This window comes from Pseudomonas sp. NPDC089407, assembly GCF_044900445.1.
Taxonomy (GTDB): Bacteria; Pseudomonadota; Gammaproteobacteria; order Pseudomonadales; family Pseudomonadaceae; genus Aquipseudomonas.
In genome coordinates this window covers 56460-114130 of record NZ_JBJDNB010000021.1, presented here as the reverse complement: position 1 = coordinate 114130, position 57671 = coordinate 56460, and the positions used below count along the sequence as shown (strand labels likewise).

At 59.9% G+C, this 57671-nt stretch carries 47 protein-coding genes (2 of these 47 cut by a window edge); 28 read left to right on the top strand and 19 right to left on the bottom strand.

What is annotated here, in order from left to right; genetic code table 11:
- Positions 1 to 39, bottom strand: partial view of an Lrp/AsnC family transcriptional regulator gene (locus ACI2KG_RS17445; protein ID WP_404662728.1) — the beginning only. It extends 432 nt beyond the left edge of the window; the window shows 39 of its 471 coding nt (coding positions 1-39); it begins with the start codon at positions 37 to 39; the stop codon falls past the left edge of the window.
- Positions 40 to 207: 168 nt separating this feature from the next.
- On the opposite strand from ACI2KG_RS17445, the gene ACI2KG_RS17440 reads away from it, so the two are divergent.
- The 4 genes from ACI2KG_RS17440 to ACI2KG_RS17425 all read left to right on the top strand — a co-directional run bounded on the left by ACI2KG_RS17440 (position 208) and on the right by ACI2KG_RS17425 (position 5677).
- Positions 208 to 1461, top strand: coding sequence for a Zn-dependent hydrolase (locus ACI2KG_RS17440; protein ID WP_404662727.1), 1254 nt, complete (start codon positions 208 to 210; stop codon positions 1459 to 1461).
- A 75-nt stretch (positions 1462 to 1536) separates the two neighbouring features.
- Complete coding sequence (locus ACI2KG_RS17435; RefSeq protein ID WP_404662726.1) at positions 1537 to 2763, top strand: diaminopropionate ammonia-lyase; 1227 nt, start codon at positions 1537 to 1539, stop codon at positions 2761 to 2763.
- Positions 2764 to 2850: 87 nt separating this feature from the next.
- A complete protein-coding gene (locus ACI2KG_RS17430; RefSeq protein WP_404662725.1) occupies positions 2851 to 4494 on the top strand; it encodes an APC family permease in 1644 nt (547 codons plus the stop codon).
- A gap of 16 nt (positions 4495 to 4510) precedes the next feature.
- Positions 4511 to 5677 carry a M20 aminoacylase family protein gene (locus ACI2KG_RS17425; protein ID WP_404662724.1) on the top strand — a complete coding sequence of 389 codons (1167 nt, stop codon included), beginning with the start codon at positions 4511 to 4513 and terminating at the stop codon, positions 5675 to 5677.
- 289 nt (positions 5678 to 5966) lie between these two features.
- Here the strand turns inward: ACI2KG_RS17425 and ACI2KG_RS17420 are convergent, their stop codons facing one another.
- The 3 genes from ACI2KG_RS17420 to ACI2KG_RS17410 form a co-directional block, all read right to left on the bottom strand.
- A complete protein-coding gene (locus ACI2KG_RS17420; RefSeq protein WP_404662723.1) occupies positions 5967 to 7271 on the bottom strand; it encodes an aspartate aminotransferase family protein in 1305 nt (434 codons plus the stop codon).
- Between the two features lie 119 nt (positions 7272 to 7390).
- Positions 7391 to 8887 carry a CoA-acylating methylmalonate-semialdehyde dehydrogenase gene (locus ACI2KG_RS17415; RefSeq protein ID WP_404662722.1) on the bottom strand — a complete coding sequence of 499 codons (1497 nt, stop codon included), beginning with the start codon at positions 8885 to 8887 and terminating at the stop codon, positions 7391 to 7393.
- A 76-nt stretch (positions 8888 to 8963) separates the two neighbouring features.
- The gene (locus ACI2KG_RS17410) at positions 8964 to 10310 is read right to left on the bottom strand and encodes an aspartate aminotransferase family protein (protein ID WP_404662721.1); all 1347 of its coding nucleotides are present in this window, start codon (positions 10308 to 10310) and stop codon (positions 8964 to 8966) included.
- A 101-nt stretch (positions 10311 to 10411) separates the two neighbouring features.
- Between ACI2KG_RS17410 and ACI2KG_RS17405 the strand changes: the two genes are divergently transcribed.
- The 10 genes from ACI2KG_RS17405 to ACI2KG_RS17360 all read left to right on the top strand — a co-directional run bounded on the left by ACI2KG_RS17405 (position 10412) and on the right by ACI2KG_RS17360 (position 20292).
- On the top strand, positions 10412 to 11332 hold the full coding sequence (locus ACI2KG_RS17405; protein ID WP_404662720.1) for a LysR family transcriptional regulator: 921 nt from the start codon (positions 10412 to 10414) through the stop codon (positions 11330 to 11332).
- Positions 11333 to 11546: 214 nt separating this feature from the next.
- The gene (locus ACI2KG_RS17400) at positions 11547 to 12383 is read left to right on the top strand and encodes a transporter substrate-binding domain-containing protein (protein WP_404662719.1); all 837 of its coding nucleotides are present in this window, start codon (positions 11547 to 11549) and stop codon (positions 12381 to 12383) included.
- 52 nt (positions 12384 to 12435) lie between these two features.
- Positions 12436 to 13257: an amino acid ABC transporter ATP-binding protein gene (locus tag ACI2KG_RS17395; RefSeq protein WP_404662718.1), complete on the top strand. Its 822-nt coding sequence runs from the start codon at positions 12436 to 12438 to the stop codon at positions 13255 to 13257.
- 10 nt (positions 13258 to 13267) lie between these two features.
- Positions 13268 to 13939: an amino acid ABC transporter permease gene (locus tag ACI2KG_RS17390; RefSeq protein ID WP_404662717.1), complete on the top strand. Its 672-nt coding sequence runs from the start codon at positions 13268 to 13270 to the stop codon at positions 13937 to 13939.
- 10 nt (positions 13940 to 13949) lie between these two features.
- A complete protein-coding gene (locus ACI2KG_RS17385; RefSeq protein ID WP_404662716.1) occupies positions 13950 to 14615 on the top strand; it encodes an amino acid ABC transporter permease in 666 nt (221 codons plus the stop codon).
- A gap of 28 nt (positions 14616 to 14643) precedes the next feature.
- Positions 14644 to 15519 carry a 4-hydroxy-tetrahydrodipicolinate synthase gene (dapA, locus tag ACI2KG_RS17380; protein ID WP_404662715.1) on the top strand — a complete coding sequence of 292 codons (876 nt, stop codon included), beginning with the start codon at positions 14644 to 14646 and terminating at the stop codon, positions 15517 to 15519.
- Between the two features lie 58 nt (positions 15520 to 15577).
- On the top strand, positions 15578 to 16858 hold the full coding sequence (locus ACI2KG_RS17375; protein WP_404662714.1) for an NAD(P)/FAD-dependent oxidoreductase: 1281 nt from the start codon (positions 15578 to 15580) through the stop codon (positions 16856 to 16858).
- Positions 16855 to 18336 (top strand): aldehyde dehydrogenase family protein, encoded by a 1482-nt coding sequence (locus ACI2KG_RS17370; RefSeq protein WP_404662713.1) that lies wholly within the window; start codon positions 16855 to 16857, stop codon positions 18334 to 18336. The genes ACI2KG_RS17375 and ACI2KG_RS17370 overlap by 4 nt, the downstream gene beginning before the upstream one ends.
- Before the next feature lie 10 nt (positions 18337 to 18346).
- Positions 18347 to 19375 carry a proline racemase family protein gene (locus ACI2KG_RS17365; protein WP_404662712.1) on the top strand — a complete coding sequence of 343 codons (1029 nt, stop codon included), beginning with the start codon at positions 18347 to 18349 and terminating at the stop codon, positions 19373 to 19375.
- A gap of 209 nt (positions 19376 to 19584) precedes the next feature.
- On the top strand, positions 19585 to 20292 hold the full coding sequence (locus tag ACI2KG_RS17360; RefSeq protein ID WP_404662711.1) for a GntR family transcriptional regulator: 708 nt from the start codon (positions 19585 to 19587) through the stop codon (positions 20290 to 20292).
- A gap of 131 nt (positions 20293 to 20423) precedes the next feature.
- Here the strand turns inward: ACI2KG_RS17360 and ACI2KG_RS17355 are convergent, their stop codons facing one another.
- The 9 genes from ACI2KG_RS17355 to ACI2KG_RS17315 form a co-directional block, all read right to left on the bottom strand.
- Positions 20424 to 21152, bottom strand: coding sequence for a transporter substrate-binding domain-containing protein (locus ACI2KG_RS17355; RefSeq protein ID WP_404662710.1), 729 nt, complete (start codon positions 21150 to 21152; stop codon positions 20424 to 20426).
- 98 nt (positions 21153 to 21250) lie between these two features.
- The gene (locus tag ACI2KG_RS17350) at positions 21251 to 22504 is read right to left on the bottom strand and encodes an OprD family porin (RefSeq protein WP_404662709.1); all 1254 of its coding nucleotides are present in this window, start codon (positions 22502 to 22504) and stop codon (positions 21251 to 21253) included.
- Between the two features lie 76 nt (positions 22505 to 22580).
- Positions 22581 to 23897 carry an MFS transporter gene (locus tag ACI2KG_RS17345; protein WP_404662708.1) on the bottom strand — a complete coding sequence of 439 codons (1317 nt, stop codon included), beginning with the start codon at positions 23895 to 23897 and terminating at the stop codon, positions 22581 to 22583.
- 62 nt (positions 23898 to 23959) lie between these two features.
- Positions 23960 to 25012 carry a lactonase family protein gene (locus tag ACI2KG_RS17340; RefSeq protein WP_404662707.1) on the bottom strand — a complete coding sequence of 351 codons (1053 nt, stop codon included), beginning with the start codon at positions 25010 to 25012 and terminating at the stop codon, positions 23960 to 23962.
- A 123-nt stretch (positions 25013 to 25135) separates the two neighbouring features.
- Positions 25136 to 27808, bottom strand: coding sequence for an aconitate hydratase AcnA (gene acnA, locus ACI2KG_RS17335; RefSeq protein WP_404662706.1), 2673 nt, complete (start codon positions 27806 to 27808; stop codon positions 25136 to 25138).
- A 149-nt stretch (positions 27809 to 27957) separates the two neighbouring features.
- Positions 27958 to 28845 (bottom strand): LysR substrate-binding domain-containing protein, encoded by an 888-nt coding sequence (locus ACI2KG_RS17330; RefSeq protein ID WP_404662705.1) that lies wholly within the window; start codon positions 28843 to 28845, stop codon positions 27958 to 27960.
- 64 nt (positions 28846 to 28909) lie between these two features.
- Entirely contained in the window at positions 28910 to 30241 is a 1332-nt protein-coding gene (locus ACI2KG_RS17325) for a CitMHS family transporter (RefSeq protein ID WP_404662704.1), read from the bottom strand.
- Positions 30242 to 30322: 81 nt separating this feature from the next.
- Positions 30323 to 31066, bottom strand: a complete 744-nt coding sequence (phbB, locus tag ACI2KG_RS17320) for an acetoacetyl-CoA reductase (RefSeq protein ID WP_404662703.1) — start codon at positions 31064 to 31066, stop codon at positions 30323 to 30325.
- A gap of 210 nt (positions 31067 to 31276) precedes the next feature.
- Positions 31277 to 31939, bottom strand: coding sequence for an aspartate/glutamate racemase family protein (locus tag ACI2KG_RS17315; RefSeq protein WP_404662702.1), 663 nt, complete (start codon positions 31937 to 31939; stop codon positions 31277 to 31279).
- A 157-nt stretch (positions 31940 to 32096) separates the two neighbouring features.
- Here ACI2KG_RS17315 and ACI2KG_RS17310 point away from each other — a divergent pair, with 157 nt between their 5' ends.
- A complete protein-coding gene (locus ACI2KG_RS17310) occupies positions 32097 to 33041 on the top strand; it encodes a GntR family transcriptional regulator (protein ID WP_404662701.1) in 945 nt (314 codons plus the stop codon).
- Here ACI2KG_RS17310 and rraA read toward each other — a convergent pair.
- The gene (gene rraA / locus ACI2KG_RS17305) at positions 33032 to 33511 is read right to left on the bottom strand and encodes a ribonuclease E activity regulator RraA (RefSeq protein ID WP_404662700.1); all 480 of its coding nucleotides are present in this window, start codon (positions 33509 to 33511) and stop codon (positions 33032 to 33034) included. The genes ACI2KG_RS17310 and rraA overlap by 10 nt on opposite strands.
- Positions 33512 to 33750: 239 nt before the next feature.
- On the opposite strand from rraA, the gene ACI2KG_RS17300 reads away from it, so the two are divergent.
- The 4 genes from ACI2KG_RS17300 to ACI2KG_RS17285 all read left to right on the top strand — a co-directional run bounded on the left by ACI2KG_RS17300 (position 33751) and on the right by ACI2KG_RS17285 (position 37954).
- Entirely contained in the window at positions 33751 to 34821 is a 1071-nt protein-coding gene (locus ACI2KG_RS17300; RefSeq protein WP_404662699.1) for an isocitrate/isopropylmalate dehydrogenase family protein, read from the top strand.
- A gap of 112 nt (positions 34822 to 34933) precedes the next feature.
- Positions 34934 to 36205 (top strand): 3-oxo-tetronate kinase, encoded by a 1272-nt coding sequence (gene otnK, locus ACI2KG_RS17295; RefSeq protein WP_404662698.1) that lies wholly within the window; start codon positions 34934 to 34936, stop codon positions 36203 to 36205.
- Positions 36202 to 36837, top strand: a complete 636-nt coding sequence (otnC, locus tag ACI2KG_RS17290) for a 3-oxo-tetronate 4-phosphate decarboxylase (protein ID WP_404662697.1) — start codon at positions 36202 to 36204, stop codon at positions 36835 to 36837. Before otnK ends, otnC begins: the two co-directional genes overlap by 4 nt.
- 70 nt (positions 36838 to 36907) lie before the next feature.
- Positions 36908 to 37954, top strand: coding sequence for an AbrB family transcriptional regulator (locus ACI2KG_RS17285; RefSeq protein ID WP_404662696.1), 1047 nt, complete (start codon positions 36908 to 36910; stop codon positions 37952 to 37954).
- 16 nt (positions 37955 to 37970) lie between these two features.
- Here the strand turns inward: ACI2KG_RS17285 and ACI2KG_RS17280 are convergent, their stop codons facing one another.
- Positions 37971 to 38900 carry a GntR family transcriptional regulator gene (locus ACI2KG_RS17280; protein WP_404662695.1) on the bottom strand — a complete coding sequence of 310 codons (930 nt, stop codon included), beginning with the start codon at positions 38898 to 38900 and terminating at the stop codon, positions 37971 to 37973.
- Positions 38901 to 39111: 211 nt separating this feature from the next.
- Positions 39112 to 40410, bottom strand: coding sequence for an OprD family porin (locus ACI2KG_RS17275; RefSeq protein WP_404662694.1), 1299 nt, complete (start codon positions 40408 to 40410; stop codon positions 39112 to 39114).
- Between the two features lie 364 nt (positions 40411 to 40774).
- Between ACI2KG_RS17275 and pyk the strand changes: the two genes are divergently transcribed.
- The 5 genes from pyk to ACI2KG_RS17250 all read left to right on the top strand — a co-directional run bounded on the left by pyk (position 40775) and on the right by ACI2KG_RS17250 (position 46705).
- On the top strand, positions 40775 to 42223 hold the full coding sequence (pyk, locus tag ACI2KG_RS17270; RefSeq protein WP_404662693.1) for a pyruvate kinase: 1449 nt from the start codon (positions 40775 to 40777) through the stop codon (positions 42221 to 42223).
- A gap of 131 nt (positions 42224 to 42354) precedes the next feature.
- Positions 42355 to 43110, top strand: coding sequence for a triose-phosphate isomerase (tpiA, locus tag ACI2KG_RS17265; protein ID WP_404662692.1), 756 nt, complete (start codon positions 42355 to 42357; stop codon positions 43108 to 43110).
- Between the two features lie 50 nt (positions 43111 to 43160).
- The gene (locus tag ACI2KG_RS17260) at positions 43161 to 44786 is read left to right on the top strand and encodes an NADP-dependent glyceraldehyde-3-phosphate dehydrogenase (RefSeq protein WP_404662691.1); all 1626 of its coding nucleotides are present in this window, start codon (positions 43161 to 43163) and stop codon (positions 44784 to 44786) included.
- A 141-nt stretch (positions 44787 to 44927) separates the two neighbouring features.
- Complete coding sequence (locus ACI2KG_RS17255; protein WP_404662690.1) at positions 44928 to 45683, top strand: TerC family protein; 756 nt, start codon at positions 44928 to 44930, stop codon at positions 45681 to 45683.
- A gap of 266 nt (positions 45684 to 45949) precedes the next feature.
- A complete protein-coding gene (locus ACI2KG_RS17250) occupies positions 45950 to 46705 on the top strand; it encodes an SDR family NAD(P)-dependent oxidoreductase (RefSeq protein WP_404662689.1) in 756 nt (251 codons plus the stop codon).
- Between the two features lie 271 nt (positions 46706 to 46976).
- Here the strand turns inward: ACI2KG_RS17250 and ACI2KG_RS17245 are convergent, their stop codons facing one another.
- Together ACI2KG_RS17245 and ACI2KG_RS17240 are read right to left on the bottom strand one after the other, a co-directional pair.
- Positions 46977 to 49364, bottom strand: a complete 2388-nt coding sequence (locus ACI2KG_RS17245) for a membrane-bound PQQ-dependent dehydrogenase, glucose/quinate/shikimate family (RefSeq protein WP_404662731.1) — start codon at positions 49362 to 49364, stop codon at positions 46977 to 46979.
- 279 nt (positions 49365 to 49643) lie between these two features.
- On the bottom strand, positions 49644 to 50303 hold the full coding sequence (locus ACI2KG_RS17240) for a TetR/AcrR family transcriptional regulator (RefSeq protein WP_404662688.1): 660 nt from the start codon (positions 50301 to 50303) through the stop codon (positions 49644 to 49646).
- 171 nt (positions 50304 to 50474) lie between these two features.
- Between ACI2KG_RS17240 and ACI2KG_RS17235 the strand changes: the two genes are divergently transcribed.
- The 3 genes from ACI2KG_RS17235 to ACI2KG_RS17225 are packed head-to-tail and all read left to right on the top strand — an operon-like array spanning position 50475 to position 55714.
- Positions 50475 to 52601 (top strand): hydantoinase/oxoprolinase family protein, encoded by a 2127-nt coding sequence (locus ACI2KG_RS17235; RefSeq protein ID WP_404662687.1) that lies wholly within the window; start codon positions 50475 to 50477, stop codon positions 52599 to 52601.
- The gene (locus ACI2KG_RS17230; protein ID WP_404662686.1) at positions 52598 to 54319 is read left to right on the top strand and encodes a hydantoinase B/oxoprolinase family protein; all 1722 of its coding nucleotides are present in this window, start codon (positions 52598 to 52600) and stop codon (positions 54317 to 54319) included. Before ACI2KG_RS17235 ends, ACI2KG_RS17230 begins: the two co-directional genes overlap by 4 nt.
- Positions 54320 to 54370: 51 nt before the next feature.
- On the top strand, positions 54371 to 55714 hold the full coding sequence (locus ACI2KG_RS17225) for an MFS transporter (RefSeq protein ID WP_404662685.1): 1344 nt from the start codon (positions 54371 to 54373) through the stop codon (positions 55712 to 55714).
- A gap of 81 nt (positions 55715 to 55795) precedes the next feature.
- Here the strand turns inward: ACI2KG_RS17225 and ACI2KG_RS17220 are convergent, their stop codons facing one another.
- On the bottom strand, positions 55796 to 56578 hold the full coding sequence (locus tag ACI2KG_RS17220) for a pyrroline-5-carboxylate reductase (protein ID WP_404662684.1): 783 nt from the start codon (positions 56576 to 56578) through the stop codon (positions 55796 to 55798).
- A gap of 301 nt (positions 56579 to 56879) precedes the next feature.
- Between ACI2KG_RS17220 and ACI2KG_RS17215 the strand changes: the two genes are divergently transcribed.
- Positions 56880 to 57671, top strand: the 5' portion of a protein-coding gene (locus ACI2KG_RS17215; protein ID WP_404662683.1) for an MFS transporter. 558 nt of this gene lie beyond the right edge of the window; only the first 792 of its 1350 coding nucleotides appear in the window; its start codon is at positions 56880 to 56882; the stop codon falls past the right edge of the window.

The window sequence follows — 57671 nt, the reverse complement described above, 5'->3', positions numbered from 1 at the left end:
CACTTCCAGCAAGGCACGGTCAAACGAATCAAGGCTCATGGTCAGCTCGTAATGAATCCATCGGTTCAAGCGCTAAAAGGTAATAAAACTACGCTAACAGGCACAAAATCAAGATTTCATACACCTTGAAAGGAATATCATTTTTAGGTGACCACAGAACAATAACGCGAGGTGGCGGCATCCGCCCTTCGCACTGCGGAGATAAAGATGAGCAATGTGCCTGGCTTGCAATTGAATGGTGCGAAGCTTCTTCAGCAGATCAAGACCTTGGGCGATATTGGTGTTGACCTGACCCAAGGTGGCAGGACGCGCATCGCGCTCAGCGATGCGGAAAAAGCGGGCCGTGATCAGGTGGTGGCCTGGATGCGCGAGCTTGAACTGGACATTCAGGTTGATCGTATCGGCAATATTTTTGGTTCGCTCCGCTGCGCAAGCGACACCGGACACGAACGCCCCTTCATGATGGGTTCGCATATCGACACGGTCACCAACGCCGGGGCCCTGGACGGCTGCTACGGTGTGCTGGCCGGGCTGGCCGTACAGCGCGCATACCGTGAGGCAGGCGTGTTGCCACCGCGCACCATCACCGTGGGCGCCTTTACCAACGAGGAAGGCGTGCGCTATCAACCGGACATGATGGGCTCGCTGGTCTATGCCGGCGGCATGAGCGTTGAAGACGCCCTGAAAACTGTAGGCACCGACGGCAGCCGACTGGGTGATGAGCTTGCCCGCATCGGCTATGCCGGCGAGCTGGTGCCAGGCGCCATGGTGCCCCACGAATACCTGGAGCTGCACATTGAACAAGGCCCCATTCTGGAAGCGGAAAACACCTTGATCGGCGTGGTGGAAAATCTGCAGGGCATTTCCTGGCAACAGGTGACCGTAAAAGGCAATGCCAACCACGCGGGTACTACCCCTACGCGCCTGCGTCAGGATGCTGGTTATGTGGCCTGCGCCATTGCTACCGAGTTGCGGCAACTCGCCAAAAGCAGCGGCACCACGCTTGCGACTATCGGTTGCATGACCTTCGAGCCTAATGTGATCAACGTTATCCCGCGTCGTGCCAGCTTCACTGTCGACCTCAGGGACCCAGACGAAAGCAAACTGCTGAAAGCTGAACAACAGCTCGCCGCGCGACTTGCAGAAATTGCCGAAGAAGAAGGCGTGTCGATTGAAACCGAGCAACTGGTGCGATTCCAGCCTGTGACCTTTGACCCATCCCTGGCCAATGCTATCGAAGACTCTGCCCGACGCTTTGGCTTCAGCCACCGCCGCATGACTTCGGGCGCAGGCCACGATGCGCAGATGATCGCCCGAATTGCGCCTGCCGCAATGATCTTCGTGCCCAGCCGTGGGGGCATCAGCCACAACCCCCGCGAACATACTGACGACGACCAACTGCTCAACGGTGCGCAAGTGCTGCTGGATGTCGTCCAACGGCGCCTGAACACGCCCCTCTGATCGCCCCTCCCCACATGTGCCCGCCGGTGATTACCGGCGGCAATGGCACCACTTTGCCTGCTATTGGAGTCCGAAATGCTGTTAGCGAACCCGAACGTAATCCGCCAACCCTACCCTGATGATCTCAAGCGGATCATGAACATCGCCAGTGCCAACGAAAGTCGCCAGTGGCTTGGCCAGTGGTCGAGCATCAATGCCAATGGCACACCGCTGTATAACCTGCCAAGCCTTGCCAGTGAACTGGGCGTAGCCCAGATATTGGTCAAAGATGAATCGGTACGTTCGCAACTGGGCAGTTTCAAGGCGCTCGGTGCCCCGATCGCCTTGGTGCGGCTGATCATGCGCACCTTTGCCGAGCGCCAGTTCACGGCTGCAGACCTGTTTGCCGGTAAACATGCAGCCGAACTGGCCAACTTCACCGTCATCAGCGCTACCGATGGCAACCACGGACGTGCATTGGCTGCCGCCGCCCAGAGTATTGGCTGCCGCTGCGTGATCGTGCTGCATGCCAACGTCAGCGTCGAGCGAGAGACTGCCATCGCTGCCTATGGCGCACAAATCGTGCGCATCACCGGCAACTATGACGAATCTGTCGAGAAAGCGGCCAGCCTGGCAGAGCACAACAGCTGGCTGGTCGTATCTGACACCTCGTACGAGGGCTATCAGGATATACCAAGGGATGTAATGCAAGGCTACGGCACCATTCCCGCTGAGATCATTGAAGACCTGCAAGCACAGAGCACCCCGCGGCCGCCGTTTACCCACGTATTCCTGCAAGGCGGCGTCGGCGGCCTGGCAGCGGGTATTGCCAGCTACCTGTGGGAGCACTTTGCTGAGCAACGCCCTACCTTCATCGTGGTTGAGCCTGCGCAAGCGGACTGCCTCTATCAAAGCGCAAAGTCCGGCAAAGCAGCCAAGGCAACCGGCTCGGTAGATTCCGTCATGGCGGGCCTGGCGTGCGGTGAAACCTCACCTCTGGCCTGGCAGTTCCTGCAGCCGTGTGTCGACTTCTTCATGACCATCGAGGATGACGAAGCCGTGGCATCGATGAAGCGGTTGGCTCAAGGCAGCCAGCAAGACATCCCGCTGGTTGCGGGTGAGTCCGCGGTAGCAGGCCTCTCTGCCCTTACCCGACTGATGCACGCCCCCGGCTTGGCTGAGGACGTCGGGCTCGATGGGCAATCGCGCGTGTTGTTGATCAGTACCGAGGGTGCAACGGCCCCGGGCGTATACGAAGAATTGGTGGGCGAGTCGAGCGACTCGGTACTCAAGCGTCAAGTGGATTGGCAATCGCGCACCTGATGGCCGCCCTTCCCTGATCCCGCCTGAAGTGTGCGCCTGCACACCTCAGGCGGGCTGCTCCAGACAAAAATAACAGTGGAGTTCCTCATGCAAAAAACCGCTCGCAACATCGGGCCGTGGTCACTCATGCTTACGGGCCTGGGTTCTATCATCGGCTCCGGCTGGTTATTCGGTGCCTGGCATGCATCAGCAATCGCAGGGCCTGCCGCCATCCTGGCTTGGGTTATTGGTGCAGTGGTCGTACTGGCTATCGCCTTGACCTATGCCGAGATGGGCGCCATGTTCCCCGAGTCGGGCGGCATGGTGCGCTATGCCCGCTACTCCCATGGCTCATTGACCGGCTTCCTGGCAGCCTGGGCAAACTGGATTTCCATCGTTTCCGTCATTCCCATCGAGGCCATCGCCTCAGTTCAGTACATGGCCTCATGGCCCTACCCGTGGGCGCAAGCCATGGTCGCCAACGGTGAGCTGACCACTCACGGCCTGTGGGCGAGTGCCGCACTCGTGCTGGTCTACTTTGCCCTCAATTACTGGGGGGTGAAGCTGTTCGTCAAGACCAACACCGCTATCACCACTTTCAAGTTGGTAGTACCGGCTGTGACTGGTGTGGCGCTGATCTGGGCGAGCTTCAATACCGAGAATTTTGGCGACGGTACTGCTTCAAGCTTCGCCCCCTATGGTTGGTCGGCAGTCTTCACCGCCGTTGCAGCCAGCGGCATCGTCTTCAGCTTCAACGGTTTCCAGAGCCCAGTGAGCTTGGCCGGTGAGGCTCGCAACCCTGGCAAAAGCATCCCCTTCGCGTTGATTGGCTCAGTACTCATTGCCTTGGTGGTCTATGTGTTGCTCCAGGTAGCGTTCATCGGCGCAGTCAGCCCCCAAAGCATCGCCACTGGCTGGCATAGCCTGAACTTTGACTCGCCACTGGCGCAGCTCGCCCTGGCTTTGAACTTGAACTGGCTGGCCATGCTCCTGTACCTCGACGCCTTCGTCAGCCCTTCCGGTACAGGCTCGATCTATACCGCCACCACGGCGCGGATGATCTACGCCATGGAGCGCAACAACACCATGCCCAAGGTGTTCGGCAGCCTGCACCCGATCTATGGGGTGCCTCGTGCGGCCATGTGGTTCAACCTGGCGGTCTCTTCCATTTTCCTGTTCTTCTTCCGCGGCTGGGGAACCCTCGCTGCAGTGATCTCGGTTGCCGTCATCATCTCCTTCCTGACTGGCCCTGTGAGCCTGATGTCGCTGCGCGTCACCGCTCCTGATGTACCGCGACCATTGCGCCTCAAAGGTATGCAGTTCATTGCACCCTTCGCGTTCGTGTGTGCTTCGCTGGTGCTGTACTGGGCCCGCTGGCCTCTGACAGGCCAGGTGATCTTGCTGGTTGTCGGCGCCCTGCCGCTCTTCTTCTATTACCAAGCCAACCAAGGCTGGAAGGGCTTCGGCCGGGAATTGACAGCCGCAGGTTGGCTAATCGGATACCTGCCGAGCATGGCCGTTGTTTCCTACATCGGTAGCGAAGCGTTCGGAGGCATCGGGTTGCTCGGGGAAGGCTGGGACATGCTGGTTGTCGCTGGCGTAGCGCTCGCCTTCTACCTACTGGGCGTGCGGAGCGGATACCGCACTCCTTATCTGGCAGAAAGTGTGGTGTGGCGTCAGGCAGACAACGCTGCCTGCGCATCCGAGCCCCTCCCCTTATCGACAGCAACGCAACCTCCACTCCCTCACTGACCAGGAATTTGTACCGATGATCTCTGACCCTACTTTTGAGCAGCGTGTGAAAGACTGGCGCCATGCGTTCCATCGCCACCCAGAGACGGGCTTCGAGGAATTCAATACCGCAACCCAGGTCGCAAAGATCCTGGAGAGCTTCGGCCTGCACGTGCACCGAGGCATTGGCGGTACCGGACTTGTCGCCAGCTTGCGCGTGGGCGATGGCCACGGCTGCATCGGCCTGCGAGCCGACATGGACGCCCTGAACATCACCGAACAAGCGCAGCATCACGATCATGCCTCGTGCATCAGCGGAAAGATGCATGCCTGCGGCCATGACGGGCACATGGCGATGATCTTGGGTGCGGCAGAACTGTTGTGCCAGCGCCGTAACTTCAATGGAACCGTGCGTTTCATTTTCCAGCCCGCGGAAGAGCATGGCTGTGGCGCCAAGGCAATGATGGCAGACGGATTATTCGAGCGCTTTCCCGTTGACGCACTGTATGGTGCCCATAACATGCCCGGTATGCCTGCCGGTCACATCGCAACCCGGGTAGGCGGGATCATGGCCAGCGAAGACAATTTCGTCATCCGCATCCAGGGGCAAGGTACCCATGCGGCTCGCCCGCACATGGGGATCGACCCGCTGGTGATCGGGGCGCAGATTGTGATGGCGTTGCAAACGGTGGTTGCGCGCAACGTGGACCCCAGCTTGTCGGCCGTTGTGTCCTGCACCGAATTCACCACCGACGGCATTCGCAACGCAATACCCACTCATGTAGTCATCAAGGGTGACACCCGCAGCTACGATCCTAGCGTGCAAGCCCTGCTGGAAACTCGTATGCGCGAACTCTGCCTGGGTATATGCGCCGCACACGGGGCTACCTGCACCTTTGAGTACACCCATGAGTTTGCACCTACCGTAAACTGGCCTGAGCAAACCGCTTTGGCCATTACGGCGGCGCGTAATACCGTGGGTGACTCGGCGGTGGACGCCGATGTCATGCCGATGATGATCTCGGAGGATTTCGGCGCGTTCATTCAGCAGATACCCGGCAACTTCGTCTTCATTGGCAACGGCGCGAGCGGGCAAAAAGGCGCCACGCCTCTGCACAATGCCTCTTACGATTTCAACGACGAAATTCTTGTCACCGGAGCACGCTATTTTGCCGAGGTGGCTCGGCTGGCCCTGCCGGTCTGAACAGCACTAACGCAAAAACAAAAGCCAAGCTAAGCCTGGCTTTTGTTTTCAGGAAAAAAAGGCCGCCCAGCGTGGGGGCGGCAAAGGTCTCAAGCCGAAGCCTTCGACAGTGGTGAGAGGCTGCAATCCATGAAAGTTACCATCACCGCAGTGACCTCTGCGGGTAAGAGAAGCCGCATCATCCACCTTCAAAGTTAGACCAATGGAAGACGCTAGCACTCCAACTCAACCCTTCCCGGGCGCATACCCGAGAAGGTAAAGAACTCGGCACAAGCGAGTTGATGAACCGTTAGCCCAGTACGGAGCCGATGACTTCGTCCAGGATGGCGACACCCGCCTCGACTTCTTCAGCCGTGATGATGCAGGGCGGCGCGACGTGGATACGGTTCTCGACCACGAAGGGCAGCAGTCCGCGCTCCAGCAGCTTGTTCTTCAATGCCAGCATGGTCTGGGCAGCTAACGGCGCACGCGTCGACTTGTCGCTGACGAACTCCAGCGCCCAGAAGACGCCGGCGCCACGGACTTCGCCGATCGCCGGGTGGCGCTGCTGCAGTTCACGCAAACGCGGGCCGAGCTGTTTCTCGCCGATTTCCTGAGCGTTCTCGACCACGCGCTCTTTGCGCATGGTATCAATGGACGCAACAATCGAGGCCATGGCCAGCGGGTGACCGGAGTAAGTCAGGCCGCCTGGGAAGAAGTGGGTATCGAAGTAGGTGCTCAGTTGTTCCGAGATCACCACGCCACCAACAGGTACATAGCCCGAATTCACCCCCTTGGCGAAGGTGATGAGGTCCGGCACGACGCCGTAATGCTCGAAGGCGAACCACTTGCCGGTACGACCGAAGCCAGCCATCACTTCGTCGAGGATCAGCATGATGCCGAACTCGTTGGCCAGTTCGCGCACGCCCTGCATGTAGGCGACTGGGGTCACCAGCACACCGGCAGTACCCGGCAGGCTCTCCAGCAGAATGGCAGCGATCGAGCTCGCGCCTTCGCATTCGATCACGCGACGCAGATGACGCAGGGCGCGTTCGGTTTCTTCAGCCTCGTTCTGGGCGTTGAACTCACTGCGGTACAGGTACGGGGTGAAGAAGTGCACGTGGCCGCGGGCGTACTCGTTCGGCACACGGCGCGGGTCGCCTGTGGCGACGATTGCCGACCCGGTGTTGCCGTGGTAGGAACGGTAGGACGACAGCACCTTGTCACGACCGGTGAACAGGCGCGCCATGCGGATCGCGTTTTCGTTGGCGTCGGCGCCACCGTTGGTGAAGAAGACTTTCTTGAAGCCGGCCGGGGCCTGCTCGATGATGCGTTTGGCGGCTTCGCCGCGGACCAGGTTGGCCGTTGCCGGGGCAATGGTGGTCAGCGCGCCGGCTTGTTCCTGGATGGCCGCGATGACCGCTGGATGCTGATGGCCCAGGTTGGTGTTGATCAGCTGGCTGGAAAAGTCCAGGTAACGCTTGCCGTCGTAATCCCAGACCGTGCTGCCCTCGCCGCCGGCGATCACCAGAGGGTTGAGTGTTCCTTGGGTCGACCACGAGTGGAATACATACTCGCGATCGAGATCTTTCACGTACTGATTGGTAATCGCCATGATACTTGTCGACCTGTCTATTAAGTGTGCCAGACGCTTGTAAAGTGACGAATGCCTGCGCCATCGCGGTTCTCCGTCAGAACAGTGAACGATGCAGGCATTCGAACCTGGGGCTTGCCTTAGCTGTTGCTAGGGAAAGCGAATTGAGCGGCCTCATGGCTGGTGCGTTTCGGCCAGCGCTGGGTGATTGCCTTCTTGCGGGTGTAGAAGCGCACACCGTCCGGGCCATAGGCGTGCAAGTCGCCGAACAGCGAGCGCTTCCAGCCGCCGAAGCTGTGGTAGCTCACCGGAACCGGCAGCGGCACGTTGACGCCGACCATGCCCACTTCGATCTCGTCGCAGAACAGGCGGGCCGATTCACCGTCGCGGGTGAAAATGCAGGTACCGTTGCCATACTCGTGGTCGTTGATCAGCTTGATCGCGTCTTCCAGGCTGTTCACGCGGACCACGCACAGTACAGGGCCGAAGATCTCTTCCTTATAGATGCGCATTTCCGGGGTAACACGGTCGAACAGCGTGCCGCCCACGAAATAGCCATCTTCGTTGCCTGCCACTTTGAAGCCACGGCCGTCTACAACGACCTTGGCACCGGCGGCAACGCCGTCATCGATGTAACCCAGCACCTTGTCACGCGCAGCAGCGGTGACCAGCGGGCCCATGTCAAGGCCACAGGAGGTGCCGGCACCGATCTTCAGGGCTTTGATCTGGGGTTCAAGCTTGGCGATCATGGCGTCTGCCACCTGGTCACCCACGCACACGGCCACGGAGATCGCCATGCAGCGCTCGCCGCACGAGCCGTAGGCGGCGCCCATCAGCGCGCTGACGGCGTTGTCCAGCTCGGCGTCCGGCATCAACACGGCGTGGTTCTTGGCGCCGCCCAGGGCTTGTACGCGCTTGCCGCGCTTGGTGCCTTCGGCGTAGATGTATTCGGCGATCGGGGTCGAACCGACGAAGCTCAGGGCCTTGACTTCAGGCGCCTCGATCAGTGCGTCCACCGCTTCCTTGTCACCGTGCACCACGTTCAGCACGCCTTTTGGCAGGCCGGCTTCGTGCAGCAGTTCGGCGATCAGCAGGGTCGAGCTTGGATCGCGCTCGGACGGCTTGAGGATGAAGCAGTTACCGCAGGCGATGGCCAGCGGATACATCCACAGCGGTACCATCGCCGGGAAGTTGAACGGGGTGATGCCGGCCACTACGCCGATGGGCTGCAGATCGCTCCAGGCATCGATGTTCGGACCTACGTTACGGCTGTATTCGCCCTTGAGGATCTCGGGAGCGGCACTGGCGAATTCGACGTTCTCGATACCGCGCTTGAGTTCACCGATGGCATCTTCAATGGTCTTGCCGTGCTCTTCGCTGATCAGCTGGGCAATACGCTGCTCATTCGCCTCCAGCAGTTGCTTGAAGCGGAACATCACCTGCGCGCGCTTGGCCGGCGGGGTGTTACGCCAGGCCGGGAAGGCGGCCTGGGCCGAGTCGATGGCCTTTTGCACAGTGGCGCGGCTCGCCAGGCCCAACTTGTGGATAGCCTGACCAGTGGACGGATTGAACACATCCGTGGTGCGGGCGTCGTCCGCGATGTGTTCACCATGGATCAAGTGCTTGATAGTTGCCATCTTCTTTCCTCGAGCTTGGTGACAAGCTGTCTGTTTGTTGTATGAAGGAAGCTCTCGTCGCGCGAGAGCGTGCTGATCAGTCGATACCGTGCAAGGCTTCGCCCACGGCATCGAACAGACGATCCAGTTCCTGGGGTTGGGTGTTGAATGTTGGGCCGAATTGCAGCGTGTCGCCGCCAAAGCGCACGTAGAAACCTGCTTTCCACAACGCCATGCCTGCTTCGAACGGGCGAATGAGCGTATCGCCATCCCGTGGCGCAACCTGCAACGCACCGGCCAAGCCGCAGTTGCGGATGTCGACGATGTGCCGGCTGCCCTTCAGGGCATGAATAGTTTTCTCGAAGTGCGGAGCCAGTTCTGCCGACTGTTGAACCAGATTGTCCTTTTCCAGCAGATCCAAGGTGGCCAAGGCAGCTGCGCATGCAACCGGGTGGGCCGAATACGTGTAACCGTGGGCGAACTCGACCGCGTATTCGGGAGACGCCTGGTACATGAAGGTGTTGTAGATCTCGCTGGAGGCAACCACGGCACCCATCGGGATGGCACCGTTGGTAACCTGCTTGGCGATGTTCATCAGATCCGGAGTAACGCCAAAGTACTCGGCGCCCGTCATTACCCCCATGCGCCCGAAAGCGGTGATTACCTCATCGAATATCAGCAGAATGTGGTGCTGGTCGCAGATCTCGCGCAGGCGCTGAAGGTAGCCTTGCGGCGGAACGATGACACCGGCCGAGCCGGACATCGGTTCAACGATGACTGCCGCGATGTTGGAGGCATCATGCAGCTCGATCAGCTTCAGCAATTCATTGGCCAAGGCCACGCCGCCCGTCTCGGCAGCACCCTTGGTGAACGCCAGGTCCGGCTGCAAGGTGTGTGGGAGGTGGTCGACATCCATCAATGGGCCGAACATCTTGCGGTTGCCGCCAATGCCACCCAGCGAGGTGCCAGCAACGTTCACGCCGTGGTAACCGCGGGCGCGGCCAATCAGCTTGGTTTTCTGAGGCTGACCTTTGAGGCGCCAGTACGCGCGGGCCATCTTGATAGAGGTATCAGCGCTCTCGGAGCCCGAGCCCGTAAAGAACACGTGATTGAGATTGCCCGGTACAAGGTCGGCAATCTTTTCAGCCAGCTGGAAAGACAGAGGATGCCCATACTGAAACGCTGGCGCGTAGTCCAGGGACACCAATTGCTTCGCGACAGCGTCAGCGATTTCCTGTCGGGAATGGCCCGCTCCACAGGTCCACAAACCCGAAAGGCTATCGAACACCTCGCGGCCATGCTCATCAATCAGTCGATTACCTTTGGCTCCCACGATGAAGCGAGGGTCTTTCTTGAAATTCCGATTGGAGGAAAACGGCATCCAGTGTGATTCAAGTTGGAGGCCACTGGCCAAGGAGAAAGGTGTCTGCAAGGCCTGGTTCATGAGGGTAATCCTGAGCGTGGCGTGATGGGCCTAGCTTGTGCTGGAAAGTCATATGCGATAAATCTATATTTTCTTGCACTCAGTTATTGGAAAGCTCACGCATGACCAAGAAGACACCCTTGCATCAGGTCAGTGATTTTGATCTCAGGCTACTGCGGGTTTTTAAAACCGTCGCCGAATGCGGCAGTTTTTCCGGTGCCGAAAGTGCACTGGGCATCACCCGATCCGCCATCAGCTTGCACATGGGCGACCTGGAAAAGCGCCTGGGGATGCGCTTGTGCCAGCGGGGTCGTGCAGGCTTTGCCCTGACTGACGAAGGCCGTGAAGTGCTGCGCGCCAGTGAAACCGTACTGGTGGCCATCGAGGGATTTCGCAGCGAAGTGAACCAGATGCACCAGCAGTTGCGTGGCGACCTCAACGTGGCCATCGTCAACAACCTGGTCACCCAGCCGAAGATGCGCATCACCCATGCGCTCAAAGCCGTGCGCGCGGAAGGCAGTGGCGTGCGCATCAACCTGAGCATGAGCACCCCCGGCGAAATAGAGCGAGGTCTCCTGGATGGGCACCTTCACGTCGGCGCAGTGCCGCTGATTTCTCCCCTGTCCGGCCTGGACTACAGCTTGCTCTACGAGGAGCGTTCAAATCTGTACTGCAGCCACGAGCACCCCCTGTTCGCTTATGCCGCCAGCGTCACTGACGAACAACTTGCTCAGGCCGATGCCGTGGTGCCGACCTACCGAATGACCGCCGAGGCTATTGGGCTACACCAACTGCTCAACTTCGGGGCTTCAGCGACCGACCGTGAGGGCATTGCGTTTTTAATTCTGACGGGTAGCTACATTGGTTTCCTGCCCGATCATTATGCCGCCAGCTGGGTGGACAAAGGCATCATGGCAGCGCTTGACCCTAACCGCCTGTTCTTCGACGCCAAGCTCGCCATCGCGACCCGCAAAGGGCGGCGACCTAACATGATCCTTGAGCGTTTTCTCGATGAATTGCAGTTGACCGGCAGCCCCGCCTAGCTTCATCCCCTCCTTCCCCCAAAGCATTCCCAATCACTTTCACAGGTGATCGGGGTTGCTTTGCTTCAAAAAATTCTTTCAAGCGTGTTGACAGGCTGCGCATAGTCGCAATAGCCTGAATGCATCGCTGCACACAACGTAGCACTCATAAAATCACAACGATTCGTTTGCTTCCTCTTCTGCCTACAAAAACAAATTACCGGAGAGATTCAACATGGCACGGTCCTTTTCCCGCAAAGTCAGCGCCGGCATCGCAAGCCTGACCGCAGCTGTAGCGCTGCTGTCACAACCTGCAGCGCACGCCGACATGCAAACCTGGCAAAGCGTTCAGAAAGCCGGCGTATTGCGCTGCGGTGCAGCTGTCGCGGCCCCTTATGTGATGCGCGACCCGGCCTCAGGCCAGTACAGCGGCTATTTCGTCGAGTTGTGCCGCGACTTCGCCGAGAACGTGCTCAAGGTAAAAGCACAGTTCGTCGACACCAGTTGGGATAACCAGGTGGCCGGCCTGCAGAGTGGCAAATGGGACATGGCCATGGCGCTGAACATGACGCCTGAAAGAGCAAAAGCCGTGGCGTTCTCGACCCCGGCCACCGACTATCAGGTGTCGTTGCTGATCAACGAGAAAAATCCGAAGTTCAGCGGTGCTGGTAACGCCATCACTGATTTCGATAAGCCTGGCGTCACCATCGCCGTCATTTCGGGTACCGCCGCCGACAAGGCCGTAACCGCCGCCATCAAGAACGCCACGCTGATGCGTCTGCCAGGTTCGGACGAAACGCGCATGGCATTAATGTCCCGCCGCGCCGACGTGCTGGCTGATGCCAACGACACCAATCACTTGTTCGCCATGGCAAACAACTGGGTCAAGGAAGTTATCCCGGTACCTGCGATGGCCAAGCAAGGGGTGTCCTTCGCCCTGGCCCATGACACGCCTGCGGCAGACCTGGCCGAGCTTGATGCCTACCTGACCCAGCGCCGCGCGTCGGGCGAGATCGACAAGCTGGTAGACAAGGCCTCCTCCGAAATCATTGCGGGCGGCAAAGCCCAGTAACTCCAGCTGACATATAGAGGGCCGTCAGCAGGCCCTTCCGGAGACGACTGTAATGACCACTCCTCATTTGGTGGCTTCCCAGCCACAGGCTTCGCTCAACCCGAATTCAGACATGAACGGCAATTTCATCCAGCTGCGCAGCGTACGCAAAGCCTACAGCGAGCAGCTGGTAGTCATGGACCAGATGAACCTGGACATGCGTGCCGATGATCGTCTCGTAATCATCGGCCCCTCCGGCAGCGGCAAAAGCTCCTTGTTACGGGTGCTCATGGGCCTGGAAAGCATCCAGGGCGGCACCATCAATTTCCAAGGCAAGCCGTACATCGACGGAGCACGCAAACAAGGCAAGCCGCTGGACGAGGCGCTGCACAAGCAGATTGGCATGGTGTTCCAGCACTACACGCTGTTCCCTCACCTTTCGGTGCTGGGCAACCTGATCCTGGCGCCAGTGAAGGTCCATGGCCTGAGCAAGGCCGAAGCCACCGAAAAGGCTCGCGCCTACCTTGCCCGCCTGGGCCTGGAGAGCAAGTTGCACGCCTACCCCAGCCAACTGTCCGGCGGCCAGAAGCAGCGTGTGGCAATTGCCCGTGCCTTGATGCTGGAACCACGCTTGATGCTGTTCGATGAAGTGACCTCGGCGCTTGACCCGGAGATGGTCATTGAAGTGCAGAACGTGATGATGCAGCTGGCCGAGCAGAAGATGGCGATGATCATCGTCACCCATGACATGCACTTCGCCCGGCACATCGCCACCCGCGTGGTGTTCTGCGCCAACGGCAAGGTCGTCGAGCAAGGTCCGCCCGAGCAGATCTTTACCCAGCCTCGTGAAGCTCGCACCCGCGAGTTCCTCGAAAAGGTCGTTCATTTCGATTGAGGGCGTGGTCATGAACTACCAATTCGACTTCCATTTTCTCAACGGCAGCCTGCCGGCTTTGCTCGACGGGCTCAAGGTAACCCTGGAACTGGCCCTGGTCTCGAACCTGATTGGCCTGGTCTGCGGCTTTCTCCTGTGCCTGATGACGTTGAGCCGCTGGTTCTTCATCCGTTGGCCGGCACAGTTGTTCATCGAGTTCTTCCGCTGCACCCCGGCACTGCTGCAGATTGTCTGGTTCTTCTATTGCGTGCCGATGCTGTTCGACGTGTTCATCGACCCCATTGCCATGGGTTTTCTGGCCCTTGGCCTGAACCTCACGGCATTCAACGCCGAAGCTTACCGGGCCGGTGTGCAGGCAGTGCCGCGTGAGCATCTGGATGCCTCCATTGCACTGGGGCTGAAGTCCTGGCAGCGCACGGTGTACGTCATTCTGCCGCAGTCGCTGCGCAGTGCCCTGCCGGTGTTGATCACCAATGGTATCGGCACCCTGCAGCAAAGCGCCCTGGTGGCCATCGTCGCGGTCGCTGACCTGATGTATGTGGGCAAGAGCCTCGCTACCGAAGCCTACCGCCCATTGGAAACCTACACCCTGATCGCGCTGATCTACTTCGCCCTGTCGCTGCCGATCGCGCAGCTGGTGCAGTGGTTCGAGCGGCGTCAGGAATTGGCTGGCCAGCGCTGAGGAGATTGTCATGCCACTCGATTTCTCGGTTGTCCTGGGCTACTGGCCCGTATTGCTCAAAGGTCTTGCCCTGACACTGGCCTTCACCGGCGTCTGCGCCCTGCTCGGCAGCCTGCTCGGGTTTGTCGTCAGCCTGCTGCGCCAGGTGAAACTCAAACTGGTTCGCCTGCCCTTGATGCTTTACGTCGAGTTCTTCCGCGGCACGCCACTGCTGATCCAGCTGTTCTGGGTGTTTTTCTGTTTCCCTGTGGTGTTCGGCCTGGATATCCCTCCGTATGTATCGGTGCTGATCGCGCTCACCCTCTATATGGGCGCAATCACCAGCGAGACTTTCCGCGGCGCGCTCAAGTCCATCGCCAGCGAACAGCATGACGCCTGCACCGCGCTCGGCCTGACTTCCAAGGTCAAGGTGCTGTACGTGATCTTCCCACAGGCCCTGCTGCGTGCCGTACCGCCGCTGCTGTCGAACGTGGTCAGCCTGTTCAAGGAGAGCGCATTGATCTCCTCGGTGGGTGTCGCCGACCTGATGTTCGTCGGCCAGAACATTTCCAACAGTACTGCCCGTCCGGTCGAGTTCCTCTCGGCAGTGGCGGTCATCTACTTCCTCGTGGCCTTCCCGCTGACCCGTCTGGTCGGTGTGGTCGAAGGGCGCTTGCTGCGCCGCTACGCCTACTAAACCTCCCTGACTGAACTGGAGTTACTTCATGAAACTGAATGGTATTCTGCCCGCCCTGGTTACCCCTTTCGATGCTGCTGGCAAGGTCGACCACGACACCCTGTCCGACATCCTCGAGCATCAACTGAAAGCGGGCGTCAGCGGTTTCGTACCACTGGGCTCGACCGGTGAATACTACGCCCTGGCCAACGACGAGCGTCGTCAGATCCTGGCTACCGTCAAGGAAGTGGTCGGTGACCGCGGCACCCTGATCGCCGGTGCCAACGGTTCCTGCACCCGCGAAGTGCTGGAGCAGATCAAGCAGACCGTCGATGCAGGCTACACCAACCTGCTGATCGCCCCGCCCTACTACGCCTTGCCATCCCAGGAAGAACTGCTGGCCCACTACAACACCATTCTGGAAGCGTTCCCGCAAATCAACGTGGTGCTGTACAACTACCCAATCCGTACCAACGTCGAAGTTGGCCTGGACGTGATCGCCGCACTGCATGAGCACCCACGGGTGATTGGTATCAAGGAAAGCAGCGGCAACCTGTTGCGTGCCATCGAAATTGGTGAAAAATACAAAGGCATTCAGCTGTCCTGCGGCTCGGACGATCAGGCACTGGACTTCTACCTGTGGGGCGCCGACAGCTGGATCTGTGGCCCAGCCAACATCTTCCCTGAGAAGGTTGTGGCCTTCCACAAAGCCTTCACCAGCGGTGACATCCGCGGTGCGCAGCAGGTCATGCGCAGCCTGTTCCCAGCCATGGCCAACCTGGAGAGCGGCAAGTTCGTGCAGAAGGTCAAGTACGGCGCCGAACTGGCAGGCTTCAAAGTCGGCAACGCACGCGCTCCGCTGCTGCCGCTGACTGATGAAGAGAAGACCGAATTCCGCAAAGTTTTCGAAGCATCGCAGCAGTAAGGCTATACGGGGCCGCCATGCGGCCCCTTCGCACCCTCTCCTGATACGAGACACAACCATGAACACCCCACAATCGTCATCGCAGAACGCCATTGTTATCGGCGGCGGTATCGTCGGTGTCTGCTGCGCGCTGTACCTGCAGCGCGAAGGCCATAAGGTCACGCTCATCGACCCCGCCGCACCGGGCGACAGTACCGCCAAGTGGAGTTGCGGTCAGATGGCGGTCAGTGAAGTCATTCCGCTGTCCAAGCCGGGTATTCTGATGAAGATCCCGGGCTGGCTGCTCGACCAGAAAGGCCCCCTGGCACTGCGTCCTAGCGCGCTGCCCGGCATCCTGCCCTGGTTTCTGCGTTTTCTCGCCTGCGCGCGGTCGTCAAAAATTCATGAGATCGCCCAGGACATGGCACGCCTGACTCAGCATGTCTACACAGACTATGCCCCGTTACTCGACGCATGCCCCGACAAGCGCTTGCTGGGCGACCGCCCGATTCTCGAGGTGTTCGACTCCCCGGCAGGCCTGGCTCACGAGCGCCCACACCTTGAACTGCGCAAGCAGCTGGGCTTCAAGTCCGAAGAGCTGGATGGCGCCGCCATCGGCGATCTGGAGCCGGCCCTGGCCGGCAAGTTCCAGCATGGCCTGTTGTTCCCTGACTGGCGCGCCGTCAGCGATACCGAGGGTTTCATTGCCGCATTGACCGAAAGCTTCATCGCCCAAGGTGGCGTGCGCCTGCGTCAGAAAGCCGTGAAAATCGATGAGAACCACGACCGCGCCAACGGTGTAACCCTGGCCGACGGCACTCGGCTGCCAGCCGACCACGTGGTAGTGGCCGCCGGAACGGGGGCACGTCCGTTCTTCGACACCCTTGGGGTGAACATCCCGCTGGCGGGCATTGCGGGTTATCAGGCCGTGTTGCCCACGCCTGATGTCGAAATCCGCCACTCGGTGATCTACGCCGATGGCGGCTTCTGCTTCGCCCCGATGACCCGCGGCCTGCAGATCGGCGGCACCATCGAATTCGCCGCCCCTGGCGCCGAACCGAACTTCAAGCGCGCCGAAATCATCATGGAAAAGGCACGCCGCGTGCTGCCACAACTGAATACCCAGGGGATGGAGTTCGGCGTCGGCTACCGGCCGTTCCTGCCTGACACCAAACCGGTCATCGACCGCTCGCCCCGCCTGAAAAACGCGATCATGGCCTTCGGCCACGGGCAGCTCGGCCTGACCCTGGGCGCCACCACCGGCCGCCTGGTTGCCGATCTGGCTGCAAACCGTACACCGGTACAAAACCTGTCCGCATTCAGCGCTCGTCGCTTCGCCCTTATTGGAGGTACTGCATGAACCGTTACGATCAGTTCTACATCAATGGCCAATGGGTCAGCCCTGTCCAGGGCGGCAGTTTCAATTCGTATGACCCTAGCGACGAAAGCCTGATCACCAGCGTGGCATCGGGTACCGAAGAGGACATCGATATCGCGGTCAAGGCTGCCCGCGCAGCCTTCGAGGAGGGCCCGTGGCCGCGCCTGAGCGGTGCCGAGCGTGGTGAGTACCTGCGCAAGATTGCCGACGGTATCCGTGCCCGCCAGGAAGAGCTGGCCGAACTTGAAGTGCGCGACAACGGCAAGCCGTTCCCGGAAGCCATGTGGGACATCGGTGACACTGCCGGCTGCTTCGACTTCTACGCCAAACTGGCCGAGGAACTGGACCGCCACCGCGAGAAAGACGTCGCGCTGTCCGATGACCGCTTCAGCTCGATCGCCCGCAAGGAGCCGATCGGTGTTGCCGGCGCCATCGTGCCGTGGAACTTCCCGATGCTGATGGCTTCGTGGAAAATCGCTCCTGCGCTGGCCGCCGGTTGCAGCATCATCCTCAAGCCTGCCGAGCAGACCTCGCTGACTGCCCTGGAGCTGGCCCGCATCGCAGATGAAGCCGGCCTGCCTGCTGGCGTGCTGAACATCGTCACCGGTCCAGGTTCCAAAGTGGGTGCCGCGCTGACCGCCCACCCAGGCGTGGACAAACTGGCCTTCACCGGCAGCGTGCCGGTCGGCAGCCGCATCATGCAAGCCGCCGCCCAGGACATCAAGAACGTGACCCTGGAACTGGGTGGCAAATCGCCGTTCGTGATTTTCGCCGACAGCGACATCGAAAAAGCCGTTGAATGGATCATGTTCGGCATTTTCTGGAACAAGGGTGAAGTCTGCTCGGCGACTTCCCGCGTGTTGGTCGAGCGCTCCGCGTACGAGCCGCTGCTGGCCCGCCTGGCCGAAGAGACCCGCAAGATCAAGATCGGCAACGGCATGGAAGAAGGTGTGCTGCTCGGCCCACTGGTCAACCGCAGCCAATACGAAGGTACACTGAAAGCCATTTCGCGGGGCCTGGAAGAAGGCGCACGCCTGGTGTGCGGTGGTGAACGCCCGGCGCACCTGGACAAAGGCTTCTACCTGCAACCGACCGTGTTCGCCGATGTTCCGGAAGACAGCTGGATCTGGAACGAAGAAATCTTCGCCCCGGTGGTGTGCATCCGTCCGTTCGACACCGAAGAGGAAGCGGTCAAGTCAGCCAACAATTCGCGCTTCGGCCTGGGTGCTGCTGTCATGTCCAAGGACTTGGAGCGCTGTGAGCGCGTTGCCCGCAAGTTCCGCGCCGGTATCGTCTGGATCAACTGCTCGCAGCCAACCTTTACAGAAGCACCATGGGGCGGTTACAAGACCAGCGGCATTGGTCGCGAGCTGGGCGAATGGGGCCTGAACAACTACCTGGAAACCAAGCAGATCACCCGCTACGACAGCGAACAGCCTTGGGGCTGGTACATCAAGTGAGGTAACACCCATGCGTTGGAAACAGACGCTTCAGTTGGCTGAGGTGCACTGCGAAGGCGAGATCGGCAAGGTCATCACTGGCGGCGTCCTGGGTATCCCAGGCGCCACCATGCTGGACAAGATGAACTACATCAATGAGGTAGACGACAGTCTTCGTCGCTTGGTGACGATGGAACCGCGCGGCTGCCTGCAGATGTCGGTCAACCTGCTGCTGCCGCCAACCCGGCCAGAAGCCCATGCCGGCTTTATCGTTTTACAGGCGGACAAGGCTCATCCAATGTCCGGCAGCAACTGCATCTGCGTGGTCACTGCCTTGCTGGAGCTGGGTATGGTCCCGATGCAAGAGCCCGAAACCACGGTAGTGCTCGATACTCCGGCCGGCCTGGTTACCGCGCGTGCCCAGTGTGCGGAAGGGCGTTGCCTGAGCGTGTCGCTGGACATGGTGCCGTCTTTTGTCGAGCACCTGGACCTGGACATCGTGACCGAACAGTTCGGCACGATCACCGTCGATGTGGCGTTCGGCGGCGTCTACTACGCGCTGATCGACGTCGAGCAAACGGGACTCAGCATCGCCCCGGAAAATGCCCGCGCCCTCGCCGACGCTGGCGTGGCTCTGAAAGACGTGATCAATCGCCAGTTAAACGTTCAGCACCCGCTTTTGCCGTCGGTAAACGAAGTGGCCTACGTGATGTTCCGCAACCGCCTGGACGATCGTACTTACCAGACCTGCACGACACTACCGCCTGGTCGCGTAGACAGATCGCCCTGTGGGACCGGCAGTTCGGCCAATCTCGCTACGCTGGCTGCTCGCGGGCTGGTGAGGCCGGGGAACGCTCTGGTCTCACGGTCCACCATCGGAGGCCAATTCCAGGTGGCGCTGCTCGGCCACACCGAAGTTGCCGGTAAACCGGCGGTGCTCCCACGCGTAACGGGGCGTGCATGGCTTTATGGTTTGCAACAGATGGGTGTGGATCCAGATGATCCGCTCTCTGCTGGTTTCATGCTAAGCGACACATGGGGAGCTGGACTCGGACAGTGAGCTGACGCACTGTGCCCGGATATCCGGGCACAGTCATCAGGTCTTGGTTCAAGTTGCATCCACTTTACAACACGGAAAATGCTTCCCCAGGATGGGAAATATTGACGGGTTAGCCGTTTTGCTCCCATGCTGCGGGTCGCGCAGTTGCATACCAACTGTATACAACAATGGCTGGCCTGTATGATGCCTGCCGGACCAACCGAGACCTGATGATGGCAAAAGAAAACGACACCGAGAGCGGCCCTCGTCGGCACAGTGGACGCTATATTTATGAAGAGCTGCGCAAACAGATCCTGACCCTCAAACTTAAACCGGGGGTTCAACTGGATGAGGTTTCCCTGGCGGCGCAGTTTGGGCTTTCCCGCTCTCCAGTGCGCGATGCTCTGGCCCGACTGATCACGGAAGGTCTGGTGGTCATTCTGCCCAATCGCACCACACTGGTGACGCCGTTCGAAATCGAGGAGTTTCCAAACTACGTTTCTGCTCTGGACCTGATCCAGCGCGCAGTAACACGCCTGGCTGCAACTCAGCATCGGGCCGAGGATCTACAGGCGATTCGTGATGCCGATGCTGCCTATCTGAATGCCGTGACCAGCGGCGATTTCCAGGCTATGTCCGAGTTGAACAAGGCCTTTCACATGGCTATCGCTCACGCTGGGCGCAATCCGTATTTCATTACCTACTACGAGCGGTTGCTTGGCGAAGGGCAACGTTTATTGCACCTTCATTTCGATCACGTGGTCAGCTCCGCCAGCGCACATCGCCTTGGACGAGATCACGACGAAATGATCGAAGCTATCGCTGCACGCAATCCGGATGCAGCGGAAGCTGCGGCACATGAGCACACGATGCTCTTCCAGCGCCGCTTCCTGGACTACATGCAACAGAACCTTACTGCCCGCATGTCGATCAACTGACCAGAACCCGAGCCACCCAGGCAGTGGCGGCTCTGGTGTCTATTCACTGCCTTGGAATCCGCAGCTGCTTCGAACAGGTCGAGGTTCTCGCTTGAATATAGGGCCTTGGGCCGCGGAAACGGCCCAAGTCGTCAGCGCGGTGCGCTGACGTCGGTTTGCCCGGTGGCCAGCAAAGCGCCACGGACAAAACCACTGTGCAGCTGGCGCTCGACATAGGCACGCACATAGGCAGCCGCATGTTCCCGACCGCGCGGCACCGCCATGGCCTGGCGAATCGCAGTAAATGCGCCGTCCAGTACACGGTAGCGCGCATCGCTTTCCGCTACCTTCTGCAGCGGCTGACGAACGCCGGCGGCGGCGTCAAGGCTTTGCTCGATGAACAAGTCAACGGCACCGGCGGAGGTATCGGCGCGCACCAACTCTGCCTGCTCCAGGGTACGGCTCAGGTACAGGTCATAGGCGGCGCCCTTGCCTACCGCCAGGCGCAGGCCGGCCTTGTCCAGTTCCTCGACGCGCTGAAAAGGAGCGTCACGGCTGACGAGGTAGGTACCTTCGATCAGCACATAGGGTTCGCTGAAGGCGATCTGCGCTTCGCGCACGGGTTCGATGGCGAGAAAAGCCAGGTTCCAGGCGCCCTCTTCCAGAGCAGCGAATACCTTGCCAGCAGCGTCGAAGGTGCGCATTTCGAGGGGGACATCGAGTTCCTCAGCCAGGGCCTTGGCCAGGGCGACCGAGACGCCCTGGGGTTCACCGTCGGGGCCGCGCTGGGCGAGCACCGGGTTGCCGAGGTTGATAGCGACTTGCAAGGTGCCATTAGGGGCGAGTTCAGCCAGTACTTCTGGGGAAATTGCGATGGACATTGAGTTCTCCGTTGTCTGGGCGGGCCACTTCGCGGGTAAACCCGCTCCTACAGGGCCCGCGCTGAGCCTGTAGGAGCGGCTTTACCCGCGAATGGGCCTCACCAGATGGGCAAGGTGTAGGACACTATCAAGCGGTTCTCATCGGCCCCACGCGCAAAACTGGATCGGTAAGCCGCATTACGCCACCGTAGGCCGACGTTCTTCAAGGGCCCCGTCTGGATGACGTAGGCGATATCGGTGTTGCGCTCCCATTCACGGCCCTCGCCTGTCAGCGTGGCAGCATCGGCGTGGTCACCCTTGACGTAGCGGGTCATGAAGGTAAGGCCGGGAATGCCCAGCGCGGCGAAGTCGTAGTCGTAGCGCAACTGCCAGGAGCGCTCGCCGGGCTCGGCGAAGTCGTTGATCTGGATGTAGTTGGTCAGATAGGGGTCGGTGCCATTGAGAAACGGCATCGACGTGTCGCCATTCATCTTCTGCAAGCCCAGACCAAACGCGTGGCCGCCGAGGCTGTAGGTGAACATACCACTCAGGGCCCCGCTGTCGATCTTGCCACCCCGCGCATTGCCGGCATCGTCGCTGAGCATGTAGCGCAAGTCGCTCTTCAGCTTGCCGGCCCCCAGCTTCAACACATGGTTGAGGCCGAAGAAATTCTGTCGGTAGACGTCTTGCAACTCGGCATACTGGTAGGTCAGGGTCACCTGCTTGTTCAACGCATAATCAGCGCCCCCGATCCAGTAATCGTCGCCCTCCACCGCCCCGGCGAAGCGGCGGTTCTTGTTGTTGAGCGTGATTTTTCCGGCGTCCGTCGAATCCCGGTCGGTCATCCGGTCCAGGCGGGCAGCCGTGAATGTCAAGCCTTCGAACTCCTTGGAGGTCAACAGGCCGCCCTCGAACGTCTGCGGCAGGATGCGCCCGGTATTGGCCTGCACGGTCGGCAACTTGGGGATCAGCGTGCCGTACTTGAGTTCACTGCTTGACACCTTGACCTTGGCTGTCAGACCGAGGCGGCTGAATTCATCGGCGGCGCGGCCGTCGTCATGGACCGGTAGCAAACCGGAGCCCGCACGATCGGGGCTCGAGTCGAGCTTGACGCCCAACATGCCCAGCGCATCCACGCCAAAACCAATGGTCCCGGGCGTATAGCCGGAACGAAAGTCGAGCAAGAAGCCTTGAGCCCACTCTTCGCGCTTGGACTGGCCGGCGCCATCGCGGAAGTCGCGATTGAAGTAGTAATTCTGAAGTTGCAGGTTGGCCTTGCTGTCTTCAAAGAAGCCTTCAGCACTCACGGTGCCAGCGGCCAGGCAAGGCGACAGAGTGAGAAGGGTTCGCAGGATGTTCTTGTTGTTATGCATCGGGCGGGTCCGTATTGCAGGCAGGGTGTAGCCTGGCCCCCTCAAGGACCAGGCGGTGGAGAAGTGATATCTGGAATCAGTGTGCCGATGCCGTCATCGGCTGATCCGGGCCGTTGTTACCGATGCGCATCAGCGCCGTCATCACAAACGCCAACAGCAGCAAGGCACTGAGGAACAGCAAGCCGGTCGCAGCGCTGCCGCTCTGGCCTTTGACCACGCCGATCAACGAGGGGCCCGCGAACCCGCCCAGATTGCCGATGGAGTTGATCACTGCGATGGACACTGCTGCAGTAGCCCGGTCAAGGAACAATGTCGGCAGCGCCCAGAATGGCGATTTGAAACTGTACAGGCCAGTGAGCGCGACACAGATCATTGCCATCGACGCTACGGGGCTGGGCAGCAGCGCTGCGCCGACAAGGCCAAGAGCCGCTACAGCCAATGGAATTGCCGAGTGCAGTTTACGCTCGTTGCGCCGGTCGGAGCTGCGCGACCAAACCACCATCAAGACCGTCGCGACGATGTACGGCAGCATGGCGATCAGACCGATCTGGGTGTGGGTGAGGCTGTCAGAGAAGCCCTTGATGATCTGCGGCATCCAGTAGCCGACACCGAGGCTGCCACACTGGTAGACGAAGTAGATGAACGCCAGATAAAGCACCTTTCGGTTGACCATGGTCTTGAACACGCTGAGGCGCTTGACGTTCTTGCGGCTTTGTCGATCTCGCTCCAGCTCGGCCAGCAACCAGTCCTTCTCAGCCTGGGTCAGCCACTTGGCCTGCTCGGGCTTGTCGGTCAGGAAGAGGAAGCAGGCAATGCCCAGAAACACCGCCGGCACGCCTTCAAGGAACAACATCCAGCGCCAGCCGCTCCAGTCGAGCCAGCGGATGTTGTCCATGATCCAGGTGGAAAGCGGCGCGCCAATGATGTAGCTGACCGGAATCGCGGCGGTGAACAGCGCTACGGTAGTCGCCAGCTCCTTGGAACGGAACCAGAAGGTCAGGTAGACGATAACGCCAGGGAAGAATCCGGCCTCGGCCACGCCAAGGAAAAATCGCAGCACGTACAACTGATTGGCGGTTTGGGCAAAGGCCGTGGCAGCGGCAATCGCACCCCAGGTGACAAGAATGCGCGCAATCCATACGCGTGCACCATATTTGTTCAGCATGACGTTGCTTGGCACTTCGAACAGGAAGTAGCCGATGAAGAAAATGCCGGAAATGAAACCGAACGCTTCACTGGTCAACGCCAGTTCCTTGTTCATTTCCAGCGCGGCGTACCCGATATTGGCGCGGTCCAGGTACGAGACGATATACAGCAGAAACATAAAGGGGATGATGCGCAGAGTCACCTTGCGGACCGTGGCCTGCTCATCGACAGTCTTGTTGTTGTTCATGGCTACCTCACTGTGGAGCGGGCCATGACCCGCCCCATTCATTGTTATCTGTGCAACACGGTTCAGGCAGAAAAAACCATACATACCGGACTGCCGGTCGAAACCGAAAAGCCCGTTTTACTCAAGCGTCCGTGCTGCGCATCGACTGCCAGCGCAACGATGCTGTCGCTGTCTTCGTTCAATGCGAAGAGAAAGCGTTGGTTGGGGGTAAGGGCGAAGAAGCGCGGCGTACGCCCCCCCGTCGTTACAACGTCGACCAGCGTCAGCAGGCCACTGTGCGTATCGAAGGCAAATACCGCGATGCTGTCGTAGCCTCGATTCGAGGCATAGACGAACCGACCGCTTTGATCGACCTCGATTTCGGAGGCGCGACTGTTCCCTGTGTATGTCGACGGCAGGGACGACAACACTTGCAGCGGCTGCAGCGATCCCGTTTGCGGATCGACGCTGTAGCTGGTGACAGTGGAGTCCAGTTCGTTGACCGCGAACGCATAAGGTGCAGCAGGATGCAGTGCCAAATGGCGTGGCCCTGCGCCCTCGCGGCTGGCTACCCATGGCTGATCAGCCGGGTAAAGCTTGCCGTTATCGAAGCGGAAACTGAAGATACGGTCCAGACCCTTGTCGGGCACGAACACGAACCGGCCCGCAGCATCGAAGGGGTTGAAGTGCGGTTTCGCAAACGGTTGCTCGATCCGGTGCGGACCAATCGGTCCCTCCAGCGCGACAAGCTGTGTAACTCCGCCCAGCTGGCCGTCGACTGCCACATCCATCACCGCCAAAGTGCCGGTAATATGGTTGGACACCACCAGGTGCCGCTCACTCGGGTCCAGCGCCAGATGCACAGGGTTTCGGCCATCACAACACTGCGTGTTGAGCAGCGTAAGGGTGCCGTCATCGCGATTGACGACGAAGGCACTCACCTCACTGCGGTCGCCGTGCACGGTGTAGAGCCTGTCGCCTGTGCGATTAAGCACCAGGAATGAAGGGTTGACCAGTTCGCTGACCACCTGGATACGCTCCAGCGTGCCCGCCTCCTGATCCACCTGGTAGACCGTGATCCCGTCGCCTCGGGCATTGCGTTCGCGGGTCGTGCGAGATCCGACATAAGCAAACATTGAGGTTATTCTCCGCTTTCCAAATCCACTTGAGACAGGACGCCAGCCGCCGTCCGGCCGCAAGCGCCCGGGCGAGCGCATTCACTGCCCTCGCCGCTTCTGGCTCTTCGAGTACCGCCGTGGTCAACTGCGGGTGCGCTGGACCACTTTGCGAATCACGTAAGGCAGCACGCCGCCGTTCTTCAGGTAGCGGATTTCCTGGAGCGAATCGATACGGGCGATCAGTTGCACTTCATCCTGGCGTCCATCTGCACGACGCAGCACCATGCCGATTCGGTTATCGCCGACTTTCAGCTCATCGAGGCCAACAAAGTCGAATTGCTCGCTGCCATCGAGGATCAAGTCATCAACACCCTGCCCCGCTTCGAACAGCAGCGGCAGAACGCCCATACCGATCAGGTTGCTACGGTGAATCCGCTCGATGCTGCGCGCCACCACTGCACGCACGCCCAGCAGGGCCTGCGCCTTGGCCGCCCAGTCGCGGCTGGAACCCGCGCCGTAATTGATCCCGGCGAAAATCACCATGGGCGTACCGGCATAGCTCTGCGCCGCGTCGTACAGCGGCAGGCACTGGCTATGGTCAGCATTCCAGGCCCAGGCACCGGGGCCTGGCTGCTGCTCGCCGAGCAAACGGTTCCTCACCGATTTATTGGTGAAGGCGCCGCGCAGCATCACTTCATGGTTGCTACGACGCGTGGAATACTGGTTGAGATCCTGAGGATCTTCGCCCCGTTCGAGCAGCCATTCGCCAGCCTGGCTGTTGGCCGGAATCGCGCCAGCCGGCGAGATGTGGTCGGTGGTGACGTTATCGCCCAGCACCATCAACGGCCGCGCCCCCGCGATAGCCAGACTGGCCTTAGGTTCAGCCTGGATGTCGGCCAAATACTGCGGGCGACGCAGGTAAGTCGAGCGAGCATCCCAAGGGAACTGGACGCTGCCTTCGGCGGACAATGCTTGCCAATGATGAGTGCCGTCCCACACCGTGGCCAGGCGCTGCTGGAAGAACTCCGGCTTGACCACGCGGGCGGCCAGGGCAGCGACCTCTTCGTCACTGGGCATCAGGTCATGCAGGTAAATCGCCTTGCCTTGGCTGTCCTGCCCCAGCGCCTCACGGGTCAGGTCGATGTCGATACTGCCGGCGATGGCGAATGCTACACACAACGCAGGGGACGCCAGGTATCCGGCTGGCACCTTCGGGTTGACCCGGCCTTCGAAGTTGCGGTTACCGGAAAGCACCACCACGCCTTTCAGGCCTTGATCGGCAAACACCTCGACATGCTCCTCCAGCTTGCCGGAGTTGCCGATGCAGGTCATGCAGCCAAAGCCGGCCAGCTCGAAGCCCAGCGCCGAAAAATCTTGAAGCAGGTCGGCTTCGGCCAGGTAGTCGGCGACTACTTGAGAACCCGGTGACAGCGAGGTTTTCACCCACGGCTTGCGTTGCAGCCCAAGCCGCCGGGCATTGCGCGCCAACAGGCCTGCCTGGAGCATCTGCGCCGGGTTGGCAGTGTTGGTGCAGCTGGTGATGGCCGAAATTACCACCGCGCCATGGCCGATCGGTACGCCGAACGAGGGTTCGAAGAACTGCTCGGCCCTGGGCCCGGCAATCAGGTTGCCGCCGCCCAGCACTTCCTGCTTGAACGACGGCCCCGAGGCTGACAGCGGTTGGCGCTGGTGCGGCTGATAAGGGCCGGCAACGCTGGGCTCGATCGATGCCAGGTCCAACTCGATCAGTTCGTCGAATTCGGGCTCAGGCAGATCATCGCGCCGGTGCAGGCCTTGCACATGCATGTAGCTTGCAGCCTGCAGGCAGAGTTCGCTGGAACGGCCAGTCAGCTGCAGGTAATCAAGTGTCTGGTCATCGAACGGGAAGAACACGACCGTGGCGCCATATTCCGGCGCCATGTTCGACACCGTGCCACGCGCAGCCCAGCTCAGCGTGGTGAGACCGGGGCCGGTGAACTCCACAAACTTACCCACTACAGAGCGCTTACGCAGTATTTCGGCTACATGCAACGACAGGTCCGTGGCGGTAACGCCCGGGCGCAAGGCATTGGTCACACGGAAGCCGATCACTTGAGGGAAGTTGATCGGTACCGGCTCCCCGACCATAGCCGCCTGCCCCTCAAGCCCCCCCACGCCCCAACCGAGCACGCCAATGGCGTTGATCATCGGCGTGTGGCTGTCGGTGGCAACCATGTCATCCGGGTGCAGCAGCCGCTGGCCGTCCTCGGTGCGGCTTTCCCACACCACCTTGGCCAAGGCCTCCATGTTCATCTGGTGGATGATGCCGGTGCCCGGAGGAATCACCCCGAAGTTGTCCAGGCTCTTCTGCGCCCACTTGATGAAGCGGTAGCGCTCACTGTTGCGGCGAAAATCGATATCGAGGTTTTGCTCGACCGCCTCGGGCTCGGCATAGCGCTCGACGATCACCGAGTGATCGATGGTCAGCACCGCAGGAATCTGGGGGTTCATGGCCGCTGGATCACCGCCAAGTTCGGCAACCACGTCACGCATACCGGCGAAGTCGGCCAGCGCCGGCAGACAGGTAGTGTCGTGGAACATCAGCCGGTTGGGCTGGAACGGCACTTCGCAGTCGGGCCCTTGGCCGATGGCGCGCGCCAGCACTGGTGCCAGGGCTTCAGGCGTGCAGCGAGCGACGTTCTCCAGGAGGATGCGGATCGAATAAGGCAAGCGCTGCAGCTGACTTGGGCTCAGCAGCTTCTTCAGGTCGACGTAGGCAAAATGTGCCTGGTCGATCACCAGGTTGCTCATCAGGTCGCGGACTGTCTCGGTCATGCTCATATCGCTCGGTTCTTATCGTTTGTACAGCGCTGGCTGATGCATTCAGCTCTGTTGATGAACCGATACTAAAAGCAGGCTGCGAGGAAGAAAATTGGTCATTCACCACAGCAGCGTTCGCCAACGGAGAACGCTGAATGTCGGCTTTAAACCGGCCGTTTCAAGTGATCAATGAACGTCTTGAGAGTGGCGGAGGTTGCGTCGTACTTTTTCAACGCGACCAGCAAGGTTCGTTGAGCCCAGGGTTCATCCAAGGTCACGGTCTTGAGTTTGTGGCTACGCAGGTACTGAGAGGTCACACTGCGCGGCAGTACAGCAACGCCCAACCCATTCGATACCATCCTGCACATGCAGTCGAAACTGCTGATGCGAATGCGCAGCTTGAGGGCCATATCGAGCTTCGCTGCCTCGCTGGTCAGCAAGGTGTGCATCGAACTCTCAAGATGCGGCCCGACCATCTCATGCCTCAGCACTTCTTCGAACTTGACTGATTTGTAGCTCGCCAGGTCATGGAGCACTGGAACAACCACGGTCAGTTCGTCATGCCGATAGGGATAGGTCTCCAGCCCTTGAGCAGGTGTTTGCGAGGCAATGATGCCCACGTCAGCGCGACCATCGGCAACTGCGCGAATGACGGCCGAACCTACCCGCTCCTCGATATCGAATTTGATTTGCGGGTAATGCTGGGCAAAGTCGGCAAGGTCGGCCGGCAAGAACTGCGACAACGCCGAGGTGATGGCATGGATGCGGATGTGGCCCTTGACTCCGCTGGCGTAGCCACTCAATTCGGTATCGAGTTGAGTCATTGTTTGCTGCATCTGCCGGGCGTAGAACAACATCGACTGCCCTGCCGGGGTCAATTCGACCCCACGAGCGTTGCGCACCAGTAATTGCGAGCCGATCTGCGCCTCAAGCTCGGTGATGCGCTTGCTGATGGCAGACACCGCCACATGCTTGATGCGGCTGGCGCGGGTCAGGTTGCGTTCCTGAGCGACGGTTATAAATAAATCCAGGCTTGTCAGATCGTAACGCACAGCAAAGTCCTGAGTTGCAGACGCCGGTGCGAACGGTGATCGCCCCGGCGAATGATGTGAAAAATCAGCCCGCGCTCCATGGGAACAGGCCGAACGCCATGGACACGAACATGATCAACATGCACAAGGCAAAGGCCCATTTCAACGTGTACTTCTGGTGGTCACTGAACTCCACCCCAGCCAGGCCGCACAGTAAGTAGGTCGATGCGACCAACGGGCTGAGCAGGTGGATCGGTTGGCCAACCATCGAGGCCCGGCCGATTTCGGCATGGGTGATGCCATACACCTCTGCCGCCTTGGCCAACACCGGCAGCACCCCGTAGTAGAAGGCGTCGTTGGACATGAAGAACGTACCGGGGATGCTCGCCAGTGCGGTAATAGGCGCCATGTATGGCCCCCAGCTTTCGGGCAGCATGGCCAGGAAACTCTTGGACATCGCATCGACCATGCCGGTACCGGAAAGAATCCCGGCGAGGATGCCGGCGGCGAGGAAGATCGCGATCTGGTTCAGGGCCGTTGGCGCGTGCGCCGAAATGCGTCGGCGCTGATCCTGCATGTGTGGGTAGTTGATCACCAGCGCGATGGAGAAAGCCACCATGAACAGGATGGCCAGCGGCAGGATTTCCAGGACCAGGCCGGTCATCAGGGCGATGGTCAACCCCGCGTTAAGCCAAAACAGCTTCGGCCGGCGCAGTTCGGCGTTTTCTTCGGACATCGAGGGCGTGGCCTCGTTGTCGGCATCATCGAACACCGTAGCGGCGGCGCCCAAGGACATGGGCAGGCGGCCCAGGCGTTGACGTTCGCGAGTGCCGATAAACCAGGCCAGGCCCAACACGCCCAGGAAGCTGATGACCATTGTCGGGATCAACGGCACGAACAGTTCCGAGGTTTCGACCTGCAGCGACGCTGCGGCACGCGCGAGCGGCCCGCCCCATGGCAGAAGGTTGGTGACACTGGCAGCCAGGATGACCACACAAGTCAGCGCCAGCGGGTCCAGGCGCATGCGCTTGAACAGCGGCAACATAGCCGTCACCGTGATCATGTAGGTAGTGGAGCCGTCGCCGTCCAGCGACACCAGGCCGGCAAGCAGCGCCGCGAAAACGACCGCCTTCATCGGGTCGCCGTTGATCAGCTTGATGAATTTCTTGATGATCGGATCGAACAGGCCGGTATCGAACATCACCCCAAAGTAGAGAATGGCGAACATCACCATGATTGCGGTGGGCGCCACCTTGCGCAGGCCATCGATCATCATGTCGCCCATGTCCGGCCCAAAGCCGGCGATAAGTGCGAATACGATCGGCACGGTGGTCATGGCCACCAATGGCGAAAGGCGCTTGGTCATGATCAGGGCCATGAAGGTCACGATCATGCCGTATCCGAGAAATGACAGCATTTGTATCACCTTGACTGAAGGTACAATTGTTTTTATGAGTCAGCGCCGGAAGCGCATCAAGGTAGAGCTGCAGCCGCGCCTTCAGCTCATGTGCAGGCCGCCATTGAGCGAGAAATCCGCCCCGTTTGCATAGCCCGATTCGTCGGATGCCAGCCATGCACAAATACCCGCGATCTCATCGGGAGTGCCCAGCCGACGGGCCGGAATGTCCTGGATGATGCGATCCATCGCCGTCGAACTGGTGACCGAGCGCAGCTTGGGAGTACTGATGAAACCTGGGGAAACGGTGTTTACGGTGACGCCGCGTGATCCGACCTCCCGGGCTAGCGCACGGGTAAAGCCGCGGATCGCTGATTTGGCCGTGGAATAATTGACCTGGCCGACCTGGCCGATTTGGGCATTGACCGAAGAGATGTTGATCACCCGCCCCCAGCCACGCGCAACCATGTCGTCGACGACCTGACGGGTTACGTTGAAGAGCGAGTTGAGGTTGGTGTCAATGACCGTAGTCCAGTCGCTGGGCTGCATGTCACGGAACACCACGTTGATGGCAGTGCCAGCATTGTTGACGAGAACATCGATAGGCCCGACATCGCGCTTGATCCTGGCGAAAGCTTCCTGGCAGGAGTTCCAGTCTGCAACATTACCTTCGGATGCGATGAAATCAAAGCCACGCTGTTTCTGTTCAGCCAGCCAGGCATCTTTGTGCGGCGATGCCGGGGCACAACCCACCACGACAGTGAAACCGTCCCGCGCAAGGCGTTGGCAGATGGCAGTGCCGAGGCCGCCCATTCCTGCTGTGACATAGGCGATGCGTTTGCTCATGTGATCACTCCATTTATGTTTTTGTGGGAGCACTTTGGGGGCCACCTGAAGCGGCGGTTGACGAGTACTAAACGCCAAGTGAAATTGTTTTGCAAGCTAATGCGATACAATTTAGCTGCGAATTCACCGACCGGTAGGCTGCCTGCCCACCTAGCTGATCCCTAGGGGGCAGTAAACTGGGTATGGATTTATAAAATTACAAATGCAAAATCAGCTCTCCAGCAGTCGTCGCAGTTGCACCACCGCGCTGTCAGGTGTGGTCAGTACCGGCCGGCCGCTGGCTTCATGCGCACCGCTTGCCGCCGATGTCATGGAAAACTGGGAGAAACAGACGACATCGCACGGTTCCAGTTGGCTTGCCAGCTCGGCTATCAACTGGTCGTGCCGGGCAGCATCGCCTGCGTGCAAGGCTTGGTAGGCATCGGCAGATGCAGCAGTTACAAGCTGGACATCCAGGCCTCTTTTTGCCGCAGCCGCACGAAATTCCGCCGTCATCGACCCAATCGAAGGTTCGAAGGTTGCCAGGATTGCGATACTGCGCCCGTGGTCCAGGGCATCCTCGATCATGGCCTCGTTGGGCTTGAGAACCGGTATGTCCAGCTCCTCACGGCTCAGTTCAATGGCTTCGCCGAAAGCGGAACAGGTGAACAGCACGGCGTCGGCACCCGCTGATCGCGCATAGTTGGCCAGGTCGCAGAACCGGCGTTTCAGCGCTTCGGTCAGATGCCCCGCCGTACGAAGGTCTCGCGACAACGAGTCTTCCAGCAGATTGCAAAGCTCGGCCTCGGGCCACAGTTTGGCAAACGCCTGACTGATAGGTTCAATGGCCACCGGTGTAGCGTGGATAAGAAAAATTCGCTTTTTGCTGGTCATGCATACTCCAGAATGCAAACATTGATGTAAGTGAACGCTACGCCGCGAGCTGCTGATAGCAGCACCGGGGTTGTGTTCGCCGTTGGGAAAGTAAAATTGCGGCCGGTTGATCACCTGCCATTCGCGGACTGCAGCAAGACGCTCGAAGCTTCATTAAATGACGACCAGAATAAGACCGGATCTTGCCGGCCAACTCGCCCCCAAAATCCTCGACATGGCCCGCGCCCGCTCCATGCGCGCTGGCGACCCGCTGCGGGAGGAAGCCTTCGCCAAGGAACTGGGCGTTTCCAGATCCCCGGTACGGCGCGGTTTTGCGCTGCTCGAAGACCTCGGCATGGCGGTGAAGGAGCCCAACCGCGGCTATTTCCTCACCGTGGACGCCCGTAGCATCGATGTGCGCAAACTGCCTTTGGACGTAGATCCGTTCGAAGATTTCTACCTGCGGGTAGTGAATGACGTGCTCGCCGGCGAAATCAGCATCTCGTTCTTCGAGGCCGAATTGCTGCGCAAATACGAGGTCCCACGGGGGCAATTGCTGAAAGTGCTCAACCGCTTGGCCAATGAGGGCATGATCGACCGCAACCCCGGACAAGGCTGGAGCATCAACAGCTTTCTGCACGATTCTGAAGCCCACATTCAGAGCTACCGTTTCCGCATGGCAATCGAACCTGCGGCCTTGCTCGAACCCACCTACAAGGTCGACACCGTGGCTTTCGCCAAAGCACGCAGCATTCAGCAGCAGTTGCTCGATGGCGACATCTTCAAGCTGTCGCGCTCGCAGCTGTTCCAGATTGGCTCGAACCTGCATGAACTCATCGTGCGCTGCTCGGGCAATGCCTTCTTCCTTGAAGCCATCCGCCGGCAGAACCAGCTGCGCCGCTTCATGGCTTACCAGTCCAACGTCGATCGCTCCAGGCTCATCAACCAGTGCAAGGAACACCTGCAGTTGCTTGACATGATCGAGCAGGGCCGCCGCCAGGAAGCAGCGGCATTTCTGCGCGAACACCTGGACGTCGTCAGCCGCTTGAAAGCTGCGCGCGAAGCGCAGGAGGCGCGTGATCTCAGGCATGGCGTCGACCTGGCAGGTTCCGGTCAGGCGTAAGGTGTGTCGAGCACTACCACACCATCGTCGTCAGCATACAGCCAGGCGCCGTCGGCGATGGTGACGCCGGCGAAGCTGACAGCTAGGCCAACCTGCCCTTCATTGCGTTTGACCGACTTGCGTGGCGTTGCCCCCAAGGCCTTGATCGCAATAGGCAAGCCACGCAGCACCGCCTTGTCGCGCAGATAGCCGTATACCAGAACCCCGGCCCAGCCGTGCTTGACCAGATCCTCGGCAATATGGTCGCCGAACAGCGCACATCGATCACTCCCGCCACCATCCACTACCAGTACCCTGCCCTCGCCAGGCTGGGTACTCAGCTCCTTGATGCGCGAATTGTCCTCGAAGCATTTCACCGTCACCGCCCTGCCTTGAAAATCGCTCCTGCCGCCCAGGTCGTTGAACACGGGGGCGACTACCTGTGCCTTGGCACCCAGTTCGTCACAAAGGTCGGTGGTCTTGACCAGCATCGTCTTGTCTCCGTAGGAAAGCGCTTGAAAAAACAAATGTTGCACGAATTGGATTTACATGCAATAAAATGCAAAGGCGGATTCGAGCTGTTGTACGGTCCAGTGGGTATTGACGACCAGCAACGACGAACAACCATCATTGTATTTCATCTTTATGGCATACACTTGACCGGTCAGCTACAACCCGCCGCCTTGATCACCCAATAACGCCCCGAATAAAAAATGGTTAGGAGAGTGTGATGCGAATTCTGGTTCTTCCCTGCGACGGTATCGGCCCTGAGATCGTCGAGTCTTCGATGTCGGCACTGCACGCCGCCAATAACAAGTTCGATCTGGGTCTGTCGTTCGACTACGACGACGTCGGTTTCGTCAGCCTGGAAAAATACGGCACCACCCTGCGCGACGAAGTGCTGGAAAAGGCCAAGACCTATGACGGCATCATCCTCGGCACCCAGTCCCATGCCGACTACCCGGCACCGGAAAAAGGCGGACGCAACGTATCCGCAGGTTTCCGCATCGGCCTGGACCTGTATGCCAACGTACGCCCGGCACGCACCCGCGCCTTCCTGGAATCCAACATGAAACCGGGCAAGAGCATGGACCTGGTGATCATGCGCGAGGCCACTGAAGGTTTCTATCCAGACCGCAATATGTCGCGCGGCTGGGGTGAAGTCATGCCTTCGCCAGACATGGCGCTGTCGACCCGCAAGATCACCCGTCACTGCAGCGAGCGCATCGCCCGCCGCGCCTTCGAACTGGCCATGAAGCGCAATCGCAAGGTCACTGCGATCCACAAAGCCAACAGCTTCCACATGACTGACGGCCTGTTCCTGGAGTGTGTGCGCAACGTCGCCAAGGACTTCCCGGAGGTGAAACTGGACGACCTGCTGGTGGACGCCTCTACCGCTCACCTGGTACGTAGCCCAGAGCGCTTCGACGTGCTGGTGGCAACCAACTTCTACGGCGACATCATCAGCGATCTGGCGAGCGAACTGTCCGGCAGCCTGGGCCTGGCCGGTTCAATGATGGCCAGCGATATCCATTGCTGCGCCCAGGCCCAGCATGGATCGGCGCCTGATATTGCCGGCCAGGACAAGGCCAACCCGGTATCGATGATTCTGTCGGTCGCCATGCTGCTGCAATGGATGGGCGAACACCATGGCAAACCCGCGCTGTTCGAAGCCGGAAAAGCCATGGAGCACGCAGTCGACGTCGTACTGGAAGATCCGGCCAAGCGCACCGCCGACCTGGGCGGCCAGCTGGGCTGCAAGGCCTTCGGCGAAGCAGTGGCCAGCGTCATCGCCGGCTGATCCGGTTCGGCGACATGCGCTGCGTGTCGCCGCTTCCCCAGACCACTCTTTCTAATCAACGGCCTGAGTTCCGATCCCTACAGCATTCGGTGCCAGGCAGGAGGAACTGGCCGTGAGCCAACCATTACTGGGCTGCATCGCAGACGATTTCACCGGCGGCACCGATTTGGCCAGCATGCTGGTGCGTGGCGGCATGCGCACCCTGCAAGTCATTGGCGTCCCTACTGGCCCGATCGAGGCCGATGTCGACGCTGTAGTAATCGCTCTCAAAAGCCGCACATTGCCAGTCGATGAAGCCGTGCAGGAATCGCTCGCAGCATTGGCCTGGCTCAAGGCTGCTGGTTGCCGACAATACTTTTTCAAGTACTGTTCCACGTTCGATTCCACGGCTCAAGGCAACATCGGGCCGGTTGCCGATGCGCTGCTTGACGCCCTGGAGGCTCCGTTCGCATTGGCCTGCCCGGCGTTTCCGGAAAACCAGCGCACGTTGTTCAACGGCCACCTGTTCGTCGGCGACACGCTGCTGAGCGAATCTGGCATGCGCCATCACCCCCTTACCCCCATGACCGACGCCAACCTGGTCCGCGTGCTTCAGCAACAGACGTCACGCAAAGTCGGCCTTGTTCGCCACGCGGCGGTAAGCCAGGGTGCGAATGCGATACGTACGGCGTTCGCCGAGCTGCAGGCGCAAGGTCATGGCTATGCCATCATCGATGCCATCTCCAACGCCGACCTGATCACCATTGGTGAGGCTGCCAGTGACCAGGTGCTCATCACTGGCGGCTCCGGCGTGGCCTTGGGCCTGCCCGACAACTTCAAGCGGTCCGGCCTGCTGCCGGAAGCCTCTAGCGCATCCACACTTCCGTCGGTCGAGGGCCTTGCTGCCGTGCTTTCGGGCAGTTGCTCGATCGCCACCAACGGCCAGGTCGCCGCGTGGCGTGAGAGCGGTCGGGCAAGCTTCGCCATCGATCCGCTAGAATTGGCCGATGGCCATGACCTGGTAACGCGGGCACTGGACTGGGCACAACCGCTTTTGCCTCGAGGGCCAGTGCTGGTTTATGCCAGCGCGCAACCCGAGGCGGTCAAAGCCGTGCAGGCGCGCCTGGGCGTTCAGGCTGCCGGAGAAATCGTAGAGCGCGCCTTATCACAAATTGCGGTGGGCCTGCTCGAACTGGGCGTACGCACTTTCGTAGTCGCCGGTGGCGAGACGTCGGGGGCGGTGGTAAAAGCCCTGGATGTAGAAGCGCTGCGCATCGGTGCCTCGATCACCCCCGGTGTACCTTGGACCGTGGGCCACGGGCGCGTCACCGTAGCGCTGGCGCTCAAGTCCGGAAACTTCGGCGGCCGCGACTTCTTCACCGAGGCACTGGAGCTGGCGCCATGAACGAGAACAAGCAACGCGAAGAAATCGTCCTGCTGGGTAAGTCAATGTACGATCGCGGCCTTACCCATGGCGGCACTGGCAACATCAGTGTGCGCCTGGACGACGGATGGCTGCTGACCCCAACCGGTTCGTCCCTTGGCCGGCTGGATCCCGCGCGCCTGACAAAACTCGATTGGGACGGCCGCCATATAAGCGGCGACAAGCCCTCGAAAGAGCTGATGCTGCACCTGGCCATGTACCAGGAGCGCCCCACCAGTGGCGCAGTGGTGCACCTGCACTCGACTCACTCGGTGGCGGTGTCGGTGCTGGACGGGCTGGACCCGGATGACCTGCTGCCAGCCATCACGGCCTACTATGCCATGCGTGTAGGCAAACTGCCGCTGGTACCTTACTACGCACCTGGCGATCCGGCACTGGCCGAGGCCGTGCGCTCATTTTCCAGCAAGCACCATGCGATGTTGCTGGCGCACCACGGGCCTGTGGTAGCCGGGAGCGACTTGCATGCTGCGGTCGATGCTACTGAAGAGCTTGAAGCGACAGCGCAGCTGTTCTTGCTGATCTTCCAGCATAAGTTCCGCACGCTCACCCCCGAGCAGGTTGCAGACCTGCGACGCCAATACCCGATCAAGTGAAGGACCTCTGGTTCAGGTTGATCCGGCCAGCACTGGCCGGACCAACCTGAACCGCAGCCAAGGAAGAGAGATGTTCAGCACCCTCAAAACCTGGTGGGCAACGCCGCTTGTTGGCATCGGCGGTGCACTGCTGGCCAGCGCAGCGAATTGGCCACTGCCGTGGATCATCGGCTCGATGCTCGCTGTGATCCTGGTAAGATGCAGTGGCTGGGCCATCGCAGAAATTCCCAATGGGCGCAAATCCGGCCAATGGCTCATCGCCACCTCCATCGGTCTGCATTTCACCCAGTCGGTACTTCACGAAATTCTCGGGCACTTCCCCTTGATGCTGGCCGCAGCGGTTTTGACGTTGCTGCTGGCATTGGTCGGTATTGCGTTCATGCGTCGCCAGGGCATGGACCTGACGACTGCCTATCTGGCGTTCATGCCAGCCAACTTCGCCGAAATGATCCAGCTGGGCATACGCTATCAGGCGAATGTTCCTCAAATTGCAGCCGCGCATAGCGTGCGCCTGGTGTTGATTGTGCTCAGCGTGCCTCCCAGCCTGTTTGTGCTCATGCACATGAACCCTGCAGCGCCGTCGGCGCACCTGCCCGCCGATTGGCACTGGCTGGCGCCCATGCTCGCTGGCGGCGTGCTGGTGGCGGTGCTGTGGAAGCGGGTTGGCTTACCAAACCCGTGGATGTTCGGGCCCATGGCGTTGTGTGCGATTGTCACTGCCGTGTTCGATCTGCACATGGCGCTCCCTAGCCAGTTGAGCCATTACGGCCAGCTGATGATCGGCTGCGCCTTGGGCAGTTTCTTCGATCGAGGGTTCTTCCGTCGCTCGCCGCTGTACCTCGCCAAGGTGGCGGCATTTACCTTGTCGATGATCAGCTGCACCTTTTTGTTCGCCTGGGCCTTTGCGTCGCTGGCGGGCCTTCCGGTGTTGGCGGTGGCGCTGGGCATGATGCCAGGCAGTACCACTGAAATGTACCTGACGGCCGAAGCGCTGAACCTGGGTGCGGGGATGGTTACTGCGATGCAGATCATGCGTCTTGTGGTTGTGATGCTGTGCGCCGAGCCAGTGCTCAAGTACTGGCTACGGCGGCTCCCCTCGGACAACGCGCAGCGCTAGCGGCCCTCGAACACCGTCAGACCTCGACGCTGCGCGCAGGCTCCTGCACCTCTGCAGCACGGCGCAGCTGGAGGATGGGTGACTTGCGTGCGAGTGAGCCACTGAGGTGGCGCTTCATAAGGTGGGCGGCTTCAAGGTTGTCGCCCTCCTCCACCAGCTCGACCATGCGCAGGTGCTCGGCGCATTGGGTGTACTGGCGCTTGCGATCGATCATCGAGCGATACTCGATCAGGCGCCGCATGTTGTTCAGCTGACGCAGTATCATGAGGTACAGCGGGTTGCCCGACAGCTTGATCAGTTCTTCATGGAAGCGAATACCCGATTTCAGGAGCCGGTCAGCGGGCAGCGTGTCGATGCCCCCCGCCAGCAGATCGCTCTGCTCCTTCTTGAGCCGACGCAAGACCTCCAGGTCGCAATTGAAACTCGCCTCCAACAATGCCGCAGGCTCGATCAACGAGCGAACGCGATAGATCTGCTCCAGGGTTTCGGGCGTTTTCGCCACATCCAGGAAACGCCAGCCGTATCCTGGTTTAGGCTCGGCCCACCCCACCTTGGCCGCGCGGTTGAGAATATCAATGACCTGGAACTTGGTCAGATTGTAGCGCTCGCGTAGATACTTCTCCGTCACCTCTGAGGGGATAGCGTCATTCAGCCAATCCTCCGAAAGCCGGTAATACTCGACCGGTTCTTCGTCCGAGGTAACCTCGTCAGTGCCCAACGCCAGTTCACCGGGCATTTCCAGCACAAAGAACCCACGGTTGGGGATCTGTTCGAGCAATTGCTGATCGGCGAGCGCCGTCAACGCCTCACGAGCCGGTGAGCGCGAGACATGGAAGGTGTCGGCCACTTTCTGCGCGCTTAGGTGCGCACCGGGGGCGAGTTCGCCCAGTTGAATCTTTTGCCGGATTTCAGAAACGATTCTCTGGACTAGGGTGCTCGAAGCCATCTGATTGAACCATTGACGGGATATTGGTTTTGGTGCTCAAAACATCTGCAGTATACGCGAGTCGAACTGCCGCGTGCTCCGCTTAAGTCGTCCCACTATGGCGCTCTACCCGCCCCGCCCGCATGCGCCGCCTTGGTAGCCGCGCTCAGAGCAAGTAGATTGATGGGCCCCTGATACGCCGCGCATCAGGAGCCGCCGTTGTCGATGATGATCAGAAGATGTCGAGCGGATACTCGACGATCAGCCGTACTTCATCGACATCACCCTCCCCCTGCGCCTCGTTGGCTCGGTGGGTGGCGTGCCGCAATCGCAGCGACAAATCCTTCGCTGCACCGGATTGAACCACGTAGCGCACATCCAGGTTTCGCTCCCAGTGTTTACCGCCATCCCCCTGCAAACCGGCGTAACCACCTTGCGGGTCGGCTTTGGTTCCATCGATATCGTCGCCTTTGACATAGCGAGCGGAGAATTTCAGTCCGGGCACTCCATAGCCCGCCATGTCCAGGTCATAGCGCAACTGGTAGGAGCGCTCGTTGGCGCCGTTGAAGTCTGAGTAATTGACAGAGTTGGCAAGGAAGATCGAATCACCGCCGACATAGTCGAATGGCGTATCACCGTCCACCTTCTGGTAGGCGGCCGTCAGCTTATGTGGGCCGAAGGCGTATCCGACAGAGAAGCTATACGTGGTGTTATCGATGGCGCCCTGCAGGGCACTGCCGGTGTCCTTGGTAGTGTAGAGGTTGAAGTCGAAGTCCAATGACTGGTTATCGGACAACGGCAACGCATAAAGCAGATTGCCGTAGTACTGGTGCCACGTGTCATCGAAATCAGAGGCGTAAAACGTGGCATTGAGCTGTTTGCTCAGGGCGTAAGTCGCACCGATGAAGTCGATGGACTTTCCGATCCTGCCCTCCCCGTAATTGAGGTAGAGGTCTTCGTCATGATTGCTGGAGTCACGCAGTTTGTAAGCTGTGAAATGCCCGGCATTGACCTCAAGGTCCTGCAGCTCGCGACTGGTCAGCAGAAATCCGGTAGCCGTTTCTGGCAGCAGGCGCGAGTCACCGGTGGCGAACACGGGGATTTCGGTACGCATGTCTCCGTAGCGCAGCGCCGTATTGGATATTCGCACCTTCACTGCGGCCCCTGCGCTGGAATAGCTATCCTCAGGCCTTCCCTCGCTATCGACTGGCAGAAGATCAGCGCCCGACCGGCCCCGACCACTGTCAAGCTTCAAGCCCAGCAGGCCATGGGCGTCCACGCCTAAACCAACGGTACCTTGGGTGAAACCCGACTCGTAAAACGCCATCAGGCCGTGAGCCCACTCCTCGCGATAACTCTGGTCGCCGGGGGCCGCGTCCCTGAAGTCGCGGTTGAAGTAGAAGTTGCGGTTAAGCAGTCGAAGGCTGCTGCCCTCGATGAAACCGTCCGATTCCGCTTGGTCGGAGGCAAAGGCCAGGACGCTGGACAGGCTGAGCGCCAGCGCCGTGAAGCCGGATCTTGCTACATGCATTGTGGATTTCCTGGTTTAGAAGTTATTGCCTGGCGGGTTAGCGCGGGGCTTTGTTGTTGTGAATCTAAACAGCGTGGGCACGGTGCATACCTAGCCGCACTGACCATGCGCTCTGCGCCCTGATGCAAGCCGATGCCACCGAATGGAAGACACAGGCGTCATCAAAATACCATTGCATTTACGCGTGTCAATGTGCCAATCTTGAAAACGTCAGACAGGCAGTGAATGCGAATAATGCATCGCAATGATGCACCAAAAATGCTGGATCGAGCGTTGCTCAATTGGCAACGTTTGGACTTTTGCGCCCATACATCCAATAACGCCCACAGCCGGCGACTGCCGTGCTTTTGAAGGAACCTTCTGCATGCAGCGAAGAACAAAAATAGTTGCGACCTTGGGCCCTGCTACCGAGTCAGCCGAGGCTATCGAAGGGCTGATTCGTGCTGGCGTAGACGTGGTGCGCCTGAACTTCTCCCACGGTTCGGCACAAGAGCATATTGCGCGAGCTGACCTGGTGCGCGAGATAGCGCGCAGATACGGTCGTTTCGTCGCCATCCTCGCTGACCTGCAGGGGCCGAAGATCCGTATTGCGCGCTTTGCTGAGGGCAAAGTTCAGTTACACAAGGGCCAGCGCTTCGTGCTGGACGCTGCACTCGACAAGCACAGTGGCACCGCAGATACAGTGGGCATCGACTACGAAGCGCTGATCAGTGACAGCCGCCCAGGCGACGTACTGCTGCTGGACGATGGCCGCATCGAGATGCAAGTTTTGCAAGTCCAGGCCACGCAACTGGTCTGCGAAGTGCTGGTTGGCGGACCGCTATCCAACAACAAAGGCATCAACCGCAAAGGCGGCGGGCTGTCTGCCAGCGCGCTCACCGACAAGGACCGCGAGGATATCCGCACAGCGGCCGGTATGAAGGTCGACTACCTGGCGGTCTCCTTCCCACGCGACGCCGCAGATATGCTGCTGGCGCGTCAACTGCTGCAGGAGGCCGGGGGCGAAGCCGGACTGATCGCCAAGATCGAGCGCGCCGAAACCGTCGCCGATCACGCGGTACTGGATGGCATCATAGAAGCCAGCGAAGGGGTAATGGTGGCGCGCGGGGATCTAGGCGTAGAAATCGGCGACGCCGAGTTGGTGGCGGTACAGAAGCTGATCATCGACCGCGCCCGCTCGCTAAACCGCGTGGTGATTACCGCGACGCAAATGATGGAGTCGATGATCACCCAGTCGATGCCGACCCGCGCCGAAGTATTCGATGTGGCTAACGCCGTGCTCGACGGCACTGACGCAGTCATGCTGTCAGCCGAGACCGCTGCCGGCGCTTACCCGGTCGAAACCGTGGAGGCCATGGTCCGGGTCATCAACGGTGCCGAACGCCACCCCCAGACGCAGCGCTCCAAGCACCGCATGGACGAAGTGTTCCAGCGTATCGACGAAACCATCGCGTTGTCGGCCATGTATGCCGCCAACCACCTGAGCGGGGTAAAGGCCATCATCAGTCTGACCGAAAGTGGCGACACGCCGCGCCTGATGTCGCGCATTCGCTCGCACCTGCCCATTTACGCTTGCTCCAGCAATACCCGCACCCAACACCGCGTTGCTTTGTTCCGCGGGGTCCAGGCGCTGCCTTTCAGCCCTGAGCATATGTCGCTTGAGGAACTCAGCCAACGGGTGGTGCAGGCCCTGCTGGAGCGCAACGTTGTCACGCGCGGTGACCACGTGCTGATCACCCGAGGCGACCATGCCCATGACCAGGGCGGGACCAATACGCTGCGCATCGTCCAGGTTGGCGATGTGGTTCGCTGACCGGGTGGACGTGTCGATGAATGAAACAGCCGCCAACCGCCAACTGCAAACCGTGCAGGTATGGCAGGCGCAAGCCCTCTACTCGGTAAATGTCCTGAGCCACGGTCGCAACTGACGCTGGAGAACTCCCAATGAACGCAAAACTGGTCATCGCCAACTGGAAAATGCATGGCACTCATGCCACCAATGCCCGCCTGATCGACGCCCTGCTACCGAGCCTGCAGGGCATTGACGGCGTACAAGTCGCGATATGCCCGCCCATGCCGTACCTCGCGCAACTGAGCGATCTGCTCGAACACACCTCAGTCGCGGTGGGCGCGCAGAACATCAGCGAGCGCGCCCAAGGCGCCTTCACGGGTGAGGTGAGCGGCCAGATGCTGGCAGATCTGGGTTGCGCCTACGCGCTGGTGGGCCACTCCGAGCGCCGCAGTCTGTATGGCGAAACCGATGCTCAGGTAGCAATGAAATTCGAGGCCGCACTGAATGCCGGGCTAACGCCAGTGCTGTGCCTGGGCGAAACCATTCATCAGCGCAAAGCCGGCAATACCAACGCCGTAATCGGCTCGCAACTCAAGGCAGTACTTGACCAGGTCGGCATCGCAAAGTTGGCCAAAGGGGTCATCGCCTATGAGCCGGTCTGGGCCATCGGCACCGGCGAAACCGCAACTCCCGAACAGGCGCAGCAGGTGCACAGGCACATTCGCCAGGTACTGGCCGCCCGCGACCCGGCCCTCGCTGCCGGCATCACCTTGCTGTACGGCGGCAGCGTCAAAGACGACAACGCTGCCCAGCTGTTTGCCCAGCATGACATTGACGGTGGGCTGATCGGCGGAGCATCACTGGATGCCACCTCGTTTGTCGCCATCTGCCAGGCCGCCTGCGCCTGATCCGCCCCTGCACGCGCATCCCCAGACAACAAATTCAATAAGGAACCCGCATGAGCACTGACACCCGCCTGAACAACCTCTTCCCCACGTCCGAGCAGATTCCCCAGGCCTATCGCCTCGGCTCCCCTAGCGAGCAACGTGACTACCTGGTCGACGGCCAGCTACGCCACTGGCAGGGACAGGTCGCTACCGTGCGCAGCCCGGTGCACCTGGCCGGCGCCGAGGGTGACCAGCCCGTCGTGCTTGGCAGCGCCCCGCTACTCGATGCCGAGGCCGCGCTCGACGCACTGCAGGCGGCGGTGCGGGCCTACGACAATGGCCAGGGCGCCTGGCCGACCATGCGCGTGGCTGATCGCATCCTGCACGTCGAGGCGTTCCTGACCCGAATGCGTGAACAGCGTGAAACTGTGGTCAAGCTGCTGATGTGGGAGATCGGCAAGAACCTCAAGGATTCGGAAAAAGAGTTCGACCGCACCTGTGACTATATCGTTGACACCATCAATGCGCTCAAGGACCTGGATCGCCGTTCAAGCCGCTTTGAACTCGAACAAGGTACCCTTGGCCAGATTCGTCGCGTCCCCTTGGGCGTGACCCTGTGCATGGGCCCTTACAATTACCCGCTCAATGAAACCTTCACCACGCTGATCCCCGCGCTGATCATGGGTAACACCGTGGTTTTCAAGCCGGCAAAGTTTGGCGTGCTGCTGATCCGCCCGTTGCTCGAAGCGTTTCGAGACAGCTTCCCGGCAGGCGTGATCAACGTCATCTACGGCAGCGGCCGGGAAACAGTCAGTGCATTGATGGCCAGCGGCAAGGTCGATGTGTTCGCCTTCATCGGTACTCATAAAGCCGCCAGCGACCTGAAAAAGCTGCACCCACGCCCACACCGTCTGCGCGCAGCCCTGGGTCTGGACGCGAAGAACCCCGGCGTGGTGCTGCCCGACGTCGACCTGGACAACGCCGTCAGCGAAGCCATTACCGGCGCCCTCTCGTTCAACGGGCAACGCTGCACGGCGCTGAAAATCCTGTTCGTTCACGAAGACGTAGCCGACCAGTTCCTCGACAAGTTCAACCAGAAACTGGCAGCACTCAAGCCTGGCATGCCCTGGGAACCCGGCGTGGCCCTGACGCCGCTGCCAGAAGCCGGCAAAACCGACTACCTGGCAACCCTGGTGGCCGACGCGCAAAGCAAAGGCGCCAAGGTGGTCAACCCCGGGGGCGGTGAAATCCGCGGTTCATTCTTCTACCCGGCGGTGCTTTACCCGGTTAGCGCCCAGATGCGGGTGTACAACGAAGAGCAATTCGGCCCAGTGGTGCCTGTGGTGCCCTATCGTGATCTGCAGACTGTGATCGACTACGTGCTCGATTCGGACTTCGGCCAGCAGGCGAGCATCTTCGGCAACGACAGCGCGCAGGTGGGGCGCCTGGTGGATGCCTTCGCCAACCAGGTCGGGCGCATCAACATCAATGCCCAATGCCAACGAGGCCCGGACACCTTCCCGTTCAACGGCCGCAAGAACAGCGCCGAGGGCACATTGTCTGTGCACGATGCACTGCGGGTGTTCTCCATCCGCACCTTGGTAGCGACAAAGTTCCAGGCGGACAACAAGACCTTGATCAGCGACATCATCCAGAAGCGCGAGTCCAGCTTCCTTACCACTGACTACCTCTTCTGAAGTTCAACGATGACCCCTTGCGCATTACATGAGGCTTTTCACAGCAAGCGCCTCTGCGTCACGTGGGGGCGGCGTTTTTAGCCGCTCCTTTGTTTATTCGAGTCCTGCGCCCAAGCGGGGAAGTCAATACAGGAAGCAATTATGGAATGGCTAACAAGCCCAGAGATTTGGGTTGCCTTTTTCACTCTTACCGCCTTGGAAATCGTTCTGGGCATCGACAACATCATCATGATCGCCATCCTGGTAGGTCGGATGCCGCCGCATATGCGCGCACGTACACGGTTCTTCGGGCTTGCCCTGGCAATGGTCACGCGCATCATGCTGTTGCTCTCGATCACCTGGATCATGAGCCTCACACGCGATCTGTTCACCGTCTGGAACCACGGGATTACGGGCCGTGACCTGATCCTGTTTTTCGGCGGCCTGTTCCTGCTGTACAAGAGCAGCACGGAAATGTTCCAGAGCCTGGAAGGTGAAGAGGAGCAGACTGACACTGCTCAAGGGAAAGGCCGCGGCTTCGTTGCCACGATTATCCAGATCGCGATTATCGACATCGTGTTTTCGCTGGACTCGGTGATCACCGCAGTGGGCATGGTGCCCCACGTCCCTGTAATGGTGGCAGCGATTATTGTCGCAGTCCTGATCATGATGCTAGCCGCAGGCGCGATCAGTGCCTTCATCGAACGGCACCCAAGCCTGAAGATGCTTGCCCTGTCATTCCTGGTCGTCGTCGGCACAGTACTGATCGCTGAGGCGTTCGAGGTACACGTTCCTAAAGGCTACGTCTACTTCGCCATGGCGTTCTCACTGGCTGTGGAAGCGCTGAACATCAAGATGCGTGCGAACAGAAAGCAGCCGCTTGCTGCGCTTGCTTGCGAGGCGCAGAAAATCGATTGACCGATGAGCATCCGGGTGCCGCTCATCGGGCAAGCCGCGCCGGGCAAGCACAGTAGAGCGATCAACGAAGCGGCGCACCTCATCGTGGGGTCAGGAGCGCCCGAGCGCCGTCAGCCCATATGGATGACGGCCTCGATGTCAACTTCGCTACACGTAGACCAGCCTCTGTTTCAACGCTGCCAGTCCGAGTCGGTTGACACGTCGTCACGTTAGTCGATAGCTTTGTACGCAGAGCTGCACACAACCACAACTCACCCGGAGTCGAGATGAACAGATTCGAGAACAAAGTGGCGATCGTGACTGGCGGTGCCGGCGGTATCGGCTCGGCGATAGCTGCGCGCCTTGCAAGTGAGGGGGCAACGGTCGTGGTCAGTGACGTCAATCTGCAAACCGCACAGGACGTTGCCAAACAAATTGAGGGCTCCGGTGGCAAGGCAATCGCCCTTACTGCAGACATTAGCTCGGGTGAGGCTTGCCGTGGACTGGTGGAAACCGTTGCCAGTCAACTGGGACGCATCGATGTGCTGGTCAACAATGCTGGCATCAATCGACGTGGGAACCTTCTGGCACTGAGCGAGGACGATTGGCACGCCAGCTTCGCCATCAACCTGGACTCGATGTTCCACCTGTGCCGTGCCGTGCTGCCGATCATGATCGACAACGGCGCCGGTGCCATCGTCAACACCGCCTCACAATGGGGCCTCTACCCTGCCCCAGGCCATATTGCCTATAACGTCACGAAGGCTGCGGTAGCCTCGTTCACTCAAAACCTGGCGCGTGACTACGCCCCACAGAACATCCGCGTCAACGCCGTATGCCCAGGTGAAATTCACACCCCGATGCTTGAGGCCGGCGTGCTTCGTTCTGGCCGCACCATCGCCGACCTTGATCGGATGGTGCCGTTCGGACGTATCGGCAAGCCTGAGGAAGTTGCTGCGCTTGTGGCATTCCTTGCTTCGGATGAAGCCGCGTTCATGTGCGGGTCGCTGGTCGAGATCACCGGCGCGCAGGCAGTGGCCTGATTTGCTCAAGCCTGTCGCAGCCAATGGCTGGCTGCGACAGGCTTGAGCAAGCTGGGGCATCAGTCTACCGGAAGCGATACTCGAAGCCAGCATCGGCCTGGCATGACCGCCCACGGGCCGCTTCGTAAGATCGGGCGTTACCGGCTCGCGCCCGCGAATGCACAGCGACGTTTTTTCGGTACATGAGAAAGAAATCAGAACGAACATAAAAAACGGCCCAGGCCGGTGGAGTACCGGGCCTGGGCCTTTTTATGCGCGCTGCTTGGCTTGCTTACGGCAAGGCGTAGGCGATCACGCTGTCACCGCGCTTGTCGGAGTGCGGCGAACCACCGGCGAAAATAACCACATATTGCTTGCCGCTCTTCTCCGAACGGTAGGTAATCGGCCCGCTCTGGCTGCCAACCGGCAGACGCGACTTCCACACTTCCTCACCGGTACGGCTGTTGTAAGCGCGCAGGTAGAAGTCCTGGGTGCCGGCAAAGAACAGCAGGCCCGACTTGGTCGCCAGCGATGGGCCGAGGGTCGGCATGCCCAGCGGCAGTTGCAGCCCAGTGGCGATCCCCAGAGGACCCGTGTCCTGAACAGTCCCTACCGGAACCTGCCAGACCAGCTTGTGGGTCTTCAGGTTGACGGCCGACAGTGTACCGAAAGGCGGTGCCTGGCACGGTACGCCCAACGGCGACATGAAACGCTCGCGCCAGGTACCGAACGGCGTGCCCTTCTGCACGATAATGCCCATGCCTTCACTGCTGCCGGTGCCAGGCGGGATGTCCTTGGCCGGAACCATGTTGTAGTGCAGGCCCAGGCGCAGGTCATTGACGAACATCAGGTTGGTGGTCGGGTCGACCGAAACACCGCCCCAGTTCATGCCACCCAGCGAACCTGGGTACTGGATCGCCCAGTCTTCGCCCGGCGGGGTGAAGACACCGTCGTAACGGCTCGACTTGAAGATAATACGACAGACCAGCTGGTCGAAGGGGGTGGCCCCCCACATGTCGGACTCTTTAAGGGTTTCGTTACCGATGTTCGGCATACCTACAGAGTGCGGCTGGGTCGGCGAGTAGCGCTCCCCTGGCAGGTTGCCCTGAGGCACCGGCAGTTCCTTGATATCGGCAAGTGGCTTGCCGTTGGTGCGGTCCAGCAGGTAGATCATGCCGGTCTTGGAAGTGACCGACAGTGCCTTGGACACCGAACCGTCATCATTGGCGATGTCATACACCAGCGGCTGCCCCGTGACATCGAAGTCCCAAATGTCATGGTGCACAGTCTGGAACGACCAGACTGGGCGGCCAGTGGCAACGTTGACCGCTACGATGGACGAGCCATATTTGTCGTCGGCATCCGTGCGGAAACCTGCCCAGAAATCAGGCGTGGCGTTGCCGGTCGGCAGGTAAATCATACCCAGTTCGGCATCATAGGACATGCCCACCCAGACGTTGGGCGTACCGCGGGTATAGCCGTCCGGCGACAGAGGCTCCCGGGTAACTTCCGGATTGCCCGGATCCCAGGCCCAGACCAGCGTACCGGTTACCGCATCGAAAGCGCGGACAACACCCGGTGGCTCGTTGGTTTCAAAGTTGTCGATTACCCGACCACCAACGATCACCAGATTGCCTGCCACCAGCGGCGCGGACGACTGCTGGTAGTAACCAGGCTTGACCTCGCCCATACCGACTTTCAGGTCGACGGCGCCGTTTTCACCAAAGTTGGCGACTGGCTTGCCCGTGTGAGCGTCGATGGCCACAAGACGACCATCACCCGTTGGGAAGATCAGGCGTTGCGGGCTGACGGATGCGTCCAACGGGGCATCTGCAGCGGTACCAGGTACAACAGCCGACTTATTCGCAGTGGTGGCATCGAAGTAAGCCATGCCACGGCAGCGCTGGTAGGTGGAGTTGCCCTTGCCAGCCGCGTAACGCCAGTTTTCCTTGCCGGTGTCGATGTCGTAGGAAATGACAGTGCTGTAGGTGGTGCACACGTACAAGCTGTCACCCACCTGCAGAGGCGTATTCTGGTCTTCGGCATCCCCCAGTCCCGGCACGACGGCCTCGCCGGTATGTGCGGTCCAGGCAACTTTCAGGTCCTTGACGTTCGCCGGCGTGATATCACCGACACGCGAGAAACGCGAACCCTGGTTATCACCCGCCCAAGCCTTCCAGTCGCCAGCTTCACCTTCGGTTTTCTCAACCGCTACATCTTGTGCCGCCGCGACAGACTCAGCATCACGAATGATGTTTTTCGGCTGGAAAGCGCTGATAGCAGTCAGCACGATACCAGCCGAAGCCAACGCCCCAAGCGCCATGCCAGTCACACGGGCTTTACGAGCGCGCGTAAAAAGCGGCACCGAAAACGCGACCGCAGCACCAATGAATGCAAAGGCAAACAGGCGCGACAGCAGCGGCCAGAACTTCAGGCCGACATCAAGCAGAGCCCAGATAACGGTATACGCAACGACTACCGCAATCAGCAGCACGCCAAGGAAACGGCGTCGAATGATCATGGCTCCTGCTGCAATCAACAGAACGCCGGCGGTCAGGAAGTACCAACTCCCCCCCAACGATGCAAGCCAGGCACCGCCCCCGATGAAGTAGAGACCCGCCAACAGAATTATCGCCCCGAGGGTCGCGAGCCACGCGCGCCCCAGACGGCTCGGAATCACATCGTCTACCACGTTTACAGTCCTTCAAAGGTTACCAAAGGACCGATTGTCGCATGCATGCAGATCAGCATACAAACATGAAGCCCTATTTGTGTGCAGATATTTCATTTTATTGCGCAGATGACAGGCCCCGTAATAGAGACCCTGCGCCCCGTGCATTTGTAGTCATGCACAAAATAGGTAGAACCATTTTTCCCAGATGCAACAAGACAGTGCACCGCGTCGAAGGCGCGATGCACAGGAGTCAGGTCAAATGTCACGATCGGAGAATGCCGAGACTCAGGTTGTCGGTCGCAGATCGCAGAGGTAGCTCATCACGACGTCAGAGGCATGTTTGAGGCGAGAAGCTTTGCGCTCTGGCGAGTTGAGGTCGACATCCAGCACATAGGACAAGGTGTAGCGGTTGGTGATGAAATAAGCACCAAGCCCGGAGATGGACACGTAAAGGTCGACCCAGTCTGCATCCTGTCGAAATACGCCCTGGTCCTTGCCCTGCTGCAGAATCTCCGAGAGCGCCGCCCGCAGCGGATTGAACATTTGCGAGATGACCTTGGATTTGCGGATATGCGCGGCCTTGTGCAGATTTTCGGTCGAGAGCAACAGGTGAAAATCCGGTTGATCGATGAAATGCTGGACTGTCTTCTCGACCAGCTCGCGCATGTCATGTTCCGGATTACCCGATAGGGTCAACTGGTTCTGGCGCTCTCGCATGGCGCCATAGGCGCGCTCCATCACCTCGATGAACAGCCCTTCCTTGCTGTCGAAATAGTGATAAATCAAATTCTTGCTGATCTTGCAGCACAGCACGATCGCTTCGATGCTTGCGCCGTCGTAACCGCGCTCAGCGAACTCCTGGGTCGCAACCTTCAGGATATTTTCCCGCGTCAACGCGGCATTGCGAGTCTTCGGCTTTACGGCCGTCGGGGCGTCATTTTTCATTGCTGCGGCGATCCTTTTTCCAGCCGTTCCTGGCGAGTGTATCAGCGGCATCGCTGATGATCCTTCTTCCATGACCCGTTTGACAGGACCGGGAATTGATCCTAGCTTAACACCAACTAACTGAACGTCCAGTTAGTTAGCACCGATGATCAATCAGCAAACGGAGCAATCATGAGCACTGCATCAACAACAAGAACCAGCAGAGGCGTACGGGTAGGATGTGACATCGGCGGGACGTTCACCGACGTCGTGCTCGCACTGCCCGACGGTCGCCTGTTCGTGAACAAAACGTCCACCACTCCCGAGAACCTGGGCGAAGCCATCGTGCAAGGGCTGGGGGCCCTGCTCCAGCAGGCAGGCGTTGCGCCTGAAGACATCACCGAGATCGTGCACGGCACCACTACCGCTTCCAACACCATCCTGCAAAAGGTTGGCGCCAAGACCGGTGTACTCACCACGGCAGGCTTCAGAGACGTGCTGGAAATCGGCCGCATCCGCACGCCCACCATGTTCGATCTGTCATGGAGCAAGCCTGAGCCGCTGGCTACTCGCCGCTGGAGGCGGGGGATCCAGGAACGCATGAGCGCCACCGGAGATGTGGTCACGCCGTTGGACGAAGCTCAGCTGCTGCGCGAAGCGAAAGTCCTGGTCGACGAAGGCGTCACCGCCATTGCCATCGCCTTCATCAACAGCTACATCAACCCGGCCCACGAGCGCCGCGCCAAGCAGCTGTTGCAGCAGCACTATCCGCAGGTGCTGGTCAGCGCTTCGTTCGAGGTGTTGCCGGAGATCAAGGAATACGAACGCACCAGTACCACTGTGGTGAACGCTTACATCCTGCCGGCCATGCGTACCTATCTGGCGAGGCTGCGCCAGGACCTCGAAACCATGGGCGTGCGCGCCTCGCTGCAAGTGATGGCCTCCAATGGCGGCATGATGGGGATTACCTCGGCCAGCGAAAAACCGGTGTTCGCCGTGGCCTCTGGCCCCGCCGGCGGCGTGACGGGTGCGGCGCGCATTGGTGCGCTGGCCGGCGACGCCAACCAGATCATCTTCGACATGGGCGGCACCACCGCCAAAGCGGCACTGGTGGTCGACGGACAGCCTTCGCTGACCAATGAGTACGAATTCCGCGACGGCATCAGCGCCCCGAGCCGCTTCGTCAAAGGTGGCGGTTACGTGTTGAAAGTCCCCGCTATCGATATTGCCGAGGTGGGTGCAGGCGGCGGCTCGATTGCCTGGATCGATGCCGGCGGCCTGCTCTGTGTAGGTCCGGAATCGGCGGGCTCCTCTCCGGGCCCGGCCTGTTACAACAAAGGCAACGCGCAACCCACAGTTACCGACGCCAACATGGTGTTGGGCTACCTCAACCCAGTCGCGCTGGCCGGCGGCAGCCTTCCCGTATTCCCGGAGCTTTCCGCAAAGGCCGTCAACGAGCACATCGCGGCTCCGCTGCAACTGGACCTGCTCAAGGCCGCACACGGCATCCGCCACCTGGCTAACGTCAACATGGCCCGGGCAATCCGCGCGGTGACGGTCGAGCGCGGCCTGGACCCACGTGAAATGTCGATGATGGCGTTCGGTGGTGGCGGCCCACTGCATGCCGTGGCCGTGGCCCGCCTGCTAGGGATTCGCCGTGTGGTGGCGCCGATCATGGCCGGCGTCTTCTGCTCTGCCGGCATGCTCACAGCCGACGCCGAGCACAACTTCGTCAAGGCGATCCTGAAACCCTTCACGCAATGCGACCTCGATGCACTGTCGAGCGAAGCCATTGCACTGGGTGACCAAGGCTTCACCGTACTGGCCAGCGAAGGTTATAACGCAGACGCGGCTGAGGTCGCCTATTCAGCCGATGTGCGTTACCTCGGGCAGAGCTCGGAACTCACTGTAGCCCTCAATACCTCGCAAATCGACGCCTCTGCCCTGCAGCAACTGGCCACGGACTTCAATGCTCAATATTTGCAGACCTTCGGCTACAACAGCGACGAGCCGCTGGAACTGGTCAACCTGCGCGTCAGCGCCAGGGGCCGCAGCGCGCAACGCCTGGAGTTCGCCGACTGCAAAGTCGACGCCACCGCACTGCAAGGCACTCAGGGTGAGCGCATGGTCAGCTTCGAGGCCGACCTGCCCTACCTGTCCACCCCGGTGGTGCCTCGCGCAAGCATCGGCCAGACCCCGCTCCAGGGCCCGCTGATCATCGAAGCCTACGACACCACCATCGCCGTGCCACCTGGCTGCAGCGCATACGCCGACAGCATCGGCAACATCACCATCGACATTCAGGAGATCCGCGCATGAGCCAGGCCATCGACCCCATCACTTTTGCTGTCGTCAAGAACGCCATGGACTCGATTGTCGACGAAGTGGCCTACACCGTGCTGCGTACGGCGCGCTCGGAAATCGTCAAGGACGTCATGGACTACTCTGCGGCGATCTGTGATCGCCACGGTCAGATGATTGCTCAGGCTAAAACCATCGCCCTGCACCTGGGCGCCATCCCTGAAGCAATGGCGCAGGTCAAACTGCGCTACGGCGATAACCTGCAGCCAGGCGATGCGGTGATCGTCAATGACCCCTACCAAGGTGGCATGCACCTGCCGGACATCTTCATGTTTGCGCCGTTCTTTTATAAAGGTGAAATTGAAGGTTACAGCGTGGTCATCTGCCACCACACCGACGTAGGGGGCCGGGTGCCGGGCTCCAACGCGAGCGACTCAACCGAGATCTACCAGGAAGGGCTGCGTATCCCGGTGGTCAAGCTCTACGAAGCCGGCCAGATCAATGACGTCATGCAGCGCATCATCGCGCAGAACGTGCGCGTGCCCGATCGCGTGCTGGGTGATCTGCGCGCGCAGTATGCCGCCTGCCAGGTTGGCAGCCGCGAGCTGACCCGCCTACTCGACCGCTATGGCCGCGACGACAGCCGCCGCTACTTTGCCGAATTGCTCGACTACGCCGAGCGGCTGACCCGCGAAGAAATCCGCAAGTGGCCAAAAGGTACCTTCGTGTTCGAGGACTACATCGACGATGACGGGCTGTCGGAAGACCCGATCCCGCTCAAAGTCGCGGTCACAGTGCACGAAGATCGGGTCAGCGTCGACTACACCGGCAGCTCGCCGCAGGTGCGCGCAGCGATCAACTCCACCCTGTCCTATACCAAGTCGTGCTCCTACCTGAGTGTGCGCTGTGCACTCAAGGGTGACGTGCCAAACAACGAAGGGCTGTTCCGTTGCGTCGATGTACATGTGCCCGAAGGCACTGTGCTCAATCCGCTGGAACCCGCTGCGGTTGCTGCACGAGCACTTACAGGCTATCGGGTCTTCGACACCATGTTAGGCGCGCTGGCACAGGTCGTCCCCGACCGTATCCCGGCTGCAGGTGAGGGTGGCAACACAGTTGTCTGCCTCTCCGGCAAAAAAGACGACGGCAGCGGCTACATCATCGTCGACATGGTCTGTGGCGCCTGGGGTGCACGCCCCCATGCCGATGGTGTGGAAGCCATCACCAACGCCTCGCAGAACCTGTCCAACACCCCGGTCGAAACACTTGAAGCCCAGCACCCGGTGCGGGTCGAGGCCTATGAGTTGGTGGCAGACAGCTGTGGTGCCGGCCGCTACCGCGGCGGGCTTGGTGTTCTGCGCAGTTACCGCGTTCTGGGCGATGAAGTGTTGTTGCAGCTGCGGGCGGATCGAATGAAGTTCCGCCCCTACGGTTTGCAAGGTGGCCTGCCAGCCAGCCCGGCAATCAACGAGCTGCAGCATGGCGAAGAAACACGCTCACTGCCCAGCAAAGTTGGCATCACGATTGCTCGCAACGATGTCGTCTCACATACCCAGCCAGGCGGCGGCGGTTTCGGCAATCCGCTCGAGCGGCCACTGTCGGCAATCGAACACGATGTGTGGAACCACAAGATGACCGCGGCCTTTGTCCGCGAACACTACCGGGCCGTTGTAGACCCTGATTCCGGAAAGCTTGATGAAATCGCCACAGCGGAGCTGCGTGCTATGGCCAACTGATCGTGGGGCGTAAGCCCCACTTCCTGCTTTACGCCGCGCGAGTACAACAACATGAATAAGAACGTGCTGGACGTGCATACCTTTCTGGATGACCGTCCGATTGGAAAACAACAAAAGACCGTGATCATACTTGGCCTTCTGATCCTCATGCTGGATGGCTTCGATACCATGATGATGGGGTTCATCGCACCGGCACTGCTTCAAGACTGGGGCATCGAGCGAGGGGACCTGGGCCCTTTGATGATGAGCGGCATCGTAGGGCTTTCGCTGGGATCGCTGATTGCTGGCCCCCTTGCAGATCGCTTCGGCAGACGTGGGGTGATCATTGTCGCAGTCAGCCTGGTGGGCCTGTTTTGCCTGGCCTGTGCCTTTACCCACGACCTGCATTCCCTGACCGTCGCACGCTTGCTGACTGGCGTAGGCCTGGGGGCAACAATGCCCAACATCACCACCCTCCTGGCAGAATGCGCACCCTTGCGTAGGCGGTCTCTGCTCGTCACTTCGGCTTGGTGCGGCTTCGGGATGGGCGGCGCAATTTGTGGCCTGGTCAGCGAGCACTTGATCGAGCTGTATACCTGGCGCTCAGTTTTCATTACCGGAGGGGTGCTGCCCTTGCTACTGGTAGTGGCACTTATTGTATGGCTGCCCGAGTCCCTGCGTTACCGCCTGCAACGAAACCAGGCACAAGAGCGCATGGTCGCGGCTGCCAATGCCTTGGTAGCGGGTAGCGCTTCATCGTCGACCCGGTTCGTCAATAGCGAACTGGACATGTCAACCGAGGCCGTCCGTGGTCCCGCGGCACTGCTGAGCCAGCGCTACAGGCTAGGTACCCTGACTATCTGGCTGGCAATGTTCATGGGCTTCTTCCACCTCTACTTCCTGACCAACTGGTTACCACTTACGGCAAAGGCAGCAGGCATGTCCTTCTCCCAGGGCGCCACCCTTGGGATACTTCTGCAGCTTGGCGGCGCGATCGGTAATTTCACGGTAGGGCTCAAGATGGATCGATTCGAGCCCAACCGTATCGTCAGCATCATGTTTGCAGGCTGCGCGGTGTTCACCCTGCTGATTGCCTTGTTCAGCAGTTCGTTCGCGGCAGTGGGGGCCTTGGTGTTTTTCATGGGGTACGTGCTGATGTCGGCCAACGCAGGGTGTTTCGCCCTGGGCGCTGCTCACTATCCGACGCCGATCCGCGCCACCGGCGTGAGCTGGGTCTTCGGCATCGGGCGGGTCGGGGCAATTTTGGGCGCAGGCTCAGGAGCTGTCATCACGACCTGGGGTTGGACAATCACAGATATGTTTGTTCTGCTTGCGGTGCCTGTAGCTACTGCAGCCGTGGCTATTCATGTCAAACGGCGAATGCAGACAAAGGCGCTGTCGACAGTGACTGAATAGTTTTGCGAAAGGGGCTATTAATCACCTGCTTTTCGGCAGGCCTGGTCCACACGCTGGCCAGGCGTGCCGTGTGTCCAACCCTCAGTCACTGATGCATCTGATGCGCTTGATCACCTGATCCAAAGCAAGATGCAGCGCACGCTCGCCACCGTGATGCTTGAACTCGCGCAGGACTTGCTCATTCAGACCACCTGGCGTTGCATAGGCGGTACTCAATTCACCAAAGGAGGCAGGTTCGCGTGATAGCGCAGCATCCGATAACGCCACGGACATATGCGAGATGTAATCGCGGGCCTTGTCGCTGGGCAAGCCTTGCGCGGCCAGCCAACTGACAGCGCCATGAAGCACGCCATAGTAAGTGGACATCAACGCACTGGCTGCAGCGAGCAGGTCGTACTCCACCTTGGTTTCACACTCAACCGCACGTCCCAGTTGATTGAACAACGCCGCGACCTCAAGGGAAGGCGGGTAGATAGCCGTGACCCCTGTACGCTGCGCCACGAATGGCAGCGGGATGGCCTGAACTATATCTACCTGCTCATTGACCCATTGCGCAAGCGATGCCCTGGGCGTGGCCGCGATGACACTGATGATCTTCTGTCCTGGTCTGAAGACCAGCGCTCGAATGACCGATTCAGCCACTTGCGGCCTGATAGCGAGTACGACCGTATCGGCGCGTTCTATGATCTGTTGATTGGATTGTGACACCAGAACCTGAGGATACGCCGCAGCCAGCCTGCTGGAGACTGCCTCGTTGCGAGCCGAAACGATAATTTCAAGAGGCTCGGCTGGCGAGGCCAGCAGGCCTGTCACCATTGCCTCAGTGATTACCCCGGTGCCAATAAAACCGATGCGAGCTTTCATCTAGCAGAGTCTCCACTGCAACTGTATGCAGCAATGCATTCAAATTATTAGCATTCACTCGTTACGTCAATCTCCTCTGCTAATACGCAGTTTGTATTCGCGATCAGTCAAGCCCCCCCCAAAACCCTGGACCACCTTCGGAGGATAAACAAAATCGATCCCTCGATAAGGATTTCCCAGAGGCGAAGAAGGACCTTAAGGCCTTACAGTTTTTCAAGCGCCTCAATCCGGCGTGGTGATCTTTACCGGCCTTTTCGATAACCGGTGAACTCGCAACTACAAGAACAAAAGGTAGCCTCCCATGCTCAAGCCTGCAGTCGAACCTGCGATCGATGTCAAAGACTGGATCGACAATCGACCCATTTCGCCCTACCAATGGCTCATCCTGACACTGTGCTTTCTGATCGTCCTGTTCGACGGTTTCGATGTCGCGGTCATGGGCTTCATCGCGCCCTCGCTCATGCAGGACTGGGGGCTGTCACGCACGGCCTTCGGGCCGGTGATGAGTGCCGGCATGGTTGGCCTTGCCATCGGCGCGCTGACTGCCGGCCCCTATGCCGATCGCCTGGGCCGCAAGAAAGTCTTGCTGATTGCTGTCAGCGGCTTCGCCCTGCTGAGCCTGGCCTGTGCCTTCGCCCGTACCCCCTATGAAATGGCCGCGCTGCGCCTGCTGACGGGTATTGCCCTGGGTGCGGCCATGCCCAACTGCACCACCCTGCTGGCAGAGTACCTCCCCGACCGCAGCCGCTCGCTGCTGATCACCCTCATGTTCACCGGTTTCAACATGGGCTCGGGCCTGGGCGGTTTTCTTGCCGCTTGGCTGATCCCTCAACATGGCTGGCAAGCGGTGCTGCTGGTAGGCGGACTTCTGCCGCTTGCGCTTTTGCCCCTTCTATTGTGGTTCTTGCCGGAATCCGCGCGTTTTCTGGCTGCGCGTCAGGCACCGGCCCAGCAGATTGCTGCTGCCTTGGCCAAACTCGGTGGGCGCTTCGCCAGCGACGCACGCTTTACCGTCAATGAGCCGGCTCGCCAGCACAAGGCACCGGCCCGCCAGCTGTTCAGCGAGCGCTACCGATTCGGCACGCTGGCCCTG

Coding starts and splice junctions, on each gene's coding strand:
- ACI2KG_RS17410 (WP_404662721.1), bottom strand. CDS start 10,310: ATGAACCAGGCCTTGCAGACACCTTTCTCCTTGGCCAGTGGCCTCCAA.
- dapA (WP_404662715.1), top strand. CDS start 14,644: ATGAAACTGAATGGTATTCTGCCCGCCCTGGTTACCCCTTTCGATGCT.
- pyk (WP_404662693.1), top strand. CDS start 40,775: ATGCAGCGAAGAACAAAAATAGTTGCGACCTTGGGCCCTGCTACCGAG.
- ACI2KG_RS17235 (WP_404662687.1), top strand. CDS start 50,475: ATGAGCACTGCATCAACAACAAGAACCAGCAGAGGCGTACGGGTAGGA.
- ACI2KG_RS17400 (WP_404662719.1), top strand. CDS start 11,547: ATGGCACGGTCCTTTTCCCGCAAAGTCAGCGCCGGCATCGCAAGCCTG.
- ACI2KG_RS17440 (WP_404662727.1), top strand. CDS start 208: ATGAGCAATGTGCCTGGCTTGCAATTGAATGGTGCGAAGCTTCTTCAG.
- ACI2KG_RS17350 (WP_404662709.1), bottom strand. CDS start 22,504: ATGCATAACAACAAGAACATCCTGCGAACCCTTCTCACTCTGTCGCCT.
- ACI2KG_RS17395 (WP_404662718.1), top strand. CDS start 12,436: ATGACCACTCCTCATTTGGTGGCTTCCCAGCCACAGGCTTCGCTCAAC.
- ACI2KG_RS17385 (WP_404662716.1), top strand. CDS start 13,950: ATGCCACTCGATTTCTCGGTTGTCCTGGGCTACTGGCCCGTATTGCTC.
- ACI2KG_RS17280 (WP_404662695.1), bottom strand. CDS start 38,900: ATGGCTTCGAGCACCCTAGTCCAGAGAATCGTTTCTGAAATCCGGCAA.
- ACI2KG_RS17240 (WP_404662688.1), bottom strand. CDS start 50,303: ATGAAAAATGACGCCCCGACGGCCGTAAAGCCGAAGACTCGCAATGCC.
- ACI2KG_RS17360 (WP_404662711.1), top strand. CDS start 19,585: ATGATGGCAAAAGAAAACGACACCGAGAGCGGCCCTCGTCGGCACAGT.
- ACI2KG_RS17420 (WP_404662723.1), bottom strand. CDS start 7,271: ATGGCGATTACCAATCAGTACGTGAAAGATCTCGATCGCGAGTATGTA.
- rraA (WP_404662700.1), bottom strand. CDS start 33,511: ATGCTGGTCAAGACCACCGACCTTTGTGACGAACTGGGTGCCAAGGCA.
- ACI2KG_RS17285 (WP_404662696.1), top strand. CDS start 36,908: ATGTTCAGCACCCTCAAAACCTGGTGGGCAACGCCGCTTGTTGGCATC.
- ACI2KG_RS17365 (WP_404662712.1), top strand. CDS start 18,347: ATGCGTTGGAAACAGACGCTTCAGTTGGCTGAGGTGCACTGCGAAGGC.
- otnC (WP_404662697.1), top strand. CDS start 36,202: ATGAACGAGAACAAGCAACGCGAAGAAATCGTCCTGCTGGGTAAGTCA.
- ACI2KG_RS17315 (WP_404662702.1), bottom strand. CDS start 31,939: ATGACCAGCAAAAAGCGAATTTTTCTTATCCACGCTACACCGGTGGCC.
- ACI2KG_RS17435 (WP_404662726.1), top strand. CDS start 1,537: ATGCTGTTAGCGAACCCGAACGTAATCCGCCAACCCTACCCTGATGAT.
- ACI2KG_RS17300 (WP_404662699.1), top strand. CDS start 33,751: ATGCGAATTCTGGTTCTTCCCTGCGACGGTATCGGCCCTGAGATCGTC.
- ACI2KG_RS17325 (WP_404662704.1), bottom strand. CDS start 30,241: ATGCTGTCATTTCTCGGATACGGCATGATCGTGACCTTCATGGCCCTG.
- ACI2KG_RS17415 (WP_404662722.1), bottom strand. CDS start 8,887: ATGGCAACTATCAAGCACTTGATCCATGGTGAACACATCGCGGACGAC.
- tpiA (WP_404662692.1), top strand. CDS start 42,355: ATGAACGCAAAACTGGTCATCGCCAACTGGAAAATGCATGGCACTCAT.
- ACI2KG_RS17425 (WP_404662724.1), top strand. CDS start 4,511: ATGATCTCTGACCCTACTTTTGAGCAGCGTGTGAAAGACTGGCGCCAT.
- ACI2KG_RS17405 (WP_404662720.1), top strand. CDS start 10,412: ATGACCAAGAAGACACCCTTGCATCAGGTCAGTGATTTTGATCTCAGG.
- ACI2KG_RS17220 (WP_404662684.1), bottom strand. CDS start 56,578: ATGAAAGCTCGCATCGGTTTTATTGGCACCGGGGTAATCACTGAGGCA.
- acnA (WP_404662706.1), bottom strand. CDS start 27,808: ATGACCGAGACAGTCCGCGACCTGATGAGCAACCTGGTGATCGACCAG.
- ACI2KG_RS17345 (WP_404662708.1), bottom strand. CDS start 23,897: ATGAACAACAACAAGACTGTCGATGAGCAGGCCACGGTCCGCAAGGTG.
- ACI2KG_RS17430 (WP_404662725.1), top strand. CDS start 2,851: ATGCAAAAAACCGCTCGCAACATCGGGCCGTGGTCACTCATGCTTACG.
- ACI2KG_RS17375 (WP_404662714.1), top strand. CDS start 15,578: ATGAACACCCCACAATCGTCATCGCAGAACGCCATTGTTATCGGCGGC.
- phbB (WP_404662703.1), bottom strand. CDS start 31,066: ATGAGCAAACGCATCGCCTATGTCACAGCAGGAATGGGCGGCCTCGGC.
- ACI2KG_RS17255 (WP_404662690.1), top strand. CDS start 44,928: ATGGAATGGCTAACAAGCCCAGAGATTTGGGTTGCCTTTTTCACTCTT.
- ACI2KG_RS17250 (WP_404662689.1), top strand. CDS start 45,950: ATGAACAGATTCGAGAACAAAGTGGCGATCGTGACTGGCGGTGCCGGC.
- ACI2KG_RS17355 (WP_404662710.1), bottom strand. CDS start 21,152: ATGTCCATCGCAATTTCCCCAGAAGTACTGGCTGAACTCGCCCCTAAT.
- ACI2KG_RS17310 (WP_404662701.1), top strand. CDS start 32,097: ATGACGACCAGAATAAGACCGGATCTTGCCGGCCAACTCGCCCCCAAA.
- ACI2KG_RS17260 (WP_404662691.1), top strand. CDS start 43,161: ATGAGCACTGACACCCGCCTGAACAACCTCTTCCCCACGTCCGAGCAG.
- ACI2KG_RS17230 (WP_404662686.1), top strand. CDS start 52,598: ATGAGCCAGGCCATCGACCCCATCACTTTTGCTGTCGTCAAGAACGCC.
- ACI2KG_RS17275 (WP_404662694.1), bottom strand. CDS start 40,410: ATGCATGTAGCAAGATCCGGCTTCACGGCGCTGGCGCTCAGCCTGTCC.
- ACI2KG_RS17225 (WP_404662685.1), top strand. CDS start 54,371: ATGAATAAGAACGTGCTGGACGTGCATACCTTTCTGGATGACCGTCCG.
- ACI2KG_RS17370 (WP_404662713.1), top strand. CDS start 16,855: ATGAACCGTTACGATCAGTTCTACATCAATGGCCAATGGGTCAGCCCT.
- ACI2KG_RS17390 (WP_404662717.1), top strand. CDS start 13,268: ATGAACTACCAATTCGACTTCCATTTTCTCAACGGCAGCCTGCCGGCT.
- ACI2KG_RS17340 (WP_404662707.1), bottom strand. CDS start 25,012: ATGTTTGCTTATGTCGGATCTCGCACGACCCGCGAACGCAATGCCCGA.